General features: G+C 41.3%; 53 protein-coding genes and 2 tRNA genes (1 of these 55 running past the window's edge). 29 read left to right on the forward strand and 26 right to left on the reverse strand.

Annotation, left to right across the window (positions count from 1 at the left end):
• Positions 1–49 precede the first annotated feature (49 nt).
• The 3 genes from QQJ93_RS09040 to QQJ93_RS09050 all read left to right on the forward strand — a co-directional run bounded on the left by QQJ93_RS09040 (position 50) and on the right by QQJ93_RS09050 (position 1,570).
• Positions 50–124 (forward strand) — tRNA-Gln (locus QQJ93_RS09040).
• Positions 125–266: 142 nt separating this feature from the next.
• Positions 267–351 (forward strand) — tRNA-Leu (locus QQJ93_RS09045).
• A gap of 181 nt (positions 352–532) precedes the next feature.
• On the forward strand, positions 533–1,570 hold the full coding sequence (locus QQJ93_RS09050; protein WP_089122515.1) for a lactonase family protein: 1,038 nt from the start codon (positions 533–535) through the stop codon (positions 1,568–1,570).
• Between the two features lie 98 nt (positions 1,571–1,668).
• On the opposite strand, the gene QQJ93_RS09055 is transcribed toward QQJ93_RS09050, so the two are convergent.
• Positions 1,669–2,850, reverse strand: a complete 1,182-nt coding sequence (locus QQJ93_RS09055; protein ID WP_089122514.1) for a 2-octaprenyl-3-methyl-6-methoxy-1,4-benzoquinol hydroxylase — start codon at positions 2,848–2,850, stop codon at positions 1,669–1,671.
• 281 nt (positions 2,851–3,131) lie between these two features.
• On the opposite strand from QQJ93_RS09055, the gene miaB reads away from it, so the two are divergent.
• The 5 genes from miaB to lnt all read left to right on the forward strand — a co-directional run bounded on the left by miaB (position 3,132) and on the right by lnt (position 8,907).
• On the forward strand, positions 3,132–4,559 hold the full coding sequence (gene miaB, locus QQJ93_RS09060) for a tRNA (N6-isopentenyl adenosine(37)-C2)-methylthiotransferase MiaB (RefSeq protein ID WP_089122513.1): 1,428 nt from the start codon (positions 3,132–3,134) through the stop codon (positions 4,557–4,559).
• Between the two features lie 82 nt (positions 4,560–4,641).
• A complete protein-coding gene (locus tag QQJ93_RS09065; protein WP_089122512.1) occupies positions 4,642–5,760 on the forward strand; it encodes a PhoH family protein in 1,119 nt (372 codons plus the stop codon).
• Between the two features lie 8 nt (positions 5,761–5,768).
• Positions 5,769–6,233: an rRNA maturation RNase YbeY gene (gene ybeY, locus QQJ93_RS09070; protein WP_089122511.1), complete on the forward strand. Its 465-nt coding sequence runs from the start codon at positions 5,769–5,771 to the stop codon at positions 6,231–6,233.
• Positions 6,234–6,441: 208 nt separating this feature from the next.
• Positions 6,442–7,347 carry a CNNM family magnesium/cobalt transport protein CorC gene (corC, locus tag QQJ93_RS09075; RefSeq protein WP_089123553.1) on the forward strand — a complete coding sequence of 302 codons (906 nt, stop codon included), beginning with the start codon at positions 6,442–6,444 and terminating at the stop codon, positions 7,345–7,347.
• A 39-nt stretch (positions 7,348–7,386) separates the two neighbouring features.
• Positions 7,387–8,907: an apolipoprotein N-acyltransferase gene (gene lnt / locus QQJ93_RS09080; RefSeq protein WP_089122510.1), complete on the forward strand. Its 1,521-nt coding sequence runs from the start codon at positions 7,387–7,389 to the stop codon at positions 8,905–8,907.
• 417 nt (positions 8,908–9,324) lie between these two features.
• Here the strand turns inward: lnt and QQJ93_RS09085 are convergent, their stop codons facing one another.
• The 3 genes from QQJ93_RS09085 to QQJ93_RS09095 form a co-directional block, all read right to left on the reverse strand.
• Positions 9,325–10,452 (reverse strand): M20 family metallopeptidase, encoded by a 1,128-nt coding sequence (locus tag QQJ93_RS09085; RefSeq protein WP_089122509.1) that lies wholly within the window; start codon positions 10,450–10,452, stop codon positions 9,325–9,327.
• 59 nt (positions 10,453–10,511) lie between these two features.
• The gene (gene dcuC, locus QQJ93_RS09090; RefSeq protein WP_089122508.1) at positions 10,512–11,882 is read right to left on the reverse strand and encodes an anaerobic C4-dicarboxylate transporter DcuC; all 1,371 of its coding nucleotides are present in this window, start codon (positions 11,880–11,882) and stop codon (positions 10,512–10,514) included.
• A gap of 248 nt (positions 11,883–12,130) precedes the next feature.
• The gene (locus QQJ93_RS09095; RefSeq protein WP_089122507.1) at positions 12,131–12,613 is read right to left on the reverse strand and encodes a zinc ribbon-containing protein; all 483 of its coding nucleotides are present in this window, start codon (positions 12,611–12,613) and stop codon (positions 12,131–12,133) included.
• Between the two features lie 139 nt (positions 12,614–12,752).
• Between QQJ93_RS09095 and leuS the strand changes: the two genes are divergently transcribed.
• The 12 genes from leuS to lipA all read left to right on the forward strand — a co-directional run bounded on the left by leuS (position 12,753) and on the right by lipA (position 25,928).
• On the forward strand, positions 12,753–15,347 hold the full coding sequence (gene leuS / locus QQJ93_RS09100; protein WP_089122506.1) for a leucine--tRNA ligase: 2,595 nt from the start codon (positions 12,753–12,755) through the stop codon (positions 15,345–15,347).
• Between the two features lie 142 nt (positions 15,348–15,489).
• Positions 15,490–16,191 (forward strand): LPS-assembly lipoprotein LptE, encoded by a 702-nt coding sequence (locus QQJ93_RS09105; protein WP_284186079.1) that lies wholly within the window; start codon positions 15,490–15,492, stop codon positions 16,189–16,191.
• Between the two features lie 5 nt (positions 16,192–16,196).
• Positions 16,197–17,234: a DNA polymerase III subunit delta gene (gene holA / locus QQJ93_RS09110; protein WP_089122505.1), complete on the forward strand. Its 1,038-nt coding sequence runs from the start codon at positions 16,197–16,199 to the stop codon at positions 17,232–17,234.
• Between the two features lie 299 nt (positions 17,235–17,533).
• Positions 17,534–17,851, forward strand: a complete 318-nt coding sequence (rsfS, locus tag QQJ93_RS09115) for a ribosome silencing factor (RefSeq protein WP_089122504.1) — start codon at positions 17,534–17,536, stop codon at positions 17,849–17,851.
• Between the two features lie 28 nt (positions 17,852–17,879).
• Positions 17,880–18,350 (forward strand): 23S rRNA (pseudouridine(1915)-N(3))-methyltransferase RlmH, encoded by a 471-nt coding sequence (rlmH, locus tag QQJ93_RS09120; RefSeq protein WP_089122503.1) that lies wholly within the window; start codon positions 17,880–17,882, stop codon positions 18,348–18,350.
• A gap of 6 nt (positions 18,351–18,356) precedes the next feature.
• Complete coding sequence (gene mrdA, locus QQJ93_RS09125) at positions 18,357–20,258, forward strand: penicillin-binding protein 2 (protein WP_089122502.1); 1,902 nt, start codon at positions 18,357–18,359, stop codon at positions 20,256–20,258.
• A 1-nt stretch (position 20,259) separates the two neighbouring features.
• Positions 20,260–21,384, forward strand: a complete 1,125-nt coding sequence (rodA, locus tag QQJ93_RS09130; RefSeq protein ID WP_089122501.1) for a rod shape-determining protein RodA — start codon at positions 20,260–20,262, stop codon at positions 21,382–21,384.
• Positions 21,385–21,388: 4 nt separating this feature from the next.
• Positions 21,389–22,174 (forward strand): septal ring lytic transglycosylase RlpA family protein, encoded by a 786-nt coding sequence (locus QQJ93_RS09135; RefSeq protein WP_089122500.1) that lies wholly within the window; start codon positions 21,389–21,391, stop codon positions 22,172–22,174.
• A 146-nt stretch (positions 22,175–22,320) separates the two neighbouring features.
• Positions 22,321–23,508: a serine hydrolase gene (locus QQJ93_RS09140; protein ID WP_089122499.1), complete on the forward strand. Its 1,188-nt coding sequence runs from the start codon at positions 22,321–22,323 to the stop codon at positions 23,506–23,508.
• Positions 23,509–23,760: 252 nt separating this feature from the next.
• Positions 23,761–24,030 carry a DUF493 family protein YbeD gene (ybeD, locus tag QQJ93_RS09145; protein ID WP_027697515.1) on the forward strand — a complete coding sequence of 90 codons (270 nt, stop codon included), beginning with the start codon at positions 23,761–23,763 and terminating at the stop codon, positions 24,028–24,030.
• Positions 24,031–24,234: 204 nt separating this feature from the next.
• Positions 24,235–24,927 carry a lipoyl(octanoyl) transferase LipB gene (lipB, locus tag QQJ93_RS09150; RefSeq protein ID WP_089122498.1) on the forward strand — a complete coding sequence of 231 codons (693 nt, stop codon included), beginning with the start codon at positions 24,235–24,237 and terminating at the stop codon, positions 24,925–24,927.
• Positions 24,928–24,962: 35 nt separating this feature from the next.
• Positions 24,963–25,928 (forward strand): lipoyl synthase, encoded by a 966-nt coding sequence (gene lipA / locus QQJ93_RS09155; RefSeq protein WP_089122497.1) that lies wholly within the window; start codon positions 24,963–24,965, stop codon positions 25,926–25,928.
• A gap of 306 nt (positions 25,929–26,234) precedes the next feature.
• On the opposite strand, the gene QQJ93_RS09160 is transcribed toward lipA, so the two are convergent.
• From QQJ93_RS09160 to QQJ93_RS09190, 7 genes are all read right to left on the reverse strand, one after another.
• A complete protein-coding gene (locus QQJ93_RS09160) occupies positions 26,235–27,485 on the reverse strand; it encodes a glutamate-5-semialdehyde dehydrogenase (protein ID WP_089122496.1) in 1,251 nt (416 codons plus the stop codon).
• A gap of 29 nt (positions 27,486–27,514) precedes the next feature.
• Positions 27,515–28,669 carry a glutamate 5-kinase gene (gene proB / locus QQJ93_RS09165; protein WP_089122495.1) on the reverse strand — a complete coding sequence of 385 codons (1,155 nt, stop codon included), beginning with the start codon at positions 28,667–28,669 and terminating at the stop codon, positions 27,515–27,517.
• Between the two features lie 297 nt (positions 28,670–28,966).
• Complete coding sequence (gene crl / locus QQJ93_RS09170; RefSeq protein WP_089122494.1) at positions 28,967–29,353, reverse strand: sigma factor-binding protein Crl; 387 nt, start codon at positions 29,351–29,353, stop codon at positions 28,967–28,969.
• A gap of 86 nt (positions 29,354–29,439) precedes the next feature.
• Positions 29,440–30,681, reverse strand: coding sequence for an esterase FrsA (gene frsA / locus QQJ93_RS09175; protein ID WP_089122493.1), 1,242 nt, complete (start codon positions 30,679–30,681; stop codon positions 29,440–29,442).
• A 28-nt stretch (positions 30,682–30,709) separates the two neighbouring features.
• Entirely contained in the window at positions 30,710–30,988 is a 279-nt protein-coding gene (locus QQJ93_RS09180; RefSeq protein ID WP_089122492.1) for a GNAT family N-acetyltransferase, read from the reverse strand.
• 157 nt (positions 30,989–31,145) lie between these two features.
• A complete protein-coding gene (gene gpt, locus QQJ93_RS09185) occupies positions 31,146–31,610 on the reverse strand; it encodes a xanthine phosphoribosyltransferase (RefSeq protein ID WP_089122491.1) in 465 nt (154 codons plus the stop codon).
• A 38-nt stretch (positions 31,611–31,648) separates the two neighbouring features.
• Positions 31,649–32,944, reverse strand: a complete 1,296-nt coding sequence (locus QQJ93_RS09190; RefSeq protein ID WP_089122490.1) for an NCS2 family permease — start codon at positions 32,942–32,944, stop codon at positions 31,649–31,651.
• Positions 32,945–33,766: 822 nt separating this feature from the next.
• Between QQJ93_RS09190 and QQJ93_RS09195 the strand changes: the two genes are divergently transcribed.
• Positions 33,767–35,239, forward strand: coding sequence for an aminoacyl-histidine dipeptidase (locus QQJ93_RS09195; protein WP_089122489.1), 1,473 nt, complete (start codon positions 33,767–33,769; stop codon positions 35,237–35,239).
• Positions 35,240–35,381: 142 nt separating this feature from the next.
• On the opposite strand, the gene dinB is transcribed toward QQJ93_RS09195, so the two are convergent.
• From dinB to bolA, 10 genes are all read right to left on the reverse strand, one after another.
• Positions 35,382–36,440: a DNA polymerase IV gene (dinB, locus tag QQJ93_RS09200; protein ID WP_089122488.1), complete on the reverse strand. Its 1,059-nt coding sequence runs from the start codon at positions 36,438–36,440 to the stop codon at positions 35,382–35,384.
• Positions 36,441–36,573: 133 nt separating this feature from the next.
• Positions 36,574–36,807 carry a (Na+)-NQR maturation NqrM gene (nqrM, locus tag QQJ93_RS09205; RefSeq protein WP_089122487.1) on the reverse strand — a complete coding sequence of 78 codons (234 nt, stop codon included), beginning with the start codon at positions 36,805–36,807 and terminating at the stop codon, positions 36,574–36,576.
• Between the two features lie 12 nt (positions 36,808–36,819).
• Positions 36,820–37,851, reverse strand: a complete 1,032-nt coding sequence (locus QQJ93_RS09210; protein ID WP_162497283.1) for an FAD:protein FMN transferase — start codon at positions 37,849–37,851, stop codon at positions 36,820–36,822.
• Between the two features lie 168 nt (positions 37,852–38,019).
• The gene (nqrF, locus tag QQJ93_RS09215; protein ID WP_089122486.1) at positions 38,020–39,252 is read right to left on the reverse strand and encodes an NADH:ubiquinone reductase (Na(+)-transporting) subunit F; all 1,233 of its coding nucleotides are present in this window, start codon (positions 39,250–39,252) and stop codon (positions 38,020–38,022) included.
• A 31-nt stretch (positions 39,253–39,283) separates the two neighbouring features.
• Positions 39,284–39,880 carry an NADH:ubiquinone reductase (Na(+)-transporting) subunit E gene (nqrE, locus tag QQJ93_RS09220; protein ID WP_089122485.1) on the reverse strand — a complete coding sequence of 199 codons (597 nt, stop codon included), beginning with the start codon at positions 39,878–39,880 and terminating at the stop codon, positions 39,284–39,286.
• A gap of 5 nt (positions 39,881–39,885) precedes the next feature.
• Positions 39,886–40,515 carry an NADH:ubiquinone reductase (Na(+)-transporting) subunit D gene (locus tag QQJ93_RS09225; protein ID WP_089122484.1) on the reverse strand — a complete coding sequence of 210 codons (630 nt, stop codon included), beginning with the start codon at positions 40,513–40,515 and terminating at the stop codon, positions 39,886–39,888.
• Entirely contained in the window at positions 40,515–41,285 is a 771-nt protein-coding gene (locus tag QQJ93_RS09230; RefSeq protein ID WP_089122483.1) for a Na(+)-translocating NADH-quinone reductase subunit C, read from the reverse strand. Before QQJ93_RS09230 ends, QQJ93_RS09225 begins: the two co-directional genes overlap by 1 nt.
• The gene (locus tag QQJ93_RS09235) at positions 41,275–42,519 is read right to left on the reverse strand and encodes an NADH:ubiquinone reductase (Na(+)-transporting) subunit B (RefSeq protein WP_089122482.1); all 1,245 of its coding nucleotides are present in this window, start codon (positions 42,517–42,519) and stop codon (positions 41,275–41,277) included. Before QQJ93_RS09235 ends, QQJ93_RS09230 begins: the two co-directional genes overlap by 11 nt.
• Before the next feature lie 3 nt (positions 42,520–42,522).
• Positions 42,523–43,863 (reverse strand): Na(+)-translocating NADH-quinone reductase subunit A, encoded by a 1,341-nt coding sequence (locus tag QQJ93_RS09240; RefSeq protein WP_089123550.1) that lies wholly within the window; start codon positions 43,861–43,863, stop codon positions 42,523–42,525.
• Between the two features lie 629 nt (positions 43,864–44,492).
• Positions 44,493–44,801: a transcriptional regulator BolA gene (gene bolA / locus QQJ93_RS09245; protein WP_089122481.1), complete on the reverse strand. Its 309-nt coding sequence runs from the start codon at positions 44,799–44,801 to the stop codon at positions 44,493–44,495.
• A 430-nt stretch (positions 44,802–45,231) separates the two neighbouring features.
• On the opposite strand from bolA, the gene QQJ93_RS09250 reads away from it, so the two are divergent.
• The 7 genes from QQJ93_RS09250 (at position 45,232) to QQJ93_RS09280 (ending at position 52,422) form a co-directional block, all read left to right on the forward strand.
• Positions 45,232–46,395: a methyltransferase gene (locus QQJ93_RS09250; protein ID WP_089122480.1), complete on the forward strand. Its 1,164-nt coding sequence runs from the start codon at positions 45,232–45,234 to the stop codon at positions 46,393–46,395.
• 11 nt (positions 46,396–46,406) lie between these two features.
• Complete coding sequence (locus QQJ93_RS09255) at positions 46,407–46,982, forward strand: YajG family lipoprotein (RefSeq protein ID WP_089122479.1); 576 nt, start codon at positions 46,407–46,409, stop codon at positions 46,980–46,982.
• Positions 46,982–47,524, forward strand: coding sequence for a peptidylprolyl isomerase (locus QQJ93_RS09260; protein WP_089122478.1), 543 nt, complete (start codon positions 46,982–46,984; stop codon positions 47,522–47,524). Before QQJ93_RS09255 ends, QQJ93_RS09260 begins: the two co-directional genes overlap by 1 nt.
• 121 nt (positions 47,525–47,645) lie before the next feature.
• Positions 47,646–48,989: an AmpG family muropeptide MFS transporter gene (locus tag QQJ93_RS09265; protein WP_089122477.1), complete on the forward strand. Its 1,344-nt coding sequence runs from the start codon at positions 47,646–47,648 to the stop codon at positions 48,987–48,989.
• 276 nt (positions 48,990–49,265) lie between these two features.
• Complete coding sequence (locus QQJ93_RS09270) at positions 49,266–50,102, forward strand: nucleoside-specific channel-forming Tsx family protein (RefSeq protein ID WP_089122476.1); 837 nt, start codon at positions 49,266–49,268, stop codon at positions 50,100–50,102.
• Positions 50,103–50,235: 133 nt separating this feature from the next.
• Positions 50,236–51,123: a 2-dehydropantoate 2-reductase gene (locus QQJ93_RS09275; protein ID WP_089122475.1), complete on the forward strand. Its 888-nt coding sequence runs from the start codon at positions 50,236–50,238 to the stop codon at positions 51,121–51,123.
• 81 nt (positions 51,124–51,204) lie between these two features.
• Positions 51,205–52,422 (forward strand): aminotransferase class V-fold PLP-dependent enzyme, encoded by a 1,218-nt coding sequence (locus QQJ93_RS09280; protein ID WP_284186088.1) that lies wholly within the window; start codon positions 51,205–51,207, stop codon positions 52,420–52,422.
• Here the strand turns inward: QQJ93_RS09280 and csdE are convergent.
• From csdE to mltA, 3 genes are all read right to left on the reverse strand, one after another.
• Positions 52,419–52,841 carry a cysteine desulfurase sulfur acceptor subunit CsdE gene (csdE, locus tag QQJ93_RS09285; protein ID WP_089123548.1) on the reverse strand — a complete coding sequence of 141 codons (423 nt, stop codon included), beginning with the start codon at positions 52,839–52,841 and terminating at the stop codon, positions 52,419–52,421. The genes QQJ93_RS09280 and csdE overlap by 4 nt on opposite strands.
• A 339-nt stretch (positions 52,842–53,180) precedes the next feature.
• Positions 53,181–53,996 (reverse strand): tRNA cyclic N6-threonylcarbamoyladenosine(37) synthase TcdA, encoded by an 816-nt coding sequence (gene tcdA, locus QQJ93_RS09290; protein WP_089122474.1) that lies wholly within the window; start codon positions 53,994–53,996, stop codon positions 53,181–53,183.
• 187 nt (positions 53,997–54,183) lie between these two features.
• Positions 54,184–55,266, reverse strand: a complete 1,083-nt coding sequence (mltA, locus tag QQJ93_RS09295; protein WP_089123547.1) for a murein transglycosylase A — start codon at positions 55,264–55,266, stop codon at positions 54,184–54,186.
• 341 nt (positions 55,267–55,607) lie between these two features.
• Here mltA and argA point away from each other — a divergent pair, with 341 nt between their 5' ends.
• Complete coding sequence (argA, locus tag QQJ93_RS09300) at positions 55,608–56,945, forward strand: amino-acid N-acetyltransferase (RefSeq protein WP_089122472.1); 1,338 nt, start codon at positions 55,608–55,610, stop codon at positions 56,943–56,945.
• 203 nt (positions 56,946–57,148) lie between these two features.
• On the opposite strand, the gene QQJ93_RS09305 is transcribed toward argA, so the two are convergent.
• Both QQJ93_RS09305 and recD read right to left on the reverse strand, forming a co-directional pair.
• Entirely contained in the window at positions 57,149–57,613 is a 465-nt protein-coding gene (locus QQJ93_RS09305) for a NanQ anomerase/TabA/YiaL family protein (RefSeq protein ID WP_089122471.1), read from the reverse strand.
• Positions 57,614–57,637: 24 nt separating this feature from the next.
• A protein-coding gene (gene recD, locus QQJ93_RS09310) for an exodeoxyribonuclease V subunit alpha (RefSeq protein WP_284186080.1) crosses the window boundary here: on the reverse strand, positions 57,638–57,671 show its final stretch. The gene runs 2,345 nt beyond the window's last position; only the last 34 of its 2,379 coding nucleotides appear in the window; its start codon lies beyond the right edge, outside the window; the stop codon is at positions 57,638–57,640.

The raw sequence follows: 57,671 nt of genomic DNA on the forward strand, positions 1-57,671 counted from the left end.
GCCGCAAGGTGTGAGAGTTCAAGTCTCTCCGACCGCACCATTATTCAGTTGGGCTATCGCCAAGCGGTAAGGCACCGGCTTTTGATGCCGGCATTCCCTGGTTCGAATCCAGGTAGCCCAGCCATATAATAGTTCCTAGTCCCTAGTTTTCTAGTTACTAGGAATGTACTTCAAAAAATTGAAGTACATCTCGAAAAGCAAGCTTAACCAATCAGCTTGCTTTTTTTATCGAGAAAATTGAGAGCACTACTCTCAAACACGAACATGCGGACGTGGCGGAATTGGTAGACGCACCAGATTTAGGTTCTGGCGCCGCAAGGTGTGAGAGTTCAAGTCTCTCCGTCCGCACCATTATCTTCAAAGCCCACTTCATTGTGGGCTTTGTCGTTTTTAAATTGATAACTTTTCTAACTTTGTAATCCACATCACTTTTCACTTCTCAATTTTCGTTTCTTTATTCTTTATACCCAAGTAACCTCAAGATGCGAGTTTCAGCAAGATAACCGTAACTGTATATAAAGTAGGAAGAAATATGACAGAGTTATCTCTTATCATCAGTGGTTATAGTCATCAAGACGATCAGAATGGTCTTTATCGAGCAGAGTTAAACACTCGGACGAGTAAGCTTAATATTGAACCACTTAATATAGAACTAAAGCATCCATCCTACTTCGATTACTCAAACCATCAATTGAGTGTCGTATCCGAAGTATTAGAAACACAGGCTCCCGTCGTTTGCCAATATCAACTGACGAATGGAGCTCCTTTACTGTTATCTAAACAACCTATATGTGGTAGTAAGCCCTGCTACATTGAGCATTCATCAACACTACAATTCATTGCGACTGCGCAATATGGTACAGGTCATGTCGATATTTTTTCCTGTAATAGTCTAGGCACTATCGAGCAATATACTCAAACGATAGACAGCCAATCTTTTACGAATTCGGAAGAATTTGAATCTCACGCCCATCAAGCCACTTTCCTACCACTAAGCAATACACTAGTTACGGTTGATCTCGGTTGTGACAGCTTGCGTTTCTTTCCTTTAGAGCCATCAACAAACACATTCTCTGTAGCACATTCGTATAACATAGCTCTAGCTAATGAAAGTGGTCCTAGACATGCAGTTTTCACTAAAGATGAAACTTTCGGCTTGGTGTTATGCGAAATATCAGAGCAATTAATCACCTTGCATAAGGTACAAAATAAATGGCAAGTATTACGATCTCAATCAGCTTTGCCTAATACCGAAAACGGCCAAGCAGCAGGCGCAATTAAATTCTCGCCAGATGAACGATTTGTGTATGTGACAGGAAGACGCCAGAACTTAATTGCATGTTTTGAGTTTGATGGACAAAGTGGTGAATGCGCTCACCAATTTTCGATAAATTGTGGTGGTGAATTCGCCCGTGATTTTGCGATTTCAGATGATGGCAATTGGTTAGTAATAGCGAACCAACTAAGTAATAATCTTGTTGTGTTCAAGCGTGATAACCAAACGGGTGAACTGCAAGATACAAATATCAGACATAACATCCCCTCACCCACCTGTGTGAAATTTATCTGATCATACAGGATACGAGATACGAGATACGAGATACGAGATACGAGATAAATTTTAGTAGCAGCTTGCCATTTCGCAAGCTGCATACATTTCTAAGAGATTTATAACCCTAGAGCATACTTGAGCACTTGTTTCTTGATTTCACCAGAATGCTCGGCCGCTTTTAAAGCGACATTTCTAAGTAGTTTTAGGGGAGGAATATCATTACTGAACGTCTTATAGAAGAAATCCATTCCACTTTGCATCAATAGATTATCCGTACGCCTTTGCTTTTGATAATCGACAAAAGCCTGTTCAGAGTCGAGCCCTTTATCGGCAATGGTATCCAGCAGAACCGCGACATCTTTAAAACCTAAGTTAACGCCCTGCCCTGCTAATGGATTAATCGTATGAGCTGAATCACCAACCAATACACAACGATTCGCAAAATATTGTTGCGCATGGCGACGAGTAAGAGGGAAAGATCCGGCTTGAAGCACCGTAACATCACCAAGTTCTTTAGGGAAATGCGTCAGTACTTCTTGGCGTAAAGCTTCCGGTGATAAAGATTGCAATTGTTTAATGCGTTTAGAGCTGTCATACCACACCAATGATCCTTGCTGAACACCATCACTAGTCTTAGCTAACGGTAAGAACGAACGAGGGCCTGAAGGAGTAAACCATTGCCATGTCACATCACGTTGACTGCCATCAACTAAATCAGGTAACGCAACATTAATCAACATGCAGCGTTGGCGATAATCCCATGCCGTAATTCCGATATTCGCCTGTTGACGTACTTTGGAGTTGGCACCATCTGCACCCACAACCCATAAAGCTTCTAAACATTCACCAGAGTCCAAGTAAACTTTGGTTGATTCAGTCAGAAACTCTAATCTGTCTAAGCTATTTGGGCACATAATAGTTAAATTAGGGTAAGCATCAAATTGCTCCCACAAACCTAATTGTAATAGGCGGTTTTCAACCATATAGCCGAGTTTATCGAGATTAATATCATGAGCATGAAATCGAGTACGACATTCAGGATGTTCCCAAGTTTCGAGCCCCAAATATGGCGTAACACGTTTATCTTCTACTGACTGCCAAGCACCAAGCTGGCTTAGAAGATCAACCGAGGCTTTTGAAATAGCAGACACTCGTAGATCCATTGGCTGTGATGGTGCAAATGGCAATGGAGGTTTACCTTCAACCAAAGCAACCGTCTTTTTTTGCTTCGCGAGCCCAACTGCTAGAGCGGCTCCAACCATCCCACCACCAATGATCACCACATCAAACTTAGACATAACAAACCTCAAAAAAATATCTTGTGAGCATTCTACTCTACCTTGCAAATTTTTCAGCCATGTACCTCAAATTATTCAGTTTTCAGCAAGAACATTTCCTTACTGAAAATATGGCTATAATTCAATCAAGGCTTTGTACACTCTAAGATCTAGTCAGGTTGGATTTAAACCAGTACAATACGCGGCTTGCTAGATTTAAGCCTGATTTAAAACGGCACTCAACTAGCATAACGATGAGCAAAAGCTCAACCCAACACTGATTTAATACGAGCGAATGTGAAATGAGTAAGAAACTGCTAATTAAAACTTGGGGCTGTCAGATGAACGAATACGATTCATCGAAAATGGCCGACCTACTTAATGCCGCAAATGGATATGAGCTAACCGAAGATCCAGCGGAAGCAGATGTATTATTACTCAATACATGTTCGATTCGTGAAAAAGCACAAGAGAAAGTTTTCCACCAGCTTGGTCGTTGGAAAACACTAAAAGACAAAAAGGAAGGTGTGGTTATTGGTGTGGGTGGTTGTGTGGCTACCCAAGAAGGCGACCACATCCGCCAACGTGCGCCGTTTGTTGATGTTATCTTTGGCCCACAAACCCTTCACCGTCTACCTGAGATGATCAAACAATCACAAGCCAACACTGGCCCTGTGATGGATATTTCATTCCCAGAGATCGAAAAATTCGACAGCTTACCTGAACCTCGTGCTGACGGTGCGACTGCATTCGTTTCGATCATGGAAGGCTGCTCTAAATACTGTACTTACTGCGTAGTGCCTTATACTCGTGGTGAAGAAGTGAGCCGCCCAATGGACGATGTATTATTTGAAATCGCCCAGCTTGCCGAACAAGGTGTACGTGAAGTAAACCTACTAGGTCAAAACGTTAATGCGTACCGTGGCCCGATGCACGATGGCGATGATACCTGTACTTTTGCTGAATTGTTACGCTTAGTGGCGTCTATTGATGGTATCGACCGCATTCGTTTTACTACAAGCCACCCATTAGAGTTTGGTGATGACATCATTGCAGTATACGAAGATACTCCAGAATTGGTGAGTTTCTTACACCTACCAGTACAAAGTGGCTCAGATCGCATTCTTACCATGATGAAGCGTCCACACACTGGCCTTGAGTATAAATCGATTATTCGCAAGCTACGTAAAGCTCGTCCTGACATCCAAATCAGCTCTGATTTTATTGTTGGCTTCCCTGGTGAATCGAAGAAAGATTTTGAAGATACAATGAAGCTTATCAAAGATGTTGATTTTGACATGAGTTTTAGCTTTATTTTCTCTCCTCGCCCAGGTACACCAGCAGCAGACTACCCATGCGATGTGTCAGAATCAGAGAAGAAAGAAAGATTGTATGAACTCCAACAACAAATCAATGCACAAGCTATGCGATACTCTCGCTTAATGCTTGATACTGAACAACGCATTCTTGTTGAAGGGCCATCGAAAAGAAACTTGATGGAATTACGTGGCCGTACAGAAAACAACCGAGTCGTTAACTTTGAAGGTTCAGCAGACTTAATTGGTCAATTTGTTGACGTTCATATTACTGAAGTTCACCCTAATTCACTTCGTGGTACATTAATTCGTACTGAAGCTGAAATGGGCTTACGCTCAGCGGTATCTCCGGCTGAAATGATGAAAAAAACACGCAAAGAAGATGAATTAGGGGTTGTTACTTTCACGCCCTAACACCATCTTAAAAAGATAAGTTTAATAAAGCGGTTCGAATGGCTGATATAAAAAGCACGAACCGCTTATAGCGAGGGAAAACGTGAGCAATAAAATCGTAACGCTTGAAGTAAACCTAGAACCTTCCGATAACCACAGACTTTCGAGCCTTTGTGGCCCGTTTGATGACAATATCAAACATCTTGAACGTCGTTTAGGCGTTGAAATTAACCACCGCAGCAACTTTTTCACAATCACCGGCAAGCCTCATACTGCCGCTGCTGCGTTAGATATAATCAAAGATTTGTATGTCGACACGGCCCCTGTACGTGGAACGATTCCTGATCTAGAGCCCGAGCAAATTCATCTCGCGGTAAAAGAATCCGGCATTCTTGAGCAACACCAAGAACAACCGATGGAATACGGCAAAGAAGTCTTCATCAAAACGAAAAAAGGCGTGATCAAGCCTCGTACGCCAAATCAAGGTCAATACCTAGTCAACATGGTTACTCATGATATTAGTTTTGGTATAGGCCCTGCCGGTACAGGTAAAACCTATCTTGCGGTTGCTGCAGCCGTTGATGCATTAGAGCGTCAAGAGATTCGTCGTATTCTATTAACTCGCCCAGCCGTAGAGGCAGGTGAAAAACTCGGTTTCTTACCAGGGGATCTCAGCCAGAAAGTGGACCCATATTTACGTCCACTTTATGATGCCTTATTTGAAATGCTAGGCTTTGAACGCGTTGAAAAGTTAATTGAACGTAACGTTATTGAAGTAGCCCCCCTTGCTTATATGCGTGGTCGTACTTTAAATGATGCCTTTATCATTCTTGATGAGAGCCAAAATACTACCGTCGAACAAATGAAAATGTTCCTAACCCGTATCGGCTTTAACTCACGAGCAGTAATTACAGGCGACGTTACTCAAATCGATTTACCTCGTGGGGCTCGCTCAGGCTTGCGTCATGCCATCGAAGTGCTGTCAGAAGTAGAAGACATTAGCTTTAATTTCTTCCTAGCCGATGACGTAGTTCGTCACCCTGTCGTTGCTCGTATCGTTAACGCGTATGAGAAATGGGAAGCTCAAGATCAAAAAGAAAAAAAAGCGATAGAAAAGCGTCGCCGAGAAGAAAGAGAACAGCGTGAAGCTCAAGCAGCAGCGTTATTTTCAGCTGCTAATCCTCAGCAAGCAAGTCCTCAACAAGAGCAAGATGCGGAATAATACAAACTATGGCTATTGAACTCGATCTTCAAATTGCAGTCGAAGAAACGACAGGGCTTCCTACTGAGGCCCAATTACAACAATGGCTGGAATCGGCTATTACCTTATTTCAACCTCAAGCTGAAGTCACTATTCGCATTGTTGAAAATGAAGAAAGCCAACAATTAAATCGTGATTACCGAGGCAAAGATAAGCCAACTAACGTGCTATCATTCCCTTTTGAAGCGCCTCCAGGTATCGAAATCGACTTACTTGGTGATCTCATTATTTGTAAGCAAGTGGTTGAAGCGGAAGCAAAAGAGCAAGATAAGCCACTGTCAGCACATTGGGCGCATATGGTTGTACACGGTAGTCTTCATCTGCTAGGTTATGACCATATTGAAGATGAAGAAGCTGAAGAAATGGAAAGCATTGAAACCGAAATCATGCAAAAGCTCGGATTTGATGACCCGTACATTTCTGAAAAAGAATAGGTGCACCGTTACTTATTTTGATTAATATAATTGAATAACTATATCCAAGGTAATTGAAGTTGCAGTGAGGCGACAAGTGAATGAGGCCTCATGAGTTTAGCTTGCCTAAATGATTGGGGTGAATGAGCGCCGTCAACAAAGCTGCTACTTCAAGTACGAAGGATATCGCGAGCTATCCGCTTTTGATAGCGTTAACGAAAGAGTAGACATGAACGACAGTACCTCGCCTTCACATAATGAAGGCAATAATGATAAATCAGAAGGTCCCAGTAGAAAATCCTTCTTCGAACGCCTAGCTCACTTATTTCAAGGTGATCCTAAAGATCGTCAAGAGCTTGTCGAAGTATTTCGTGATTCAGAAGAGAATGATCTTATCGATCCTGACACACGAGATATGCTCGAAGGAGTGATGGAAATATCGGAAATGCGAGTGCGTGATATTATGATCCCACGCTCGCAAATGGTCACCATTAGCCGTGACTATGACCTAGATTCTTTAGCTACCTTAATCATTGACGCGACTCACTCTCGTTACCCTGTGATTAATGAAGACAAAGACCATATCGAAGGTATTTTACTTGCCAAGGATTTATTACGTTACTTGGTATCAGACAGTACTGAATTCATATTAAATGAAGTGGTACGCCCTGCGGTTGTTGTACCGGAGAGTAAACGAGTCGACCGTCTACTAAAGGAATTCCGTGAAGAGCGTTACCACATGGCAATTGTGGTAGATGAGTTTGGTGGCGTTTCTGGTCTTGTCACCATCGAGGATATTCTCGAAGAAATCGTAGGTGAAATCGAAGATGAATTCGACGATGAAGAAGCCGCCGATATTCGCCAACTCAGCAAGCATACCTTCTCAGTTCGTGCATTGACCGATATTGATGATTTCAACGATGCCTTTAACACTAATTTCAGTGATGAAGAAGTCGATACTATTGGTGGACTTGTCACTCTAACCTTTGGCCATCTACCAGAACGTGGTGAAGTGGTTGAACTTGATGGCTACAACTTTAAAGTGACGGCAGCAGACAACCGTAAGGTGATTCAGCTACAAGTCACGATTCCAACCAACTCAGAAACTAATATCGAGCCTGAAAGTAACGATTAGCAGCGAAGCCTCACTAACCTACGAAAGCAATCTGAACCTATGAAAACAATTTGGATTCAGCGCATTGGGCGGCCTTTATTGGCCGCTTTTATTGGCGCAACAACTACCCTTGCGTTTGCGCCATTTTCTTACTGGCCAATTGCTATTTTAAGCCCTTTCATTTTACTACTACTCCTTAATAAACAATCCGCTAAATTTGGCTTTTGGATTGCCTTTGCTTGGGGCTTAGGCCAATTTGGCACGGGTATCAATTGGGTACATGTCAGTATTGATACTTTTGGTGGCATGCCTAAAATTGCCAGCGTGACCCTAATGAGTGTACTGGTGGCTTATTTAGCACTCTACCCTGCTCTGTTTGGTGGCTTGCTCAACCGTTTTTTCCCGAAAATAAATGCTCAGCGTTTAGTCATTGCTGCTCCCATCATTTGGCTCATTACCGACTGGTTGCGCGGCTGGGTAATGACAGGCTTTCCATGGCTATGGTTAGGATACAGCCAAATTGATAGCCCGCTAAATGCCTATGCGCCGATCTCTGGTGTTGAAGCGATTACCCTCATGCTATGGATTCTTGCTGGTAGTTTTGCCTTAATCACCATAACAAAAAAGTGGGCTTACTTAGCGGTACCTACTGCTGTTTTCGTGGTCGCTTTTGCTTTAAATCAAATTTCATGGGTCAAGCCTGATCCTTCTACCAAAACTTCATTTGCACTTATCCAAGGCAATATTGATCAAAAAATGAAGTGGGTGCCTAGCCATCGCTGGCCTACCTTGATGAAATACACCGATATCAGCCGAGACAATTGGGGCACCGATATTATCATTTGGCCTGAAGCAGCAATTCCTGCTTTAGAATCTGATTTACCAGCATTTTTACATAATTTAGATACCGCAGCAAAAGCCAATAACAGCGCTTTAATTACTGGTGTGCTATCACAAGATGATATGGGACACTTTTATAACAACGTTCTGACGCTCGGCCAAAATGGTTTAGGCCCGTACGATTACGACACGGCTAAACGCTATAGCAAACACCATTTATTACCTTTTGGTGAGTTTGTACCATTTGGTGACTTACTGCGCCCTATCGCACCTTTCTTTAATTTACCAATGTCATCATTCCAGCGCGGTGATTTCATCCAACCAAACCTCATAGCCAATGGTCGTCACTTAGTCGCCGCTTTATGCTATGAGATCATTTTCAGCGAGCAAGTACGTCAAAATGTTACCCCTGATACAGACTTCATCTTAACGCTTTCTAATGATGCTTGGTTTGGCCATTCGATTGGTCCACTACAACATATGGAAATTGCGCGTATGCGAGCCCTAGAGCTTGGTAAGCCGCTTATCCGTGCCACCAACAACGGTGTAACTGCTGTCACCGATTACAAAGGCCGCATTACGCAACAAGTACCACAGTTCCAAACGGAAGTATTAAAAGCCGAAGTGACCTCAACATCAGGCAATACGCCTTATAGAACACTAGGATCTTGGTTGTTGTACTTATGGTGTACCCTGGGATTATTTGCTATTTGGTTTCAACAAAGAAAAGCGAATAAATAGAAATACGCTCTGATCAAAAAAGTAGATTAATAAACAACAATAAAGTCGCACAAGTCACTAAACTTATGCGGCTTTTTTATCAACCTTTTTTATCAACAAAGACATATCACTTATCAGTGTGGTTGGTATTATATTCAAATGACTTGAATATATACCCAAGTGACTTCAATATGCAGAATTCAGAGCTATCATCCAAGCCTTTAGGCAAGGAAGATTGTCGAAGGAATGTAGGTACCTTTCAAACCAATCTGACGCTGTATAAAGGTTTGGATGAAGCTCCCCAAGGGCAAGTTAAAACAAGCTTTATGCTGCGTTAAATTGAACAGAGATAGAATAACTATGATCATCTTCAATTTGCCTTGCCTAAAACTTGTTTTATTCTTGCTGAAACATGCACCTTGACGTTACTTGGGTATATTAAGCAAAGCTTTTTAAAACACTGGCTAATAAATCAATACGAGGTTTGATCGAATCAATCAGTAGGTATTCTTTGTCAGAATGGAAACCAGCACCCATTGGACCAAAACCATCTAACGTTGGCGTACCGACATTAGCCGTAAAGTTACCATCAGAGCCGCCACCAGCATCTTCCCAACCATATTGAATACCTAGTGCGTCCGCTTTTTCACTGACAAGCTTAATCATTTCTTCAGTGGCATCAGTTGGCTGCATTGATGGTTTAAACGCCAAGCGATTCACCTCAACACTTGCGCCTTTTTCAAACGGTGTGTTCGCCATTTTACGCAGCTTAGCATCAATCGATTCTGCTTCTTCATTATTCCAGAAACGAAGGTCAACCGTCGCTTTGGCGTAATCTGGCACAACGTTCACCGCAAGGCCACCTTCGATAATACCAACATTCATAGTAGTGCCCGTTTCAAGGTTAACCAGATCTTTAATCGCTAGCGACCAGTGGCTCAACTCATAAATCGCTGATACACCATCTTGCAGTGCAGAACCGGCGTGAGAAGCCACTCCTTTAAACACTAATTCATATTTAGCATTCCCTTTACGTGAGCGAATTAAATTACCGCTAACTCGAGCGGCTTCACACACCAATACTCGTTTACTCTTTCTCGCCATAGCTTCAATCCATGGACGAGAATACATAGAACCAATTTCTTCATCGCAGTTTAACGCCACGAGTATTGCAAGATTATTTTTTTCTTCATCGGTCAGTTGTTGCAGCGCATACCAAGCACTTAAGATGCCTGATTTCATATCTGAGGTGCCTGGGCCATAAATCTTTTCTTCATCAAAAGTTAATGGTCGTTGTGCGACAGTACCTTCAGGGAAAACCGTGTCCATGTGACCACTCAACATCACATCGTATTGTTCCGCCTCTGGCTTATTGGTAATTTCCAAACATGGGCCGGCCTTATCATCAATATGGTGACGAACCACCGTAAAGCCAATTTGTTCAAACATCGGAGTTAGAATGTCGGCAATTTTAGCCACACCTTGTGGAGTACGAGTACCGCAATCAACATTAACTAATGTTTCTAACTGTTGGATATAAGTTTTAAGATCAAATGAGTGAGACATAAACGCTCCTAAAAAATAAAAGCCCACAAACCTGTGAGCTTTTGAAAATCAATTTATTATTAAGCTGCCATCATTGGTACTAAGAACACAGTCCCTATAATCACCGTTGCCAGACCACAAATAACCGGCACAAAAGTACGTTTAACGACATCAAATGGGCTTACTTGTCCCATACCTGAGGTAGCAACAATAACCCCCGAAACTGGAGAAATCGTACGACCTAAATTGGAAGCTTGTAGCATTGGAATAATTAAGAATGCAGGGTTGATACCCATTTTAGCAGCAAGAGATGGTGCTAATTCAACAAATGCATAAAATGATGCATTACCTGAACCCGTTGCAATAGAAGCAGCAACTGTAATAGCCGTAAGAAGTAACATCAATGCCACTGCACCTGCACCTGCGTTATCCGCAAGACCAAGTAACGCATCAATCGCACCAACCGACATTAAGCCTTGAGCAAACAAACCAGCACCAACCAATAGCATTACCACGCCTTTAAACGCATCGGCCATACCTTGGTAACATACTTCTAAATCTTCTACCGCTTTTTTGCCATCAAAACGATTAGAAACGTAATGCACCACAGCACCAATAAAGATAGAAAGTACCACAATAGTATAAATATCTAGCGTCATACCTGGGATGGTTTCTCCATTAAATAAGAACACGCCCACAATTGGTAGAAATGGTAAAATAGAATAATAAGCTGGCGCACTTGTATCAATATGAGAAATATCGACTTTTTCCATTGGCGTATTGTCTTTCTTGTCTAGGTACTTGTTCCAGAAGAAAGCAGCAATAGCCATTACGATAATTGCTGAAATAGATACTGGTAATACCGTTTCAACCGCAAAAACATGCAGAGGAATACCAGATTTCTGTGCGGCAATAACCACATCACCAGAAGTTGGAGATAAGATAATTGCGGCAGGAGAGGCACATACTGCGACGGCTGCTGGACGAGAAATCCCCATTGCAGTCATCATTGGGAATAATGTCGCCATTAACAGCACACCAAGCCCAGTAGCTGAACTTACCGCAAGTGACATTAAGCATGCAACAATATAAGCTGCCACCAAAAGAACATAAGGTGACTTGATAAAAGATAAAGGTTTAGAAAACTGCTTCACAACAATATTGTTAGCACCAATATGTGTCATGTAAGAAGCAAAACCACATAACAACATAATTTGTAGCCCTAAACCGCCATTATAACCTTGCAAAGTATTTTTTAAGAAAAACAGCGCATCAGTAAAAAAGCTACCCGTTGACTCCATCCCTTCTGGTAATACTGAATGACCTAATGGTTTTGCTAACAATAGCAATAATGTACCGGCGGTTAATAGTACACCAGTAGGTTTATAACCTTTTACAATAAAATAGCCCACCGCAATGGTCACAACCAGACCAACTAATAGTTCTAACATAAATGTTTGCCTTTATCTTTTAGAAGTTTTTATATACCCAAGTGGCTTCAAGATCTTGTAAAACTCACACCTTGAAGTTAGTTGGGTACAAAACTTCAAATTTTTAGTAATTTTGGTTGCAGGAAATTACCAAAAGGCATCACAACAAATATTAATCTCTATCAATTTTTAGGCTTGTAGCGCTGAATTTGGGTGCCTCAACACATATTTATTGATTTATCGCATATAAAGACACTTTTACCATGACACTACGGTTTTAAAGGAACGCGAGTAAAGGCTCCATTACCACATTGGATACAAGGGGTGATTTCGCGTGGGTGACTATATTCTTGCCTGTGGCCACATTTTTCACATACTAAAGCGCCCAGCCCAATCACATCACCAACTTCATAGAGTCCTTTATGCTCAATATCTTGAAATACTTCCATCCACTCGATTTGTGTTTTATCAGTAATATCAAGTAAACCTTGCCAAATAGATTCGGCAATGACGTCTCTAAATGGGTCATTCGCTATCGCTTCTTTGTCTTTTTCATAATTTTCCGCAAACTCTTTAAGATCCGATTTCACGTATCGACTAATAAGTTCGTACTCATCTTTAGTCATATCCTTAGTCGCTTGCCACATCTTTTTTGGTGTATCGAGCGCTTTATTTAACTCTTCCGGTGTATGCTTTAAGTTATCAATAATCTCTTCTAACAACTTTTTATAATCTTGATTACGCTTTGACATATTGCTCTCCTTAACCATCTAGTTAACTACAGGGTCACATTGCCTATTGTTGTGCGCAACCCCTTTAAGGTATTCTATGCTGATCAAGTATTATCGGTTTTAACCGATCTCACAAATCTACGATTACCGGATATCATCGATGCAAGAGCATAAAGTGAAATTATCAGAACATTATAATCCTCAAGATATTGAGCCAAAGGTTCAACAACACTGGGATGACAGCAAAATATTTGAAGTAACAGAAGATCCAAACAAAGAAAAATTCTACTGTTTGTCTATGTTCCCTTACCCAAGTGGCCGCCTGCACATGGGGCACGTTCGTAATTACACTATCGGTGATGTAGTTTCTCGCTATCAACGTCTACAAGGTAAAAACGTCATGCAACCTATTGGTTGGGATGCGTTTGGCCTACCGGCTGAAAATGCTGCAGTAAAAAATAAAACTGCACCAGCACCATGGACTTACGAAAACATCGAATACATGAAAAACCAGCTTAAACTATTAGGCTTTGGTTATGACTGGAATCGTGAGTTTGCGACTTGTACTCCTGAATACTACCGTTGGGAGCAAGAGTTCTTTACTAAGCTGTATGAAAAAGGCCTAGTTTACAAAAAAACCTCTTCTGTGAACTGGTGTCCTAATGACATGACCGTTCTCGCCAACGAACAAGTAGAAGATGGTTGCTGCTGGCGTTGTGATACTCCAGTTGAACAAAAAGAAATTCCACAGTGGTTTATTAAAATTACTGAATACGCACAAGAGCTACTTGACGATCTTGATAACTTAGACGGCTGGCCTGAGATGGTTAAAACCATGCAGCGCAACTGGATTGGCCGCTCTGAAGGTGTTGAATTAACCTTTAAAGTTAACGGTCAAGCGGATCTAGAAGTGTATACCACGCGTCCTGACACGCTAATGGGTGTGACTTATGTTGGTATCGCTGCTGGCCACCCACTTGCAACTATTGCAGCACAAAATAACCCTGAACTTGCCGCTTTCTGTGAAGAGTGCAAAAACACCAAAGTTGCTGAAGCTGAATTAGCAACAATGGAAAAGAAAGGCATGGATACTGGCCTAACTGCTATTCACCCATTAAACGGCAAAGAAGTGCCTGTTTATGTAGCGAACTTCGTATTAATGGATTATGGCACAGGTGCGGTAATGGCGGTTCCTGCTCACGATCAACGTGACTTTGAATTTGCTACTAAATACGGTCTAAACATCGGAGCTGTTATTCTTAATGAAGAAGGTAACCAACCAGATGTTAGCGATGCTGCTTACACTGAAAAAGGTAAGCTATTCAACTCTGGTGAATTTGATGGTCTTGATTTCCAAGATGCCTTTGATGCAATCGCAGCCAAGCTAGAATCTGAAGGTAAAGGCAAGAAAACCGTAAACTTCCGTCTACGTGACTGGGGGGTATCTCGCCAACGTTACTGGGGTGCGCCAATTCCAATGGTGACCACTGATGATGGTGAAGTACATCCTGTTCCTGCTGACCAACTTCCGGTTATCCTACCTGAAGATGTGGTAATGGATGGCGTAACTAGCCCAATTAAAGCCGACAAAGCTTGGGCAGAAACCACTTTCAATGGCGAACATGCATTACGTGAAACAGATACTTTCGATACCTTCATGGAATCCTCTTGGTACTATGCACGTTACTGCTCTCCACAAGCCGATGACATTCTCGACCCAGAAAAAGCCAACTACTGGCTACCTGTTGATCAATATGTCGGTGGTATCGAACATGCTTGTATGCACCTATTATACTCACGTTTCTTCCACAAATTATTACGCGATGCAGGTTATGTCACTTCTGATGAGCCGTTCAAGCAACTGCTTTGTCAAGGCATGGTACTCGCCGATGCTTTCTACCACACCAACGAGAAAGGCACAAAAGAGTGGATCGCCCCAACAGATGTAACGGTTGAGCGTGATGGTAAAGGTCGTATTGAAAAAGCGGTTGATAACCAAGGTCGTAACGTTGAACACTCAGGCATGATCAAAATGTCTAAGTCGAAAAACAATGGTATCGATCCGCAAGAAATGGTGGATAAATACGGCGCAGATACCGTTCGTTTATTCATGATGTTTGCTTCACCTGCTGATATGACGCTGGAGTGGCAAGAATCAGGTGTAGAAGGTGCAAACCGCTTCTTACGTCGTGTATGGAAACTAGTTGGTGAGCATACTTCTAAAGGTGACGTTGAAGCCTTAGATGTTGCTGCGTTAACTGGCGATCAAAAAGCACTGCGTCGTGATGTTCATAAAACTATTGCTAAAGTAAGTGATGATGTTGGCCGTCGTCAGACATTTAATACCGCGATTGCTGCCATCATGGAATTAATGAATAAACTTGGTAAAGCTTCACAAGAAAGCGTACAAGATCGAGCTATCCTTGATGAAGCATTAAAAGCTGTGGTTCGTATGCTCTACCCTATCACTCCTCATATTTGTCATGAATTATGGAACGCTTTAGGTGAATCTGATGTCGATAGCTGTGAGTGGCCGACATTTGATGAAAAAGCGTTAGTAGAAGATGAAAAACTCATCATCGTTCAGGTTAATGGCAAGCTACGCGCGAAACTAACGGTTCCTGCGGATATTAGCAAAGATGATATTGAAGCGATGGGCTTAAGTGATGAGAACGTGACTAAGTTCACCGACGGTTTGACTGTACGTAAAGTCATTTATGTTCCAGGAAAACTATTGAATATAGTCGCAAACTAAATTCAGTTTAACGACAATACTAAACGAGGCGTAAATGGGCATAAGTCCATTTACGCTTATGTTTATCTTATGGGTTTTTATCTCAAGAACTTATAAGATAAACATTAAATAAAACCAACTAATTAGATAGAGGTGATCCTTAGTGGCACATTTGTTTTCTCGCTCTCGCGTTCGTCTTCTTGCCATTTTAGGTCTTGCCATGATGACCAGTGCATGTGGTTTCCACTTCAGAGGTAACTACCTATTACCCGAAGAAGTTTCAACTATTTCCGTCACCAGCTTTGACTCTTACAACCAAATCACCCGTGATGTGAAAAATCAATTACGTCTTAATGGTGTTGATGTTGTTTCACCAGGTGCCAACATCACTAACCTACACCTAGTTCGTGAAACCGCCAATGATGACAGTGATAATGGCCGAACTTTATCCTTGTACCAAAACTCACGAGCGGCGGAATATGAATTATCTTATCGTGTTTCTTACCAAGTATCGGTTCCGGGTTATGACAAGAAAACTTTTAACGTCAATATTACTCGTAGCTATTTAGATAACCCATTAGCGGCATTGGCTAAGTCGGTTGAACGAGATCTGATAGTTAAAGAAATGCGCGAACAAGCCGCTGAGCAAATTATACGCCAAATGGCACGCTTAAAAGCCCAATTAGTGGTGACGCCGGCTGGAAGTGATGAATTACAAGACTTCCCAACCGATATTGATGGTACTGAAAATCAACTAGAAACCACCACTATTGACGAAGGCGTAGAGCAAACCATATCGACGAATGAAGTATCAAACGATAGTGATGGCTCAGTCACCAACGACTCTCAAACTGAAACGCCATAATAACAATGCGTATATTTGCCGATAAGCTGGCTGAAAATCTTGAACGAAAATCCTTCCCTATTTATTTATTTATGGGGAATGAGCCTTTATTGCTACAAGAAAGCAAAGATCTACTATATAAACATGCTAAAGAGAAAGGCTTCTTAGATAAACAGCGGTTTACTCTGGATAAGCAAGTTGACTGGAATCAGATATTTGACTGCTGTCAGGCATTAAGCCTATTTTCCAACCAACAAATCATTGAGTTAGAAATACCAGAAACAGGTGTTACTGCCGCAAGTGCCAAAGAGTTGGTTAACTTAGCAGGCATGCTTAATCCTGACATTTTATTGGTCGTGATTGGTAATAAACTATCGCGTGCTCAAGAAAATACCAAGTGGTTTAAAGCATTACACCAAAATGGTCTATTAGTCAGCTGTAATAGCCCTGAGCTACGTCTGTTACCACAGTTTGTTCAGCACCGTTGTCGTAAATTAAAACTCACACCCGATGCAGAAGCCGTACAAATGCTGGCTCAATGGCACGAAGGTAATTTACTGGCACTAGCGCAAAGCTTAGAAAAATTGGCGCTATTGTACCCAGACGGCAACCTGACTTTGCCAAGAGTAGAGTCATCACTGAGTCGACACAACCACTTTACTCCTTTTCAATGGACCGATGCTCTTCTTGCTGGGCAAGCTAAACGAGCCCAGCGAATCTTGCGCCAATTGCAAGCAGAAGGCCAAGAAGCGATCATATTGCTGCGTACTATACAAAAAGAGCTCTTCCTGCTCATCGAAATGAGACAAGCTTTTGATCATGGCGCAGTACTCGGCAAAATATTTGACCAACATCGAATCTGGCAAAACAAGCGCCCGCTCTATACATCGGCACTGCAACGATTAAACTTAGCGTTTTTACAAAAACAGGTTCATCTGTTGTGCCAATTAGAATTGTCTGTCAAAACAACGTTTGATCAAGAACCTTGGCCAAAGCTTAGCCAGTTATCAATCGAACTATGCCAACCGACAGCGGCGCTATCTCGTTTAGAACAACCTATTTAACCTGAACTCTGGATAAGAAAGTCAATTAAACATGTATATCAATAAATTAGTAATTCATTATTACAGTGCATCTATTTTTGATGAATAACTAGGCAAAATCATAAGTCAATAGCTAGTCTATTGCGTTGATTTTAACGACGTTAGGCGCAAAAAGAGATGTGCTGTGAGGCTTAAATTATCCAAAGTTCAGGTTATTTAACCACCCACTAAACTTTCAATTTAGTGGTTTCTTTCCAAACCCGGTATTTCCCCTTACCATTAAGAAGTACCATTAAATACCATATTAAAGAGGCAATACTTTGCAACTGAATGAGTTAAAAGATTTTCTTGCTGATAAAGCAGATGACATGAAAGCTGAAAACATCATCACTCTTGATGTTAAAGGTAAATCAAGTGTAACTGACTACATGATCGTATGTACTGGCACTTCAAAGCGCCACGTTGCTTCAATTGCAGATAATGTTGCGAAAGAAGCGAAAATCGCCGGCATTGAAGCTTTAGGTATTGATGGTGAAGAAGAAGGCGAATGGGTCGTGGTAGATATGGGATCTGTCATGGTTCATATCATGCAAGAATCATCTCGCGATTTATACCAATTGGAAAAATTGTGGGGTTAATCCCCCACCACACTGTTGGAGCCAGTAAGTGAAAATTCAACTTATTGCAGTCGGAACCAAGATGCCTAAATGGGTCGAAGACGGCTTTTACGAATATCAGCGTCGCTTTCCAAGTGATATGCCGTTTGATTTAGTCGAAATTCCAGCCGGAAAACGTGGTAAAAATGCCGATATTGCAAGAATTTTGCAAAAAGAAGGCGAAGCGATGCTAGCCGCTGTACCTAAAGGAAATCGCATTATAACATTAGACATTCCAGGAAAACGTTGGGATACCGGTCAATTGGCTTCTCAACTCGATGCTTGGAAATTAGATGGCCGTGATGTATCGATTTTAATTGGTGGACCAGAAGGGCTTGCTCCAGCGTGTAAAGCGGCTGCCGATCAAAGTTGGTCTCTTTCACCACTGACTTTGCCACACCCAATGGTTCGCGTCATTATGGCAGAAAGCCTGTACCGAGCTTGGAGCGTCACAGCTAATCACCCGTACCACCGAGAATAATAAAGAATGAGACGTAGACGTAGCCAAATACGCGATTACACTGCTGAAGCTAAATTGTTCGCACGACGCTCAATTGTTGCGTTTATAGGCATCATTATGTTGGTTGGTATTTTGCTAGCCAACCTTTATTACATTCAAGTCGAACAGTATCAAGACTATAAAACTCGTTCAAACGATAACCGTATTAAAATAGTCCCGATCGCGCCCAATCGTGGTCTTATTTACGATCGTAATGGTAAATTACTGGCATCTAACCGTCCGGTATATAACCTTGAGATTACGCCAGAGAAAGTTCCGGATATCGATAAGACTATCGAAGAGCTGCGTAAAATTTTACCCATTACTGATGAGCAAGTTGCCGCCTTCCAAAAAGAGCGACTGCATATTAGACACTACAAGCCCGTTCCATTACTAACCCAGTTAACTAACGAGCAAGTGGCAAAATTTTCTGTCGACCAATATAAGTTTCCAGGGGTAGAGATCACCGCCGTATTAAAACGTTACTACCCATACGGTTCAGTGTTAACTCATGTTTTAGGGTATGTTTCTCGTATCAATGATCGCGATATATTACGTTTAACCGAAGAAGATAAAGTCTCAAATTATCAAGCGACTCGTGATATTGGTAAATTAGGTATCGAACGTTATTACGAAGATGTTTTACACGGCACATCTGGTTATCAGGAGGTAGAGGTCAATAGCCGGGGTCGTATCATTCGCACCCTAAAATACGTGCCACCGATCCCAGGTAAAGATATTGTTCTGAACTTAGATATTAACCTACAACAATACGCTTATAAGTTAATGGATGACCGACGAGGCTCGATCATTATTCTCGATCCAGCTGATAATGGAGTTTTAGCAATGGTATCCAGCCCAAGCTATGATCCAAATGCTTTTGTTCATGGCATCAGTGGCAAGGCCTATAATAAGTTATTGAATGATCCAAACCGCCCACTCGTCAACCGAGCAACTTTAGGTATCTATCCACCCGCTTCGACGGTTAAACCCTTTATTGCGGTATCAGCATTAACCGAAGGTGTGATCACCACTAAAACCACCCGTAATGATCCGGGAATTTGGTATATTCCGCACGCACGAAGCCATAAAGGTTATCGAGACTGGAGCCGCTGGGGACATGGTGTGGTTGATGTGAAAAAATCAATTGAAGAATCGGTTGATACCTTTTACTACCAAATCGCATTTGATTTAGGCATCGATCGCCTCTCTAAATGGATGAATAAATTTGGTTTTGGTGAATATACCGGAATTGATTTACACGAAGAAAGCAGCGCAAATATGCCTACTCGTGACTGGAAAATGGCTCGTCACCGCACTCCTTGGTATCAAGGTGATACTATACCTGTCGGAATTGGACAGGGTTATTGGACAGCAACACCAATGCAAATAGCCAAAGCATTATCGGTTTTAGTTTCACACGGCAAAGTGCGAGCACCTCACCTCCTACGGGCTACTATCGACAAAGCTGAACCTAATCAAAAACCAGTATTAAGCCCAATAAAAACATTCCCAACCATTAAAGGGGTTAAAGATTCAGATTGGGAAATCGCCAAAGAAGGTATGCACTTGGTTGCTACAGGATCACGAGGTACAGCACGCCGCTCATTCTATGGCGCAAAGTATGAAGCTGCCGTCAAATCAGGGACCGCACAAGTCTATGGGTTAAAGGAAGGTGAGAAATATAATGCTGATGAGGTTGCTGAACACTTACGCGATCACGCCTTATTAATGGGCTTCGCACCATTGGAAGATCCTAAACTTATCGTCGCCATGGTTCTTGAAAATGCCGGTGGTGGTTCTGGCGTAGGTGGTCCAATCGCCCGTGAAATCTTTGACCATGTACTCGTTGAATCACCAAATGATACGGATAAAGAGGATAAAAAGTAGTATGAAAATGGATCCTGCCACAGGGCAAAACCGTTCATTCTTCGAACGACTGCATATCGACCTGCCTCTACTACTTGGTATCTTATTATTAATGGGGATTGGCCTAGTTGTCATGTATAGCGCCAGTGGGCAAAGCTATGAAATGATGGATAAACAAGCCATGAGGATGCTGCTATCTCTAACTGTCATGTTTGCTGTCGCCCAAGTAAAACCTAGAACAATGGAGTCATTAGCTCCAAGCTTATACTGCATCGGAATCATTTTACTTCTCGGTGTATTATTTTTTGGGGAAACCTCTAAAGGTGCTCAACGATGGCTAAGCCTAGGCTTTGGCCCACGCTTTCAGCCATCTGAAATTTTGAAGTTAGTTGTGCCTTTAATGATTGCAAGATATATAGGCAAACAACCTCTACCACCAACATTTCGAACCTTAGTGGTTTCATTAATATTGGTCTGCTTGCCGACTATTTTAATTGCGAAACAACCAGACTTAGGGACATCAATACTAATCGCAGCTTCAGGTATTTTCGTTATTTTCTTAGCAGGTATTCGTTGGAGAATTATCATTGCCGCCGCTGCCGCTATCGGTGGATTCATTCCAATCCTCTGGTTCTTTTTAATGCACGAATACCAAAAAACTCGGGTGAGAACATTATTTGATCCAGAATCTGATCCACTCGGAGCGGGTTACCATATTATTCAAAGTAAAATCGCGATTGGCTCTGGCGGCTTGACAGGCAAAGGCTGGCTGCATGGAACCCAATCTCAACTTGAATTTGTTCCAGAGCGACATACTGACTTTATCTTTGCAGTTATCGCGGAAGAATGGGGTATTATCGGCGTAACATTCTTGCTCTCAGTGTACTTATTTATCATTGCACGTGGTTTATATTTAGCGACACAAGCTCAAACCGCTTTCGGTCGAATGATGGCAGGTAGTGTTGTACTTAGCTTTTTTGTTTATGTTTTTGTAAATATTGGCATGGTAAGCGGTATTTTACCTGTCGTTGGTGTACCTTTACCGCTGATCAGCTACGGCGGTACCTCCATGATAACTCTGTTGGTTGGCTTCGGTATTTTAATGTCAATTCACACTCACAGAAAAATGCTTTCAAAGGCGAATTAAATTGATGAAAAAATATTACCGTTATGGCCTATGGATGGCTTTTGCTCTTTTAGCGGGTTGCTCATCGTCTCCAGATGAACGATACAAACTATCTGATGATGTTGCTCCTGAAGCCCCGATTTCTGTCGCCAATGTAGAAGATGCTCATCCTCGTTATGAACCTTTTAGTCGAGGTGGCAACCGTGACTACACCCTACGTGGTAAAGATTATAAAATCGTTAAAGACACCAAAAACTTTACTCAATCAGGCTATGCCTCATGGTACGGTAAGAAATTTCATGGCCATTTGACGTCAAACGGCGAAGTGTACGATATGTATTCCATGTCAGCGGCGCACAAAACCTTGCCTATTCCTAGCTATGTAAAAGTCACTAATACCGCAAATGGTAAAACCGCTATCGTTCGAGTTAACGACCGTGGGCCTTTCCATGACGGGCGTATTATTGATTTAAGTTACGCCGCAGCTTACAAACTCGGTGTCTATCAAGCTGGCACCGCTCCAGTCAAAATTGACTACATAACAGTTCCCAAAAGCAAAGTAGATCACGCTTATTCAAAGCAAGAATACCTGATCCAAGTCGCCGCGGTTTCTGATTCTGAAAAAGCACGAACTTTAGCGAAAAATCTTGGTCAAAAGTACGCATCACAATACAGTGTCGAAAGTTCAAGCAGTATTAATCGTATTATGCTTGGGCCTTGGAAAGATCAAAGCAAAGCAAATGAAGTACTTCGCAAACTTCAACAAAGCGGCTACCAATCCGCCTTTATGAAGCACCGAACACGTAAATAGAATAAACCAAGCTTTAGCTCTTTATCGTATAACGGTTAAACGACATTTCTAATTTCGTAGACTTTGATCCATATCTGATTTCTAGAAAAGTTTCTGTTAGAATACGAAAAATTTACTTCCACTAAAATATTGATAGCATTTATCTCATGAAAAATACGGCTAAATATCTAACATCTTTGCTAATTCCTTCATTAGCACTTTCCGCATCTTTGATTTCATTGAATGCTTCTGCATCCGATCCTATCGTAGTGCCTAATGCACCAGAAATTGCAGCACAAAGCTTTGTGTTAATGGATTACCACTCAGGCAAAATCTTAGCTGAGAAAAATATGGATGAGCGTCGCCACCCTGCGAGCTTAACTAAAATGCTAACCAGCTATGTAATTGGGCAAGAACTTAAATCGGGTAGCATTTCACGTTCTGATGAAGTTGTGATCAGCGAAAAAGCTTGGGCAAAAAACTTCCCTGATTCTTCAAAAATGTTCATTGAAGTAGGCAAAACCGTAACTGTTGATGAATTGAACCAAGGTATTATCGTCACTTCAGGTAACGATGCTTGTGTTGCGATGGCAGAGCACATTGCAGGGTCTGAAGATTCATTTGTTGATTTAATGAATCAATGGGCACAAAAAATTGGCATGGTGAACTCTCACTTTGTGAACGTTCACGGCTTGGACAATGATGAGCACTACTCGACCGCCCACGACTTTGCTATTTTAGGTGCTGCATTAATTCGTGATGTACCGGAAGAGTACAAACTCTACGCTCAAAAATCATTTACTTACAATGGTATTACGCAATACAACCGTAATGGTCTATTGTGGGATAAAAGCATGAACGTAGATGGTATTAAAACTGGCCATACAAGCGGTGCAGGTTATAACTTAGTGACCTCTGCAACTGAAGGTGATATGCGTCTAGTGTCTGTCGTTATGGGTACTAAGAGTGAAAATGCTCGTAAAGCCGAGAGCAAAAAGCTTCTAAACTTTGGCTTCCGCTTCTTTGAAACGGTTGCGCCACACAAAGCGAGCGAAGAGTTTGTTAAAGAAAAAATTTGGATGGGCGATAAGAGCGAAATCTCTTTAGGTGTACAAGAAGATACTTTTGTTACTGTACCTCGTGGCCAAGCGAAAAACCTAGCGGCTAGCTTTGTGTTAGATAAAGAGCTTAAAGCCCCTATCAACAAAGGTGAAGTAGTTGGTAAACTGTTCTACCAATTAAATGGTAAAGACGTAGCTGAGTACCCACTTGTTGCTCAAGAAGATGTTAAAGAAGGTGGTATTTTCAGCCGCTTAATCGATTACATTGTTCTACTATTTAAGAGCTGGTTCTAAGTTACTTACAACGAGTAAATAGAGTTAACTGACATCAAAAGCCGCTTTCATTGCGGCTTTTTTGTTTTTTTAATTCTCATAATTTCTATACGATAAATTATTAATTTTACTTACATTACTAGTATTCAATATTCTCCCTAAAAACAAAACTGCATAAACTAGATAATATCGATAGGTAGTGATAGTTGAGATCCTCCGTCAATCCCATTACTATTCACGCTTTATCGCATCTTCCCTTTTCAGGAGCACGGTATGCAAGAGCAACCAAAACTAAAAGATTTACTTGAATTCCCATGCCAATTTACCTACAAAGTTATGGGCTATGCGAAACCAGAATTACCGGATCTTGTTTTAAGTGTTATCCAAAAACACGCACCTGGTGATTACTCTCCAAGTGTCAAACCAAGTGGTAAAGGTACTTACAACTCAGTATCAGTAACCATTACTGCTACTTCAATTGAGCAAGTTGAAACTTTATATAAAGAACTTGGTGAAATTGAAATCGTACGTATGGTTTTATAACTCTTCTTTTTATAAAGAGAATGTTTTATAAATCGCTTTTTTATAAACCGATAGTTTTAAGTTGGATCAGTTCAAATAACGACAACAAACCGCTATACCCTTACTGCAAGTGAGTAGTTACCAGCACTAAAGAGGTTTATAATCGTTAGCTGATCCAGTTTTAGCCTCCTTCACTACATATCACTCTGCGTTAGGATTTTTCACATGGATAGTCAATCAGCTCAGGCCGAGATATTAGAGTCCACTACTGCGTCGCCAAATCATGTTGTGATTAGACAGCTCGGTCGTCAAGATTACCTTCCTGTTTGGCAAGCGATGCATCAATTTACTGACCAAAGAGATGCTCAAACAATTGATGAAGTTTGGCTAGTTGAACACAATCCAGTCTTCACCCAAGGACAAGCTGGAAAAGTTGAACATTTATTAAATACTGGTGATATTCCAGTGGTTCAGAGTGACCGTGGCGGTCAAGTAACCTATCATGGGCCAGGGCAAATTATCGCTTACTTTATGATAAACTTGCGCCGCAAAAATATCGGTGTACGTGAACTGGTGACAAATATCGAAAATATCGTCATTGCCACCCTCAATGACTTTGGCATCACGTCAGCGGCACGACCAGATGCTCCAGGTGTGTATGTTGAACAGCGTAAAATCTGCTCATTAGGTTTACGTATTCGTAAAGGATGTTCTTTTCATGGCCTAGCCTTAAACGTCAATATGGATTTATCACCATTTTTGCGCATTAATCCTTGTGGGTATGCTGGCATGGAAATGATACAAGTGAAAGACGTCAACGGTCCTGGCTCTGTTGCCACCGTCGAGTCTGTGTTAATCGAAAAAATCACTCAGCAACTTGAATACACTCAAGTTGACGTTACGACAGAAAGCCGCTGAAATCAGCACCCGCTTTAAAAAGTAAGTAGGAAGTTATGAGTAAACCAATCCAAATGGAAAAAGGCGTTAAGTATCGTGACGCTGATAAAATGGCACTAATTCCAACCAAGACGGTTGCAGTAGAAAAGACGGAGATCTTACGCAAGCCGGAATGGATGAAAATAAAACTGCCTGCTGATAGTCAGCGCATTCAAGATATTAAAGCCGCGATGCGTAAAAATGATCTTCACTCAGTTTGTGAAGAAGCATCTTGCCCTAACCTTGCAGAATGCTTTAATCATGGTACAGCAACCTTTATGATCTTAGGGGCTATTTGTACTCGCCGCTGCCCTTTCTGTGATGTAGCACATGGACGCCCTAACGCACCTGAAGCGAATGAGCCACAAAAGCTCGCACAAACTATTTCTGATATGAAGCTAAAATACGTGGTAATCACCTCCGTTGACCGTGATGATCTACGTGATGGTGGCGCACAACACTTTGCTGAGTGTAATAAAGCGATTCGTGAAAAAAATCCAAATATTAAAATTGAAACGTTAGTACCTGATTTTCGTGGTCGTATGGATGTGGCATTAGAATTAATGAAAGACAATCCACCCGATGTATTCAACCACAACCTAGAAACTGCGCCTCGCCTATATCGCCGAGCTCGCCCTGGTGCGAATTACAAATGGTCTTTACAACTCCTACAGAAATTTAAAGAACAGCATCCGCATATTCCAACCAAGTCTGGCTTAATGATGGGCTTGGGTGAAACTAAAGAAGAGATAGTCGAAGTACTAAAAGATTTACGTGCTCACGGCGTAACTATGCTGACACTAGGGCAATACTTAGCACCTAGCCGTCACCACTTACCGGTTGAACGCTATGTACCACCATCTGAGTTTGATGAACTAAAAGAAATTGCTCTAGAACTAGGCTTTACCCACGCGGCATGTGGACCGTTTGTTCGTTCTTCGTACCATGCGGATATGCAAGCGCAAGGGATTGAGATTAAATAAATCAACGGGGCTCGGTCTTCGGGCGCTTCGCTGCTCGTGGCTCGAAAGAGAGTCGCTGGGTTTCGAGTTTCGAGTTTCGAGTTTCGAGTTTCGAGTTTCGAGTTTCGAGTTTCGAGTTTCGAGTTTCGAGTTTCGAGTTTCGAGAGAAGCATAAAAAAGATCGTGGTGGAATCCACGATCTTTTTTATTTTGAACTATAGAGAATTTCAAGAGCAAAAGTTGAATTTTAAACTACCAGTCTTCTTGCGCTTTTTCTCGCAACTCGAAGCTCAGCGCTCTCGGAACTAGCAACCTCCGCGCAGCGGACTAGCTTCGAATTAAATAATCCGCCTTACCTACCCACTTATAGCTTGTGAGCTCTTCTAAGCCCATAGGGCCACGTGCATGCAGCTTTTGAGTTGACACAGCCACTTCTGCACCCAAACCAAACTGAGCACCATCAGTGAAGCGTGTAGAAGCATTAACATATACTGCCGCCGAACCTGCCGAGTTAATGAATAATTCAGCATTTCGGATTGATTCCGTCATGATGGCATCAGAGTGACTAGCATTATGCACTTGCATATGGTCAATCGCCTCCGCAATATCAGTGACCACTTTAATGCCTAAGGTATAACTTAACCATTCAGTATCAAAATCACCTTCTTGAGCATCTCGCACTTGCGGATTCTCGCCTAATATTGCTTTTGCTGTTGGCTCAACCACTAAAGCTACTTTTTCACCGAGCTGTTCTGCTAATTTAGGTAAAAATTCAGCGGCAATTTTTTCATGCACTAGTAAGGTATCAAGAGAGTTACAAGCCGATGGACGTTGTACTTTCGCATTTTCAATAACATCGATAGATTTCGCTAAATCTGCGGTTTCATCGACAAAAATATGACTGATCCCAAATCCACCAATGATCACCGGAATCGTGCTATTTTCTTTGCACATTTTGTGCAAACCCGCACCCCCACGAGGAATGATCATATCGACATATTCATCGAGTTTTAGTAATTGTGAAACTAATTCACGATCAGGTTTTTCAATGTATTGCACTGATGCAGCAGGTAAGCCGGCTTTTTCAAGCGCACTTTGAATCACTTTGACCAATTCCATATTAGAAAAGAAGGTCTCTTTTCCACCACGTAAAATGCTGGCATTACCTGTTTTTAAACACAAGGCAGCAATATCAATGGTCACATTTGGGCGAGCTTCATAAATCACCCCAACGACACCTAAAGGTACACGACGACGTGAAAGTGACATACCATTTTCTAAAATTTTACTATCAATCTCACTACCAACCGGATCATTAAGATTAATCACATTACGAACATCAGCCGCAATGCCCTCTAAACGAGATTCATTGAGAAGCAAACGATCTAAAAGAGCATCAGTTAAGCCTGCTTGGCGACCTAATTCAATATCTTGAGCATTGGCCGCTAAAATCGTATTCGCGTTTGCTTCAAGCTCATCAGCAATAATCGAGAGTGCTTTATTTTTTTGAGCGGTTGAAGCGGTCGCTAACTGAAATGCAGCTTGCTTTGCCGCTTGACCCATTAATGTTAAATCCACAATCTTTTCCTTAAATTTTTTTGGCTAAACTATTCTTGAATAATAACAAGATCATCACGATGAACAATGGTTGCACCATACGCATAGCCTAATGTCGCTTCAATCTCAGTACTGTGTTTGCCAATCAATAGCCCTAACTCAGTATCGGAATAGCTAACAATACCTTTGGCTAACAGTTGCCCTTGCTGATTACGCAAGCGAACCACATCTCCGCGAGAAAAAGTACCTTGAGTTTGTGTGATTCCTTTGGCTAATAAGCTACTGCCTCGCTCAATAACCGCTTTGGCGGCACCATCATCTAAAATTAAATCGCCTACAGAAGCTGGGCCAGCTAAGATCCAACGTTTACGATTTTCTAATGACTCTTCTAAAGCCAGAAAACGTGTACCTTGAGGGGTATTACTTAAGGTATCAACAATCACATTCGGACTACTTCCTGCTGCGATCACCACTTCAATACCTGTACGTCTTGCAATATCAGCTGCCTGTAACTTTGTCGCCATGCCACCGGTACCTAACGTTGTGCCACTACCACCGGCGATTTTACGCAATGTCTCGTCAATGGTTTTAACTTCACGGATCAATTCTGCATCAGGATTTTTTCTAGGATCAGCGGTGAATAAACCAGACTGATCGGTCAATAACAATAATTTATCGGCTCCACATAAAATACCAACCAATGCTGAAAGGTTATCGTTATCACCAACTTTGATTTCTGTTGTTGCTACCGCATCATTTTCATTAACAACTGGCACAATACCGTGTTCAATCAAAGCATTAATAGTATCTCGTGCGTTCAAGAAACGTTCACGGTCTTTCAAATCAGCACGTGTGAGGAGCATTTGGCCAATTTTAATTCCGTACAATTCAAATAAGGACTCCCAAACTTGAATTAAGCGACTTTGGCCAACGGCGGCTAATAACTGTTTGCTTGCCATCGAGTTGGGTAGTGCGGGGTAGCCAAGATGCTCTCGCCCTGCAGCAATTGCACCAGAAGAAACAATTACGATTTGATGGCCTTGATTTTTTAGCTCTGCACACTGACGAACAAGATCAACCATACGAGCTTTATTAATTTCTAAGGTTCCGCCGGTCAGCACGCTGGTTCCCAGCTTTACCACTATGGTTTGAGATTTCAGTTGGCTGTTGTTTGCGCTTTGATTTGAAGAGGCTTGAGTTGACATGTGTTTCCTGTCAAAAGTGAAAATAATAAAAGATTATACCCAAGTGACTTCAAGATGCAGAATTCAGAGCTATCATCCAAATCTTTAGACAAGGAAGATTTATGCGGAATGTAAACACCTTTCAAGTAAATCTAACGCAGGCTAAGGGCTTGGGTGACGCTCCCGAAGGGCAAGTTAAAATTACTTGGGTATATATTCTAATGTTGTATCAATACGAGCGCCATTTCACAAGTAAAAGATAAGGCGTGTTGCGGATAATCCACCAACACGCCTTACAATATTCTCTAATCGGATTAATTACAGAGTATCAACCGAATTTTTATGAAGACTAACCGTGTAGTTGTAATTTCCAGACAACACAGAAACAAGCTTTTTATGGAATTCTTCCAATGTTCTTTCCACTTCAAGTTGTGACTTTTTAGGTATTACTATATCAACCCAATCACCTTTTTCATCGTATTTACCTAAGGTGTAGTTGGCGACAAAGTTATCTTCTTCTTTGCTTAATTCTAACCACCAGCCCCAAAATTCTCTTACCTCTGGTGATTTTTTATCATCCACACAAACAGATAAGCAATCAAATAAATAAGTACCCGACTCGCATTCACCTTCACGTAAATAAGGGCCAATCGCTTTCAAAGCGGTCATTAAACGATAGTGCGTTGGTGCAGAAGCGTCAGTCATTGAATTCTCCATACATTATTATAATTTAAGCAGATCAATAATCCATTGACCTCAACTATCTATAGTTCACTATTCGATCACAAATGTCACTTTTTGAGTGCGACTTTCAACCAGTCGACAGCAGAAGTGAGTGCTTGATCATAACCTTGTGAAATTGACTTTGTTCTCAGTTCAATCGCTTTACCACCCTGGCTAAAACTTGCCAGACTTTGATTATCCATCTTTGAACCGACAGGATCGCCTTCCAGCCCCAACGCTAAAATTGGTACCGTTGTTTTTCTTCCGGCAAGCAAACCTTGAGATTTCAATGACCAAGCTCGAACTTGTTTAGAAAAGCTGTCAATATCCACGGCGTTTTTTCCCATTCGAGAAGCCAGAGCATCCAAGTACATTTTCGGCATTATGCTAAATTTATTCGCATCAGACAGTAGATCATGAATTGGCGCACCTAAAGCAACGCATGCTGCTATTTTATCTTGCTCAATAAACGAAAGCCTTGCCATCACATTACCGGCAAATCGAAAGCCAAGTAATCCAACTTTATAGTGATCAACCCAAGGAATATTAGGTAACTCATTAAGTACCGCTTGATGTAGGCAACTTGAATCTTCAGTCATTGACCAATGGATATTTGCACCCACCCCAGGCATATCTACTGTAAGCATGCCAATCTCATGTTTGGCGAGAAAATCTCGAAACAAACGCCACATATCCGTTTGTAGGCTATCAATTCCAGCACTCACGATCACAACAGGAAGCGATTTTTCAGTATGAGGTAGATGGAGGTTGGCCATAATCTTTTTGTTTTTATATGGGATCTTCAGTTGCTTTATGACATAAGGGCTATGTTCCATCGCATCAGAGTATGTTTTATTGGCCAGTACTTGAGCCTGAATAGAGAGGTTGTCTCCTTTAAGGTGTGGATAACTGGCAACACCAAAGCATAAGCTAGCGATAAAGTATTCATTTGATGCGGCTTCACCTTTTAATAAGGCTGCTTTTCTTTGATGAATCGCTCCTTGTTGACTCCATTCATACGACCAATTTCCTGGGCGGTAGCCTGCTATCGTATCAAGCCAATCTGGATGATTATGTTTATTTCCTGAGCTGGCGATGCGAGCAAGGACTGATTCAATTTCAATCGGATCTAAACCCTGCCAAATCCACTGCATACGACGCAAAGCTCTATACCATGCACTTTTGCTACGTTTTTGATTTGCATCCAATAGTGCCTGACTTTCTGACAAGTAACTGATGAAACTCGACGTTTCTTTGGCATGTTGATGTTTTTTGAACAGTGATTCAGATAAATTCTTACTTGGTTCCAAGGGATATCTCCACTCGTTTTTTCAATCGTTATTTCGCCAGTAAATGCTGCCATTGGGTATGACGCTCTAGATATACAACGGCATAACTACAAACCGGTCGAACTTTTAGATTATGCGACTCAATATCAGCCAACACGGTTTCCATTAAGGCTTTACCACAACCTTGTCCACGTAATTCATCAGGCACAAAAGTATGGGTTATAGTTAAAACGTCACTATGTTGGAGGTAGTCTAAATGTGCCCAATAATTTGGTGCCACTTCGACTTCATAACGCTGCTTAGATTTATCATGTTTGAGTGTGGTCATATGTAAATCCTTCAAATAAAAATCAATAGCTCTGATGAGAAGAACTAGGATAACGCTTACCACCTAGGTTATGCCAATCAATTCCTCGCAAAACAAATAAAAAACCCCACACCGTAGTGCAGGGTTTGTTTCATCAGTCAATAAAGCAGTGAATTAATTACTTTTGCTTGCGATTAACTGGCTCTTCAAATTGAAGCGTCATATCCCAAGGTTGCTCAATCCATGTATCTTGAGCAATATCGACAATATAATCATCAACAAGATCTTGACCGGCAGGCTTAGCGCATACTGTAATAAGCTTAGCTTTAGGGTACATTTCGCGAATATGACGAGCTGTATCACCACTATCCACTAAATCATCGACGATAAGGAAACCTTCACCGTCACCTTCGATGGTTTTTAAAACTTTCATTTCACGCTGGTGATCGTGGTCGTAGCTAGAGATACAAATTGTATCAACATAGCGAATACCAAGTTCACGAGCCAAAATAGCTGCAGGTACTAAACCACCACGGCTAACACCAACAATACCCTTCCACTGCTCAGCTGGCATTTGCTTGGCCGCTAATTGACGACAATACATTTGCATATTGTCCCAAGTGATAATGAATTTATTACTCATAAAATAAAACCTGCTTTGTTTTTGTTTCTAAGATGCAATTAAGCACCCGTAAGAATGAATTTCAACAAGAATATTAAGGCTAGAATCCAAACGCCAATGTTCACTTCACGCGCTTTACCGCTGAGTAGTTTAATCGCTGCATAGGTCACAAAACCCATTGCGATACCTTCAGCAATCGAGAAAGTTAATGGCATTAATAAGCAAACTACTGCAACAGGTGCCGCTTCACTTAAATCATCCCACTCAATATTAACGAGGCCTGATAACATCAAGATAGCCACATAAAATAATGCGCCTGTTGTTGCATAGGCTGGAACCATACCGGCTAATGGTGAGAAGAATAATGCAAGAAGGAATAAAATACCAACGACAACTGCAGTTAAGCCTGTACGACCACCTACAGCAACACCTGCAGTACTTTCAACAAACGATGTAGTATTTGATGTACCTAGCAATGCACCAATCGAAGTAGCTGTTGAGTCAGATAATAGCGCTTTATTCAAACGAGGGATTTTACCATCTTTACCAATAAAGCCAGCTTTGTTTGCTACCCCTACCAATGTGCCAGCCGTATCAAACAAATCGACAAACAAGAAAGCAAACACGACTGAAATCATGCCTACATCTAAAATTGCAGAGAAATCAAGTTGTAAGAAAGTAGGTGCGATGCTTGGTGGCATAGAAACAATCCCGCCATAAGCAACATTGCCTAAAATCACGCCAATCGCAGTGATCGCCAAAATAGCAATCATTACCGCCGCTTTAAATCCACGATGAACAAGTACAATGGTTAATACAAAGCCTAGTGCACCTAAAACTGCAGGTATTGAAGTTAAATCCCCAACGGTAACTAATGTTGCAGGGCTACCTACCACTATACCAGCGTTCTTTAATGCAATTAATGCTAAGAAAAGACCAATACCAGCGGAAATACCTAAACGCAATGACATAGGGATAGAGTTAATAATAAGCTCACGAATTTTAAATAAGCTTAATATGATGAATAAAATACCCGAGCAGAATACTGCTGCCAAAGCGACCTGCCAAGTGTGTCCCATACCTAGTACTACCGTGTAGGTAAAGAAAGCATTTAGCCCCATACCTGGCGCTTGAGCAATTGGGTAATTGGCGTAAAAGCCCATAATAAAACAGCCAATTGCAGCAGCAAGACACGTAGCCACAAACACTGAGCCATGATCCATTCCAGCTTGAGATAAAATTGCAGGGTTAACAAAAATAATATAAGCCATCGTCAAGAACGTCGTAACGCCGGCTAAGACTTCGGTTTTCACGTTGGTACCGTGCTCCGATAACTTAAATAACTTTTCTAACATGTGATGTCCCTAAAGTGTGCGTAGCAGCAAAATTTAAACGATTGCGCAATCGTTTTAATAAAAAGGCGTGTAGTTTTCCAAATAATGCTAATGAAAGCAATCTGTATCTGATACAAATATCAATTTTAATACTTTTTGCTCGAGGTATCTCAATGAGATTTATCTCCCAAATGATTTCAAGATGTCAGTTGCTTCAGTATATGAATAAAAAAAGCCACCTAAACAGTAGGTGGCAATAGAATTCTGTAACCTTAGCGACCCATCTATTCTAAACAAAAGGGGGTAACACAAACATCGGATCTCGTCAATAACTAGTAGCCATAAATAATGGATACCGTCTGCTATCAGTAAATCAATATTTGTACACATCCAAGACAGTAATTGATTCATGTTTACTATCATCAAGAAGTAACGAGATAATACAGGGCCGGTAATTAAATTACTAATTATTCTTTTTCATCATACTAAAAAAGAAAGTTATGCAATGATAACCACAATAAATGGTAATAAAATTACACAAAAATAAGAGTAACGGATCTTTAAAGTTTGATACACCTCAATTGAAGGCATTTATCTTATCTCTATGCTGTACATCCGGCCTTTCAAGTAGCATTATTCTACTCATACTATTTATACCCATAGTAATTATCGTTGCAGTGAGGTGACAAGTGAATGAGCCCTATGAGCATAGCTCGTCTATTCAATTGGGGTAAATAAACGCTAGCAACAGAACTGCACCTTGAAGTTACTTGGCTATAAATCACCTATTTCAACTATCCTAATTAACATAATCAGGGTAGATAAATCAGTTAGGAGTCTTTTGTGTCGAATCAACATTCTGAAATCAGTCAACTATCCCCTCAACCTGTCTGGCAATTTTTCGATAAAATCTGCTCCATTCCTCATCCTTCAAAGCATGAAGAAGCACTTGCTCAGTACATCGTTGAATGGGCAACCTCACAAAACTTACCCGTTAAACGTGATGATGCTGGTAATGTTTTTATTACTAAGCCTGCAACAGCTGGAATGGAAAACAAAAAGAAAGTCGTTCTTCAAGCGCATATTGATATGGTGCCACAAAAGAATGAAGACACAACGCACGACTTCACCAAAGATCCAATTCAGCCTTACATTGATGGTGAGTGGGTAACCGCGAAAGGTACAACACTAGGTGCTGATAATGGTATGGGCATGGCTTCATGTTTAGCGGTTCTGGCTTCAACAGACATTAAACACGGCCCATTAGAAGTACTGCTGACTATTGATGAAGAGGCTGGAATGACAGGTGCTTTTGCACTACAAGAAGGTTGGCTTGATGCTGATATTCTACTTAACACTGATTCAGAGCAAGAAGGCGAAATCTACATGGGTTGTGCCGGTGGTGTAAATGCTTCAATCATTTTTGATTTAGAGCGTGACGCAATGCCAAGTGACCATATCACTCTCAAACTTGCTGTTAAAGGTTTAAAGGGTGGCCACTCAGGTTGTGATATTCACACAGGTCGCGGTAATGCCAATAAATTCCTCGCTCGCTTCCTAGCCAACCACGCGAAAAGTTTGGATTTACGTGTGATTGAATTCCAAGGTGGTAGTCTTCGTAATGCGATTCCACGTGAAGCCGCAGCGATTCTCGCCGTACCAAGAGCAAAACAAGATGAACTAACAAAAGCATTCAACCAATACACAACTTTAGTTCAGCAAGAACTCGGTCAGATTGAAACCACACTAACTAGTCAAGTTACTGAAGCTAGCAGCCAATTTTCCCCATTAGCTCAACCTGTTCAATCTCGCTTTATTGCCGCATTGAATAGCTGTCCAAATGGAGTGATTCGCATGGATGACAATATTAAAGGTGTGGTTGAAACGTCATTAAATGTCGGTGTAATTACTACTGAAGAAGACAAAATCACCATTCTTTGCCTCGTCCGTTCATTGATTGATTCTGGCCGCGAAATGGTTGAAGGCACGCTGGCATCGTTAGCTGAACTTGCAGGCGCAAATATTCAATTTGATGGTGCCTACCCTGGTTGGAAGCCGGATCCAGACTCACAAATCATGCATATTTTCCGTGATGTTTATGAAGGCATTTATGGCTATAAACCAAATATTATGGTGATCCACGCTGGTCTAGAATGTGGCCTATTCAAAAAGCCGTATCCAAATATGGATATGATTTCGTTTGGTCCAACCATTAAATTCCCACACTCTCCAGATGAAAAGGTAGAGATTGCTAGTGTGGCTCTTTACTGGGAACAAATGATCGCGATCTTGGAAAATATTCCAGAAAAAGATTAAAGGTAACTAGTTTTAAGTTCCTAGTCCCTAGAGTTTTTGGACAATGCAAGTTATGCACTATCTTTAATCTTTAGGGACTTTCTTCTCGTTTATTCTTTTTCCAATAAGTTGCTTTTCCTAGAGACTCTAGCCTAGTAACTTTCTATATCAAACACAGCTGCCTTTCCATTTCCTCAGGTTTCAGCATGACACTCAATCCAAGTAAACGTATTTCACGCCCCTTTTGACGAGTCAGCACTTCTTGTAGCAATTCTTTATAATCTTCTAACTTAAATAATTGAACAGTATGTTCAATAGTGGTTTGTTGAAAATCAGCAAACTTCACTTTGATACCTTGTTTGGTGATTGCTTTTGATGGTGAAACTTTAAGTAATCGCTTATCTAATTCTGGATAAAGGATTTGTTCAATAACCTGCCAACACTCATCAAAACTTGAAATATTCTCACTAAAAGTCCTTTCAACTCCCAAAGATTTACGATTGCGTTCAACCATCACTTCACGATTATCAATGCCATTACTTTTCTTCCATAAAGAAGCCCCAAGCAAACCAAACTGTCCTAATAAATCACGATAATTCGATTGCCTAATATCCAAACAAGTATACAAACCGGCTTGATGTAGCTTCTCAATTGTTACCTTGCCAACACCCGGAATTTTTTCCAGCGTTAAGCCATCAATCGTTTGCTGAACTTTCTCAGGTGGAATAACGGTAATACCATTGGGTTTATTGAGATCAGAAGCTATCTTGGCTAAGAATTTGAGTGGCGCAACGCCAGCAGAGGCTGTGAGATTTAATTCACGCTCAATATCGGCCCGAATGGCTTGCGCAATTAAGGTTGCTGAACCATGCAACATTTTACTATTGGTGACATCTAAATAAGCTTCATCTAGAGATAACGGTTCAATCAGTGAAGTATAACGAGAAAAAATTTCTCGGATCTGCTTTGAGACTTGGCGATAAACATCCATTCGTCCATGTACCAAAGTTAAATGTGGACATAGTTGATAAGCTTTTGCCGTGGGTAACGCTGATCGCACTCCATATTGACGAGCTATATAATTACAAGTGCTGATCACACCGCGTTGCTTACTGCTTCCTCCTACCGCTAGTGGGATATCGCGATACTGAGGAAAATCTCTCATTTCCACTGCTGCAAAAAAACAGTCCATATCAATATGAATAATTTTACGATCAGCCATCACTATAACCCATACAAAATACTGTATATAAAAACAGTTAAATGATAGCGCTATTTCTTAAAAGTACCAAGCAATAAAAATGCCCCTACTCTTTCAAGAAGGGGCATACCAAGAGAAAGTAACTCTCAAATCATTACATGATTCGCTCGTTTTCCCATTTGGCTAATTTTTCCGCTCTTAACGCCGCTTTAGCTTCACGCTTTTTACGTGCATCACAGGGTTCAGGACAATTGCAGACCTTATCGACACCAACTGCACCTAGGCCACCACAGCTACCTTTTACCACTTTCTTTTGAAAGATGTAACCAACTGACATCGCTGCAATGACAGCCAAAAATATTAAAAATGTAATTCCATAAGTTGCCATAAAGCACCTCGTTTAATGTGTGTCTTTCAAATACGGCTTAAACGCATCTGAACTGAATTCTTTAAAACCATCGTCTGTTTTTACAATATATAAAACAGGGATATTATTTTGATTAGCAATACGCAATCCGTCTTTTTCACCCAATACCATCAGGCCAGTCGACAGCCCATCCGCTGTCATACAAGATGGATTTAGAACAGTCACTGAAACCACTTTATTATTAATTGGGTTACCTGTCTTTGGATTAATAATATGCGAGTATCGAACACCGTTTTCTTCAAAATAATTACGGTAATCACCTGAAGTCGCAATCGCCATATCACCTGGTTCAATAATATTTTCAACTGAACGCTGATTAGCTACTGGCTTTTCTACCGCGATACGCCATGGTACACCATCACGGTTCTTACCTTTAACGCGAATTTCACCACCAACTTCCACCATGTAATTATGAATGCCTACAGACTCTAAATAATCTGCAACTTCATCTGTACCACGACCTTTCGCAATACTTGATAAATCAACATATAACTCTGGAATATCTTTAATTAACGCATCACCCGTTTCGCTTAAATGCTCAATACCCGTCACTTTACGACGTTCAGACAGCATTTCTGGTGTTGGTACTATATCAGGGCGGTCTTCAGGTCCAAAGCCCCAAAGGTTTACAATAGGTCCAACCGTTACATCCATCGCCCCTTCCGTCAGCTTATTAATACGCAATGCTTCACGTACTACCGCGGCAGTATCACTGGAGACAGGAAAAGGTTCATTACTTGTATGTTGGTTAAAACGACTTAATTCAGAGTCCTCTCTGTAGGTCGACATTTCATCGTTGACCTTTTCCAACACTTTGTCGATTTCTTTTTGTAAAACGTCAGGCTTTGGCTGCTCATCTTGAACAATGTACTTAACATTATAGCCTGTTCCCATAGTCGGTCCTGACAAATGCACTTGTTCTACAGGCTTAGAGCAACCTGCTAACAATAACACTGAAACAATAATAAAAAGCCAAGTTTGCACTGACTTAGCAAGTTGAATCATTCGTAATTTCACTTGCTTACTCCTTTAGAAGGTATAAATAAAAACATTAGAAATCAGCGATAAATACTTTATCGATCTACCTATTTCTAATGATTCTAAAAAACTATTCGCTCTAAAAAACAATGGCTGACTTAAGTAAGCCAGCCATTATTATCAGAGGCTTAGTGATTAGCCACCGAAATCATCCAATAGAATGTTTTCGTCTTCTACACCAAGATCTTTCAACAATCCGATAACGGCTGCGTTCATCATTGGTGGACCACACATGTAGTATTCACAATCTTCAGGCGCTTCATGATCTCTCAAGTAGCTTTCATATAGAACATTGTGGATAAAGCCTGTCTTACCTTCCCAATTATCTTCTGGAAGTGGATCAGACAATGCACAGTGCCATTCAAAGTTATCATTCTCAGCAGCTAGGCCATCAAAATCTTCTACGTAGAACATTTCACGCTTAGAACGAGCACCATACCAGAAGCTCATCTTACGCTTAGACTTCAGACGCTTAAGCTGATCGAAGATGTGTGAACGCATTGGAGCCATACCAGCACCACCACCAACAAACACCATTTCCGCATCAGTATCTTTCGCGAAGAACTCACCAAATGGTCCTGAAATCGTACACTTGTCACCTGGTTTCAGAGACCAAATGTAAGAAGACATGATACCCGGTGGGACATCAGGATTATTAGGCGGCGGCGTAGCGATACGCACGTTTAGCATAATAATACCTTCTTCTTCTGGGTAGTTCGCCATCGAGTATGCACGGATGGTTTCTTCTTCCACTTTTGACTCGTAGCGGAACAAGTTGAACTTTTCCCAGTCTTCACGATATTCCTGAGGAATATCAAAATCAGAGTATTTGATATGGTGCGCTGGTGCTTCAATTTGAATGTAGCCACCTGCACGGAATGGTACAGACTCACCATCTGGGATCGCAATCTTAAATTCTTTGATAAAGGTTGCTTCATTATTGTTAGAAATAACTTCACATTCCCATTTTTTCACACCAAAGATTTCTTCAGGCAATTCAATCTCCATGTCGGTTTTCACGTTAACTTGGCAAGCTAAACGTTCACCTTCACGGGCTTCACCTTTAGAGATGTGATCCAACTCTGTTGGTAGAATATCACCACCACCAGATTTAATTTTAACGCGACACTGGCCACAAGAACCACCGCCACCACAAGCAGAAGACACGAAGATGCCTGAGCTTGATAGTGCACCTAGTAGCTTGCTACCGGCAGTCGTAATAATGGCTTTTTCAGGATCGCCATTTACAGAAATCGTAATGTCACCATCTGGAACCAGTTTAGACTTAGCAAATAAAATCACTAAAACTAACGCTAGAACGATCAGAGTAAACATCGCGACGCCAAGGAGAATAACATTAGTATCCATCGATTATTCCTTATGTTTGGGGGCGTTTACCCTAAAGTTGAATACCAGAGAAAGACATGAAGCCTAACGCCATAAGACCCGCAGTGATGAAAGTAATACCTAGGCCACGTAGACCTGGAGGTACATCTGAGTATTTCATCTTCTCACGGATACCTGCTAACGCAACGATAGCTAACATCCAACCTAAACCCGAACCGAAACCATATACGATTGACTCAGTGAAGTTATAGTCACGTTGAACCATGAACGACACACCACCAAAAATGGCACAGTTAACGGTAATTAACGGCAGGAAAATACCTAGTGCGTTGTACAAAGGTGGGAAAAAGCGGTCAAGCACCATTTCCAAGATTTGTACTAGTGCGGCAATAACACCGATGAAAGTGATGAAGTTTAGGAAGCTTAAATCCACTCCCTGAACCAAGGCATCTTCTTTCAGAATATAGGTATAAACTAGGTTGTTTACTGGTACCGCCACAGTTAGTACTACAACAACCGCAATACCAAGACCGATAGAGGTTTTTACTTTTTTCGATACCGCTAGGAACGTACACATGCCTAAGAAGAAAGACAGTGCCATGTTCTCAATGAAGATCGAACGAACGAGTAAGCTAATATAATGTTCCACTGCGATTACTCCTTAGCTTCTACTTGTTCTGGTTTCATTGTACGGATAGCCCAAATTAAGAAACCAATGATGAAGAATGCAGAAGGCGCAAGTAACATCATACCGTTTGGCTGATACCAACCACCGTCTGAAATTAATGGCAATACTTGCATACCGAAGATACTACCTGAACCTAAAAGCTCACGGAAGAAGCCTACTACGATCAATACAAAACCGTAGCCGAGACCATTCGCAATACCATCAATAAATGATGGGAATGGTGCTTCTTTCATTGCAAATGCTTCAGCACGGCCCATTACGATACAGTTAGTAATGATCAAACCAACGAATACCGATAGCTGCTTCGAAATATCGAAGAAGTATGCGCGTAATACTTGGTCTACCACGATTACTAACGATGCAATGATCGCCATTTGCACAATAATACGAACACTGTTAGGAATGTGATTACGCATTAGAGATACGAACAAGTTAGAAAATGCGGTTACAAACATTACAGCTAATGTCATAACAAATGCGGTTTCCAACTTAGTTGTTACTGCCAATGCAGAACAAACACCTAGCACTTGTAGTGCAATCGGGTTGTTATCTAACACTGGAGAAACAATAGATTTTCTTAAGTCTTTTGCACTCATTAGTTCAGTTCTCCTGCTCGTACTTTAGCGAGGAAAGGACCGTAGGCCTTATCACCTAACCAGAAGTCGAAAATGTGCTGAACACCATTACTTGTTAGCGTTGCGCCAGACAAACCATCAATACCGTGTTCAGATCCTTCAGGTGCTCCACCTTTTACGATCTTAATTGCAGGCTGATTGTTTTCATCAAACAATTTTTTGCCTTCAAATTGAGCACGCCATTTAGGGTTTTCAACTTCACCACCAAGTCCCGGAGTTTCACCTTGTTCATAGAATGTGATGTCACTTACTGTGTTACCGTCCGTTTGCACAGCAACGAATGCATACATCATAGACCAAAGGCCACTACCATTAATTGGTAAAATAACTTCTTTAACTTGCTCACCGTCTTTCACTAAGTAAACCAAGCCTTTATTCGGAAGACGCATAATTTTAGCGATATCTTCATCAGCTGGTAGCTTAGTAGATTGACTTGGATCTTTTGCTGCAGCACGCATGTCATATTGAGTTGCGTCACCTTCTGCAAATTCTCCAGTAGAGAAGTCAATTAAACGAGGTTCAATGCTTTCATGGTAGATAGATTGGATCTCGTCTGCATTTTTCGCATCAAAACCAGCAACCGCTACGATGTTACTTTGAACATCAAGTTTAGCATTTGCTACCTGTTTTGGTTTTAATAGTACCGCTGCCGTTGATACTACAACTGAACACACAAGGCTCAGAGCAATAACGGTAACTAGGGTACCTTTAATGGAGTCTTTATTTGCCATAGCGAGCTTGTCTCCTCTTGACGTTCTTCTCAACGACAAAGTAATCAAATAGAGGTGCAAATAGGTTAGCAAATAGGATCGCTAGCATCATACCCTCAGGGTAGGCAGGGTTAACTACACGGATAAGCACACACATCACACCGATCAATGCACCGTACGCCCACTTACCTTTATTAGTAAATGATGCTGATACAGGGTCTGTCGCCATGAAGATCATACCAAATGCAAAACCACCTAACACTAGGTGCCAGTACCAAGGCATAGCAAACATTGGGTTAGTGTCTGAACCGATAAGGTTAAACATTGTTGATACAGCAGCCATACCAATCATTACACCGGCAATGATGCGCCATGATGCAATTCGCATATAAACAATCATCAAACCGCCAAAAATTAGAGCTAAGGTTGAAACCTCACCCATAGAACCTGGGATATTACCGATGAATGCGTCCATCCAAGAAATTGAATGACCTGTTACTGTATTTACTAGTGAACCGTGACCACCTTGTGCCCACTGGCTAAGCGCCGTCGCACCAGAGAAGCCATCTGCCGCAGTCCAGACTGCATCGCCAGAAATTTGCGCTGGGTATGCAAAGAATAGGAACGCACGGCCAGCCAATGCTGGGTTTAGGAAGTTACGGCCAGTACCACCAAAGATTTCTTTAGCGACAACAACACCAAAAGTAATACCTAAAGCAGCTTGCCATAGTGGTAATGTTGGCGGCACGATTAGCGCAAACAAGATAGAAGTAACAAAGAAACCTTCGTTAACTTCATGCTTACGAATCATACAGAACAATACTTCCCAGAAGCCACCTACAGCAAAAACAACTGCGTAGATAGGTAGGAAGTAAGTTGCACCAAGCAGCATCATACTGCCCCAACCGGCTTGGTCGGTCAGTGTGCCGCCGAGCATTTCAGTTAGCCAGTAGTGCCAATCACCAGAAATAATTGTGGCAAGTTGCTCACCAGAATACATGTGGTTAAGCGCGACAATTGCTTGATGGCCAGTATTGTACATACCCCAGAACATTGCTGGGAATACTGCTAGCCAAACCATGATCATAATACGTTTTAAATCAACGCTATCACGAACATGAGAACTGCGTTTTGTTACAGTACCTGGGGTGTAAAATAGCGTTGCTGCGGCTTCATACAAAGCAAACCAACGCTCATGTTTCCCGCCAGGTTCAAAATGCGGTTCAATATCTTCTATAAATTTCTTAAGGCCCATGAATTAACCTTCCTTCTCGATCTTGTCTAGGCAATCGCGAAGTAAATCGCCATATTCATATTTGCCAGGACATACAAAGGTACATAACGCCAAATCTTCTTCATCCAGCTCTAAAACGCCTAAACGTTGTGCGCTATCAGAATCCCCAGCACAGATATCACGAAGCAACAATGTTGGTTCGATATCTAATGGCATTACACGCTCATAGTTACCGATTGGCACCATAGAACGATCACTACCATTTGTCGTAGTGGTCATATTGAACACACGGCTTGGGAATAAGTGGCTTAAGAAAGAACGAGTCACAGAGAATTTGTGCGCGCCAGGCATAGCCCAACCAAAAAGCTCTTTTTCACGACCTTCATGAAGAACAGATACTTGAGTATGGTAACGACCAAGGTAAGCGTGAGAGCCAGATGCTGTAGTACCTGATAACACTGAACCAGAAATCACACGAGCTTCACCCGGTAAAATTTCACCTTCAGTTAAATCATCCAAGTTTGCACCAATACTAGTACGAACTAAGCGAGGTTCTTTGATCGCAGGACCCGCTAATGAAATCACACGATCAGTGAAAATCTCACCAGTAAGGAATAACTTACCGAACGCGATAACGTCTTGGTAGTTTATGCTCCAAGCAACATTTGCTAGGCTCACTGGGTACAAGTGATGCATGTGAGTTCCCGCTAAACCAGCTGGATGAACACCTGCAAACACATGTTCTTCTACATTAGATTGAGAAGATTGCGGCAATGTTGTTGACGCTTTACACACGTATACCTTGCCATCTGTTAATACAGATAGAAGATCAAGACCTGCTGTAAAGGCTTCTGCTTGCTCATTAATAATCACGGCAGGATCTGCTGCTAGTGGATTAGTATCCATTGCAGTAACAAAGATTGCCTGAGTGGTCGAATCGATTGCTGGAACCTTGCTGAACGGACGAGTTCGCAATGCAGTCCACACACCAGATTCAACAAGTTGAGTCTTAACCACTTCACGGTCAAGCTTCGCTAGTTGATCGGCAGTGTAGCTTTCGAAAGTCACTTGGTCATTACCTGAAACTTCAATCACAACAGATTGAAGAACACGTTTTGCACCACGATTCACTTCGATAACTTTACCGCTTGCAGGTGAAGTGTATTGAACGCCTGGGTTCTTTTTATCTACAAAAAGAACTTGACCCTTTTTCACTTCATCATCAACGCGAACATGCATTGTTGGACGCATACCCACGTACTCTTCGCCAAGCAAGGCGACTGTTTTGATGGACTTGCCATCATTAATCACCTGAGCAGGAACTCCAGCAATAGGAAGATCCAAGCCCTTTTTTATTGTAATCATACGCACTTGCACTACTTTATTTTAGGGAAATAAGATTCTTTTAATTGCGTAACTTAAAGACACGACTTTTTTGTGTCCGGCCCTGGATTTAGAGAAAAAACAGGATCGCAACATTTATACCCAAGTGACTTCAAGATGCAGAATTCAGAGCTATCATCCAAACCTTTAGGCAGGAAGATTGGCAAAGGAATGTAAACACCTTTCAAACCAATCTGACGCGGCATAAAGGTTTGAATGAAGCTCCCGAAGGGCAAGTTAAAACAAGCTCTATGCTGCGTTAAATTGAACAGAGATAGAATGACTATGGTCATATTCAATTTGCCTTGCCTAAAGCTTGTTTTCTTCTTGCTGAAACTCGCACCTTGAAGTTACTTGGGTACATATAAAAAGGCCTAATTTTATCAATAAGCTCTTCTAGGTGGCGTATTCTAGCATCTTTTATGAATGCCTTGCCATTCTCATTAGGGGTATTCAGCTATTTTTTTGCTGCTAAGTTAACGGGATTAAATACAAAATTGTATATATTTGAAGCACACCACAATTATCGTTATTCGTTTATTCTGAATAATGTTCTTATCGAATGAAGCTAGTCCTTGATAAAAGTAAGGATTACCCTCAATCTTCGGCATTTACTTACCGCCACCCGCGCATTTTGGTGATTCTGGTACTGCCCCACTCACCTGTTGCCATTCTAATTGAGTATAAGCATGAATCGATAAGGCATGGATATGATTCTCTAATTCATCACTTAGTGCTGCATTAATTGCACGGTGACGAGCTATCAATTTTTTATCTTCAAATTGCTCACTGACCACGACCACTTTAAAATGACTTTCAGAACCCGGTGGTACGTTATGCATATAGCTTTCATTTTGAACATCTAAATGAATAGGATTAAAAGCTGCTTGTAGTTTTCTTTCGATTAGATCTTGAATCATGTTACTCACCTTCTAATTATTTCTTTCAAGATGCCATGAAAACGGTTCAAAGCTCAATGGAATTAATGTAACCATGACATTCATATACCCAAGTGACTTCAAGATGCGAGTTTCAGCAAGAATAAAACAAGCTTTAGGCAAGGCAAATTGAATATGACCATAGTCATTCTATCTCTGTTCAATTTAACGCAGCATAAAGCTTGTTTTAACTTGCCCTTCGGGAGCTTCATTCAAACCTTTATGCCGCGTCAGATTGGTTTGAAAGGTGTTTTCCTTCCCCAATCTTCCTTGCCTAAAGGTTTAAATGATAGCTCTGAATTCCGTATCTTGAAATTACTTGGGTATAACTATGTTTCTACTATCTTGTTCAAACACCTTCTGCGACAATACAACACCTGAAGTGCCTTAAGACACAGAATAAAGATAAAGTATGAAGACTGAATTAATATTACATGATCGCACCTTAACCTTGTCCCGCTTTCCTAAACGTGCCAATGAAACATTACAAGCTTGGGATGCTGGCGATGAATATTTGATTAATCATGTAGAAGAAATGGCTCTCCCTGCGGGTCAAAACATCCTCATTCTCAACGACCACTTTGGTGCGCTCTCATGTTGGTTCTCAGCACAACATAACGTCACAATGATGAGCGATTCATTTATTTCCCACAAAGGTACTCTAAGAAATTTACAGCGGAATAAATGCCCTAAAATCCAATTTTTAAATTGCTTGCAAGAGATCCCTCAACAAGTTGACTTAGTATTAATGCAGCTACCAAAAAGTAATCGCTTACTAACTTGGCAGCTATCTCAATTACGTAATTCTCTTTCAGAAAACTGCTCAATCATTGGAGTAAATAAAGCCAAAGAAATCCATACATCTACTCTTAATTTGTTTGAGAAATACTTAGGTGAAACTAAAACCTCATTGGCTTGGAAAAAACACCGCTTAGTTTTTTCGCAAGCCAATTGCCACCCTATCACTCCTGTACCAGCAGAATGTGAATGGCAAGTAGACAATGAAGATATCGTCTTATCTAACTATGCCAATGTCTATTCAGGTGAAAGCTTAGATCTCGGCGCAAGATTCATGCTGGAACATATTCCGGTTGATGAAGAATTACGACACATCATTGATCTTGGTTGTGGTAACGGAGTGTTATCTATCAAAGCTGGTCAACTTAACCCTCAAGCGAGAATTACGAGTATTGATGAAAGCTTTATGGCAGTGGCCTCAGCACAGAAAAATTTAGAAAAGAATCTAGGCCCAGATAGAAACATTCAAGTTATCGCTAATAACTGTTTAGATGGTATGAAAGACAACAGTAGCTACCTTATATTATGTAACCCTCCTTTCCATCAAAACAACACCATTACCGATCATATTGCTTGGCAAATGTTTTGCGATGCCAAAGATGCATTGAACCATAATGGTAAATTGCTGGTCGTAGGGAATCGACACTTAGAATATCCAACCAAGTTATCGCGCTTGTTTGGTCATCAACAAGTGACAATCGTGGCGGAAAATAATAAGTTCGTCATTATAGAAGCGATTAAAAACAACGATTTAAATAAAAAACCGAATATTAAATAAGGATATACAAGATGAAAAAGCTGATTATGTTATGCGCCGCTTTGGTGTTAACGGCTTGTGCCAGTGTTTCTCAGACTGATTTGATTAACCTCACGCCATCTTCAACACTTAGCTCAAGTAAAGTGACTGATGGTTTAGCCTTTACTCTCACTAGCCAAGATATTCGCAGTGCGCAATTTATTGCCGTAATCAAGCATGATGGTGAAGAACAAGCTCAACCTATGCACGCAAAACAAAATGTGCGTAAAGCCTATGAAGCAGCGGTTTATCAACAGTTCTTCTCGCAAGGCTTTACCATGACCAAAAACAGCAACAACATTGTTAATGTACAAGTAGTTGATGCGCTAGCGACCGTAAGCCAAGCACCAGTAAAATACGATATTGAAGGTAAAGTGACACTAAAAATCACCGCTGAGACACCTAACGGTAAGTTTGTTCGTACTTATACCGGTTCAGGCACCAAATCAGGTTCATTTACCGCAGATAAAACAGATATTGAAGAAGTGATTAACCGCGTATCAAGCCGTGTATTAACCACCATTGCCAAAGATTCAGAACTAACAAAGTATATGAAAGGTAACTTTTAATGAAAAAAATCTTATTTGGATTACTGATGTTATTTAGTGCAACAAGCTTTGCTGCACCAAGCGTTGAGTTTGAAACCACTATTGGTAATTTCACTATCGAACTTAACCAAAAACAAGCGCCTATTACTGTAGAAAACTTTCTAAAATACGTTAATGATGGTAGTTATGTGGGCACTCAATTTCACCGTGTAATTCCTGGCTTTATGGCACAAGGTGGTGGCTTTGATAAAGATATGAATGAGCGTTCAAGCTATGCACCAATTCGTAATGAAGCAAGCAACGGACTTGAAAACTTAACCGCAACGGTGGCGATGGCACGTACTAACAATCCGAATTCAGCCACTCGTCAGTTTTTCATCAACCTGAACGATAACGACTTTTTAAACTTCTCTCGTAACTCTGCCGGTTATGCAGTATTTGGTAAAGTCACAGAAGGTTTTGATGTTGTTAGAGCAATGGGTCAAAAACCAACTCGCTCACTAGGTATGATGAAAGATGTACCTATCACACCGATTTTCATCACTAAAGTCACGGTAAAATAACCAATCTCAAAATAATGACAAAACAATGACCTATTCAGCCATCTTTATATGATGGCTGATTTTTCTATGCAGCATATTGATTTACTTTTTAGCATAGCCAAGTACAACCAAGGAGAAACTCATGGCCTCTATGACCTGGAAGGCAACTATACAAACCTACTTAGATAAGCGTTTATTGTGGGTGTTCATGTTAGGTTGCTCTAGCGGTTTTCCTTGGGTATTAATTGGCTCAAACATGTCAGGCTGGCTCAGTGATGCAGGCCTCAACCGTGCAACGATTGGCTATTTTGGCGCTGTTTTTGCAGTTTATGCGATTAACTTTTTATGGGCACCGTTAATTGACCGAGTAAAAATCCCGCTACTTCACAAATGGCTAGGCCAGCGACGTAGTTGGATTTTTTTATGCCAAGCCATGATGCTAATCTGCACCTTCTTCTTAGCAGGTTTAAACCCTGGTAATAACTTAATTTTAATTTCAGCGTTTGCATTGGCAATCTCAACGGCTTCCGCTACTCAAGATATTGCCATTGATGCTTTTCGTATCGATAGCTTCCCTAAGAGTAACAATAGTAAACTACCACAAGCATCAGCAATGGCAGTAATAGGTTGGTGGACAGGCTACTCTCTTCCCGGTTACCTCGCTTTTTCCAATGCTGATACTTATGGCTGGAACGATGTCTATTATGGCATGACCTTAGTAATCGTACTCTTGATGCTGTTCACTTTACTGACTGGTGAACCTGAAACTCAGCGTGATCAACTGCAACATCAAGCAGAAAAACGCCATGCAAAAGTTGTTAATTCAAAAGTCGCGGCTTGGCTTACGGTAACCGTTGTTGAGCCTTTTCTTGATTTCTTCCGTCGCAATGGTGTTGGTGTCGCCATCACCTTATTGCTATTTGTTTTCCTATTCAAAATTGGCGAAGCTTTTCTTGGCCGCATGTCGATTGTCTTTTATAAAGAAATCGGCTTTACCAATGAACAAATCGGTGAGTATTCAAAACTGATCGGCTGGGGCGCAACCATGTTGTTTACCTTTGTTGGTAGTATGTTCAATGTTCGCTTTGGTATCGTAAAAGGGTTAATGATGGGCGGTATTGCTATGGCAAGCAGCAACTTAATGTTTGCTTGGATTGCCTCAGTTGGCCCTAATGAACACCTACTGCTTGCGACAGTATTAGTCGATAACTTCACTACTGCATTCTCAACAGTGGCATTTGTCTCTTTCTTAACCGTATTAACTGGACAAGCATTCTCAGCGACCCAATATGCATTACTGGCTTCATTGGGTAACTTTGGCCGAACGACTCTAGCCTCATTCAGTGGTGAATTGGCGGATAGTTTGAATAGCTGGCCGCTGTTTTTTGTTATTACCGCGATAATGGTGATCCCAAGCTTGATTATGCTTTATGCCTTACGCCACTATTTTCATGACCTATTAGAAAAAGCGCGTAATCAACAATAACGCCTGAACCATTTCATTAACTAAGCATGAATAAACGCCAAGGCAACCGCTTGCCTTGGCGTTTTTTTGTTCTAAACTCAAAAATCTGCACAGCTTTTGACAACTAGTTCCATCAAACATTCAAACAATGTGACATTTATCACAATTTATTTTTTGGTTTGCAGGTTTTATCACTTACAAATGAGAGGGAAACGGATATTATCTGCGCCACTTAAAGCCCACACCATTAATCGGTGTACCTATAAATTTAACTTAGATTAAAAGAGAGCCTCACTCATGCGTAAAACACTTTTAGCTCTTAGTCTTGTTGCTGCGTCAGCGCCAGTTTTAGCTGCAGACTACTCAGATGACATTCATAAGAATGACTATAAGTTTCTTCAATTTAACTTGATGTATGCGTTAAATGAAAAACCTCAAACATCGCTAGATACAACTACAGGTCATGATTATCTAGAAATGGAATTTGGTGGTCGCTCAGGTATCTTTGATCTATACGGCTACGTTGATGTATTTAACTTATTAAGTGGCAATGACGACCATAACGATAAGAAAAATGGCGAAGCAGATAAAATATTCATGAAGTTTGCGCCTCGTATGTCTATCGATGCAATGACAGGTTACGACTTATCTTTCGGCCCAGTTCAAGAGCTATATGTAGCGACCTTAATGGAATGGGATGGTGGCCAAAATACGGCCTCTGGCGTTAATACCCAAAAAGTTGGTCTAGGTTCTGACATCAATGTGCCTTGGTTTGGTAAAATGGGCTTAAACCTATACGCAACTTACGATTCAAACAAAAATGATTGGAATGGTGGCCAAATCTCAACTAACTGGTTTAAACCATTCTACCACTTTGAAAACGGCTCATTCATTTCATACCAAGGTTACCTTGATTACCAATTTGGTATGGATGACTCAGAGCAAGGTACTACAAGTAACGGTGGTGCAATGTTCAATGGTATCTACTGGCACAGCGAGCATTACGCGGTGGGTTATGGCTTAAAAGCTTACTATAACGTATATGGCCTAGAAGATGGCGAAGCTAATGGTTTTGCTGGTAACTGGGAATCAAGCGGTGTAACACACTACTTCGACGTAACTTACAAGTTCTAATCACTGGCAACTTAGTTGCTTGATTTAGACTATTGCTAAGCTACTGATGGCGCAGGTTGAATATTCAGTCTGCGCCATTTTACTATTTGCGATAAACTAAGCTTCAGATATAGCAAATAGAAATGGAAAACGAATGAAGATTGGTATCGTTGGCATTGGCGCACTAGGTTCATTATGGGCAACTAAATTGCAGCAAGATGGACATGATGTACTCGCAATCACTCGCGATCACTCACAGCGTTCCATTTCAATTTCACTTGATCAGCAAGCGAAGTTCGAGATTCCAGCCAATGACCTAACTCAACTCAGCACTTGCCAAGCTATCATCATCACAGTGAAATCTACTCAAGTAAAACAGGCTATAGAGCCTTTATTTACCTACTTACCGACCAAAATACCGCTTATTTTTCTTCACAATGGTATGGGCGCGCTTGACCAACTGAGTGAGCAGTGGAATCAGCACCCTTTATTTTTAGCCACCACGACTCAAGCCGCTTTTAAACCAAACTCGCAACAAGTAAAACATACCGGTATTGGTCAAACCTTTATTGGGGCATATCGAGAGACAGAAAAGTTAACAGCTCAACTAGACTCGATCATTCAAGAGCTAGATTCTGCCCTACCTAAGGTAATGTGGCACAACCATATTCAATCGGCTTTATGGAAAAAATTAGCCATCAATTGTGTTATTAATCCGATGACCGCAATTTACCAATGCAAAAATGGTGAATTGCTTCAATCTCAATACCAGACAGAAGTTAAGAGCTTAATTAATGAGTGCCATCAAGTGATGCAAGCGGTAGGACAAAACCAATCATTAAACGATCTATCTGACAGGATTAAACAAGTGATGATTGCCACTAGCGATAATTTCTCATCGATGCACCAAGATATTCACCACAAGCGCCCCACTGAAATTGAGTTCATTACTGGATTTCTACTCAAACAAGCACAACGTTATGCTATTGATATGCCAAACCATCAACGGCTATTTAAGAAAATTAAGCAGTTAGAGAAGTAGCGGTTTCGAGTTTAAGCCAGCCTCTATTTATTCTATACTCATCCTCCCTTATTTTGAGCAAGGTAAGACATCTTGAGTAAAGTGCACTTTGACATTCAGGCGATTCGCCAACAATTCCCTTTTCTTAGCAATGATACGTCAATGGTTTACCTTGATAGCGCCGCGACCACACAAAAACCTAAATGTGTTATTGATGCCATTAGTCACTATTACACCAAGCAAAATGCCAACGTTCATCGTGGTACCCACAGCTTAACCGCTCAAGCTACAACAAAGTTTGAGCAAGCTCGTGAATGTGTTCAACACTTTATTAATGCTCATTCAAGTAAAGAAATTATTTGGACCCGAGGGGCAACCGAAGCGATCAACTTAATTGCTCAAACCTATGCTCGCAGCACTCTTCAAGCGGGCGATGAGATTCTAGTTGGAGAAATGGAGCACCATGCCAATATAGTGCCGTGGCAGATCGTCGCAGAGCAAACTGGCGCTAAAGTGGTAAAAGTACCAATGACCTCAAATTGCCAATGGGATATGCAAGCCTACCAAACACTTTTAAGTGCAAAGACCAAAATTGTTGCCGCAGCGCACATCACCAATGTCACCGCGACTCGTCAACCTATTGAAAAAATCATTGAGCTTGCCCATAAAATTGGAGCAATTGCTGTCATTGATGGCGCGCAAGGCATAGTGCATGAAAGTATTGATGTTCAAGCACTAGGCTGTGATTTCTATATTTTCTCTGGGCATAAACTCTATGCGCCTACTGGAGTCGGAGTATTATATGGAAAGCAGTCTATTTTAGAATCGATGCCTGTATGGCACGGTGGCGGTAAAATGGTAGAAAAGGTGAGTTTTGAGCAAACATCTTACTCCGCACTACCGGGAAAATTCGAAGCCGGAACCCCAAATGTGGCTGGTGCCATTGCCTTAGCGACAGCAATTGAATGGTTAAATCAATTTGATAAGCAACAAATAGAAGCGCATTATAAACAACTACTCAACCAACTCGTCATTGGATTAAATAAAATTGATGGTTTACGCATTGTTGGCTTACAACCCAATGCCAGTGTCGTGAGTTTTACCTTACAGCTTGATGGTGAAGATATTCATCACAACGATATTGCAACACTACTCGATCAACAAGGTATTGCTGTTCGTTCAGGCCATCATTGTGCACACCCACTCATGGACGCACTAGGGATCAACGGAACAGTAAGAGTCTCTTTAGGGATCTATAACAATGATAAAGATATTGATATGTTGTTGGTAGGCTTAAATAAAGCTATCGCTCTTCTTTAACTTTGCTCAACTAATTGCTGAATTTGTTCAACAATAGCTTTAAGCCCATGACCACGTGATGGGCTTAAATGATCAATCAACCCTAGTTTTGCAAAATATGCCTGTGTATCGAAAGCTTTAATCTCAGCGGTCGTTTTCAAATGAAAAGCCGCCAATACCAAAGCAATTAAACCACGTACAATTCGTGCATCTGAATCGATTTGAAAGTTCCAAAGCTCACCATCAAACTCTGATACTAGCCATACTTTGCTTTCACAACCTGAAACTAAAAGCTGCTCTTGCTTTAACTCGTCATGCATTTTAGGCAGTGATTTTCCCCACATGATCACCTGACGATAACGCTCTTCCCAGCTTGTAAAGCTAGACATGGTCTCAATGATATCTTGCGCTGTGATGGTGTTACCAAAAGGATGGGGCATAAATTCGATCTCGCATTTTAAAACCGTCATTCCAAAAGTGAGGTACGAGCTGTTTGGAATCTCCTACAACACTTTGAATCTCAAATCGTGGTTGGAGATCCTGAACTACGCTCCTTCGTCGCTTTTCAGGATGACGGCTAATATTGGATTTTTTAAATGATTACTTTCACGCTTTGCTCTTTCTAGCTACGAGCAGTGAATCGCCCGAGCCTCCGAGAAACGTAGCCCTAAGAACTAGGAACTAGGAACTAGGAACTAGGAACTAGGAACTAGGAACTAGGAACTAGGAACTAGGAACTAGGAACTAGGAACTAGGAACTAGGAACTAGGAACTAGGAACTAGGAACTAGGAACTTTATACTTCTGAATCAACTTCTCAACAATTCGTGACACCGCGACAAAACCAAAGGTTGCCGTCACGACTGTTGCTGCGCCAAAACCACTGGCACAATCCATACGTTTTGGGCCTTCAGCCGTTGATTTAGTCGCGCAGACACTACCATCCGCTTGAGGATATTTCAGATGCTCGGTTGAGAACACGCAATCAATGCCAAATTTACGTTGCGGATTTTTGCTGAAATTATGATGGCGTCGCAACGTATCTTTTAATTTTTTAGCTAATGGATCTTGGATCGTTTTAGTCAAATCAGCAATTTGAATCTGCGTTGGATCGGTCTGTCCACCAGCACCACCAGTCGTAATCACTTTAATTTTATTACTGCGACAATAGGCCAATAATGCTGCTTTTGGTTTAATGCTATCAATCGCATCGAGCACATAATCAAACTCTTTACTGATGTATTGGCTAACATTATCTGGCGTAATAAAATCATCCACCAAATTGACTTTACATTCAGGGTTAATCAAAGCAACACGCTCAGCCATCACTTCGATTTTACTCTGCCCAACAGTACCATTTAATGCGTGAATTTGACGATTGATATTGGTGACACAAACATCATCCATATCGATCAAGGTTAATTCACCGACACCAGTACGAGCTAATGCTTCAACGGCCCATGAGCCTACTCCACCAATTCCCACCACGCACACATGAGCGGCGCGTAAAATATCTACTTCGCTATTACCATACAAACGGCGCGTACCGCCAAAGCGTTGGTTGTAGCTATCAGAAGCAGGAGGAAGTGTTTTCATAGAAAGTTACCGCAAAATTCAAAAGATGCGCATTATAGAGGATAAGGTTTCGAGTTCCTAGCTCCTAGGCTCGCTTCGCTGCTAGAAAAAGCCGAACGCATCTCGTAACAACAAGCACTCAGCCCTAGCCACGAGATACGCTTTTGCTTTTCCTAGAAACTAGGGACCAGGAACTAGCAACCCGGTTCTAATTCTCCGGAATCTGCAACGGTGGCGCAGTTAAATCTAACTTCCATACTCGGCCAAAGTGACGATAATGTCCTGCGGCAATGCCAGAACGTGCACCCATGCCATGATATAAGTCTAAGTGGCCACCTTTCACCGCACCGCCGGTATCAAGCACAATCAGAAGCTTAAGTACATGAACACCCGTCCATTTGCCATTGGCATCCAGTAGAGGGACTTCGGCTAGAATTGGGGTGCCCATTGGGAAAATACTGCGGTCACCAGCAACTGATGCCATTGGTAACAAAGGAATGCCCGCCGCCCCTACTACATCAGCGGTCGCTTGACGTTCAAAGAATACATAAGATGGATTTTGTTCTAATACTTCTTGCACGGTAGCTCTATCATTTTCCGCCACCCATTCTTTGATTGCTTTCATCGACATTTTTTCTTTCGGAATAATGCCTCGCTCTATCAAGATTCGTCCAATACTAACGTAAGGGTGATTATTTTTACCTGCATAAGCAAAGTAGTCTAATTCATCATTATCCGCATAATGCACAAAACCACTGCCTTGAACTTCCATCAAAAATGGATCAATCATATTCGATGCATAACCAAGCTCTAAGCCTTTACCTTCTAGAGCACCGTCATAGATTTGCGCACGAGTGGGACACACGGAGCCACATTGAGGTTTCGCATAAACGGGGTATTTGAATAAGTGATCTGGGGTATGACGCATTTCAATTACAGGTGAGAAATATCCCGTAAACAAAATATTGCCTTTTTTATCCGCGCCCGCTAACTGTTTAACATCAACCCCATATTTAGCAAGCTGGCTAGGGTCACCACTTTCTTGCGCCCACACTTTTAATTGTGCATATAAATTTTGATACTTAGCTTTCAACGATGGTGAGGTTTCTTCTACCTTTTCAGCTTGTGCAGCAAAGGTATTAAAATCTCGTGGCGCATCTGTTTTAATCTTATCAACATGTTCTAAGGTGGTATCTAATTTACCATCCAAATATTGCTGTCCACGTTCAGTGGGTTGAGCACACCCAAATAAGATTAACGCTGAACTCAACATTAAAGTTCGAGTTAAAATAGGCTTTGCCTGAAAAGAAAAAAATGGGCGAGAAACACCAAGTGAATTAAACACGAAAAATCACCAATTAGATAAAAAGAAACGTCCGAAGAATGACAAAGTTAATCATGCCACACAAGTCAAAAACCACCTATTGAAACATCTTTCAACATAAAGGTTTCAATAGAAAAATCATCAAACAAACAGCATACAGATGAGATCATAATCTTTGTCAACTTTTCAACAAATTCTCGGTCATTATTAATGATGATAAATTCACCAACTATATTGGATAAATAATTATTGCCATTAAATGAATTATTAGTCATTATTTAAGCATAAAAAACCAAGGAGTAGGTGTTGTGAAGTTACGTAGTACAGCTTTAGTTAAAGGATTCCGCCAATCTGCCCCCTACCTAAATGCTCACCGCGGAAAAACCATGGTCTTCATGCTCGGTGGCGAAGTATTTACCGATTCCAATTTCGATAACATCATTAATGACATCGCACTACTGCACAGCCTCGGTGTGCGTATTGTATTGGTTTATGGCGCACGCCCGCAAATCAACGACAATTTACAAAATAATCATTGTGAATCGCAATATCATAAAGGCATTCGAGTAACGAATGAGTCTGCACTTAATCTTGCTATGCAAGCAGCTGGTCGGCTACAGCTTGCTTTAACGGCTCGTCTTTCCATGAGCTTAAACAATACCCCGATGCAAGGGACTCAACTCAATGTGGTCAGTGGTAATTTCGTGATCGCCCAACCACTAGGCGTCGATGATGGGGTCGATTATTGCCATAGCGGTAAAGTACGCCGTATCGATACTGATGCTATTAATCGTATGTTGGATATGGGTTCTATTGTCGTGGTAGGCCCAATTGCCAGTTCAGTGACTGGAGAAAGCTTTAACTTGATGTATGAAGATGTCGCCACTCAAACGGCCATTCGATTGAAAGCTTATAAGTTGATTGGTTTTTGTTCTGAGCAAGGCATACTTGCACAAGATGGTCGAGTGATTCCTGAACTCTTCCCTAGTTGTGCAGAAAAACTATTGCAAGAAATAGAACAAAAACAAGATACCGAAAGCGGCTACACCAGCGGCACTTTCCGATTTTTACGTGGTGCATTAACTGCTTGTCGAGCTGGCGTACCACGCTGTCATCTAGTCAGCTACAAGGAAGATGGTGCACTACTGCAAGAACTGTTTTCTTTTGATGGCATAGGCACTCAAGTGGTAATGGCGAGTGCTGAGCAAACTCGCAATGCACAAATTCATGATATTGGCGGTATTCTTGATTTAATTCAGCCTTTAGAAGAGCAAGGGATTTTAGTACGCCGCTCACGTGAGCAACTCGAGCAAGAAATCCACCAATTCACCATTATTGAGAAAGATCGCTTAATCATCGGCTGCGCAGCGCTTTATCCCTACACCGAAGATAAAATGGCAGAAATGGCTTGTGTGGCCATTCATCCAGATTATCGAGATGGCGATCGTGGGGTGATGCTACTTAATCACATGCGACAAGAAGCAAAAACAATGGGCATTAATAAACTATTTGTCTTAACGACACACAGCTTGCATTGGTTTCGTGAACAAGGATTTGAAGAGGTGGGGGTTGATTCGCTGCCAATGGAAAAACGTGGTTTATATAATTACCAACGTAAGTCGAAGATATTGGTGTTGAAAATATAAATAGGTTTCTAGGGGCTAGTTCCTAGATTCGCTGCGCTGCTAGAAAAGCCAAAGAGAGAAGGTTTCGAGATGCGGGAGCGCTTCGCTTCGTGTTGCGAAAAGAACTTACAAGCAATACGTATCACTTAAAGTATTAAGCTCTTCGGCTCCCGAACGTAGTGTCCTCGAAACTCGCCTCTAGGAACTAGGAACTAGGAACCGATTTATATCAACTCCCTATGCACCTTCACAACCGCTTTTCTTACCGTCATTGGTTCACGTGTCGCACATTGTGGGCGGTGAGATTCACCAGGGTAGAAAATAATGAAATCCCCACCTTTTAATGAGATAAAGCTTTCGTTGCTCACTTCATTAAATAGTAATACATCATTTTCGTAATCAGGTTTGTCGAGTAAAGCTTGCGGCGTTTCTATCGAATAACCAAAGGTTTCTTCACCTTCTAGCACGATTTGAATATCAAGATAATCACGGTGAATTTCGGTTTTACGACTTTCAACATATTCTGTTTCAGGTGTCATTAGAAAACAAAAAACGTTATCTCCATCAATATCATAACGACCATTTTCTTGGTTATCTTGTGCTATTTTCAAAGCTTGGTGGATATAATTTAAAAATGTGTCAGGGAGAATAGAACTCCACTCCAAACGGTCAACGTTGCCAAAAAACATGCTTCACCTTCACTATTTTGTTTATTATTTGGGTATATATTTTATTAGTTTATCACTT

The sequence above is a fragment of the Vibrio algivorus genome, from assembly GCF_030161215.1.
Taxonomy (GTDB): Bacteria; Pseudomonadota; Gammaproteobacteria; order Enterobacterales; family Vibrionaceae; genus Vibrio; species Vibrio algivorus.

Coding starts and splice junctions, on each gene's coding strand:
- QQJ93_RS09050 (WP_089122515.1), top strand. CDS start 533: ATGACAGAGTTATCTCTTATCATCAGTGGTTATAGTCATCAAGACGAT.
- QQJ93_RS09055 (WP_089122514.1), bottom strand. CDS start 2,850: ATGTCTAAGTTTGATGTGGTGATCATTGGTGGTGGGATGGTTGGAGCC.
- miaB (WP_089122513.1), top strand. CDS start 3,132: ATGAGTAAGAAACTGCTAATTAAAACTTGGGGCTGTCAGATGAACGAA.
- ybeY (WP_089122511.1), top strand. CDS start 5,769: ATGGCTATTGAACTCGATCTTCAAATTGCAGTCGAAGAAACGACAGGG.
- corC (WP_089123553.1), top strand. CDS start 6,442: ATGAACGACAGTACCTCGCCTTCACATAATGAAGGCAATAATGATAAA.
- lnt (WP_089122510.1), top strand. CDS start 7,387: ATGAAAACAATTTGGATTCAGCGCATTGGGCGGCCTTTATTGGCCGCT.
- QQJ93_RS09085 (WP_089122509.1), bottom strand. CDS start 10,452: ATGTCTCACTCATTTGATCTTAAAACTTATATCCAACAGTTAGAAACA.
- dcuC (WP_089122508.1), bottom strand. CDS start 11,882: ATGTTAGAACTATTAGTTGGTCTGGTTGTGACCATTGCGGTGGGCTAT.
- QQJ93_RS09095 (WP_089122507.1), bottom strand. CDS start 12,613: ATGTCAAAGCGTAATCAAGATTATAAAAAGTTGTTAGAAGAGATTATT.
- leuS (WP_089122506.1), top strand. CDS start 12,753: ATGCAAGAGCATAAAGTGAAATTATCAGAACATTATAATCCTCAAGAT.
- holA (WP_089122505.1), top strand. CDS start 16,197: ATGCGTATATTTGCCGATAAGCTGGCTGAAAATCTTGAACGAAAATCC.
- mrdA (WP_089122502.1), top strand. CDS start 18,357: ATGAGACGTAGACGTAGCCAAATACGCGATTACACTGCTGAAGCTAAA.
- rodA (WP_089122501.1), top strand. CDS start 20,260: ATGAAAATGGATCCTGCCACAGGGCAAAACCGTTCATTCTTCGAACGA.
- QQJ93_RS09135 (WP_089122500.1), top strand. CDS start 21,389: ATGAAAAAATATTACCGTTATGGCCTATGGATGGCTTTTGCTCTTTTA.
- QQJ93_RS09140 (WP_089122499.1), top strand. CDS start 22,321: ATGAAAAATACGGCTAAATATCTAACATCTTTGCTAATTCCTTCATTA.
- ybeD (WP_027697515.1), top strand. CDS start 23,761: ATGCAAGAGCAACCAAAACTAAAAGATTTACTTGAATTCCCATGCCAA.
- lipB (WP_089122498.1), top strand. CDS start 24,235: ATGGATAGTCAATCAGCTCAGGCCGAGATATTAGAGTCCACTACTGCG.
- lipA (WP_089122497.1), top strand. CDS start 24,963: ATGAGTAAACCAATCCAAATGGAAAAAGGCGTTAAGTATCGTGACGCT.
- proB (WP_089122495.1), bottom strand. CDS start 28,669: ATGTCAACTCAAGCCTCTTCAAATCAAAGCGCAAACAACAGCCAACTG.
- crl (WP_089122494.1), bottom strand. CDS start 29,353: ATGACTGACGCTTCTGCACCAACGCACTATCGTTTAATGACCGCTTTG.
- QQJ93_RS09180 (WP_089122492.1), bottom strand. CDS start 30,988: ATGACCACACTCAAACATGATAAATCTAAGCAGCGTTATGAAGTCGAA.
- gpt (WP_089122491.1), bottom strand. CDS start 31,610: ATGAGTAATAAATTCATTATCACTTGGGACAATATGCAAATGTATTGT.
- QQJ93_RS09190 (WP_089122490.1), bottom strand. CDS start 32,944: ATGTTAGAAAAGTTATTTAAGTTATCGGAGCACGGTACCAACGTGAAA.
- dinB (WP_089122488.1), bottom strand. CDS start 36,440: ATGGCTGATCGTAAAATTATTCATATTGATATGGACTGTTTTTTTGCA.
- nqrM (WP_089122487.1), bottom strand. CDS start 36,807: ATGGCAACTTATGGAATTACATTTTTAATATTTTTGGCTGTCATTGCA.
- QQJ93_RS09210 (WP_162497283.1), bottom strand. CDS start 37,851: ATGATTCAACTTGCTAAGTCAGTGCAAACTTGGCTTTTTATTATTGTT.
- nqrF (WP_089122486.1), bottom strand. CDS start 39,252: ATGGATACTAATGTTATTCTCCTTGGCGTCGCGATGTTTACTCTGATC.
- QQJ93_RS09225 (WP_089122484.1), bottom strand. CDS start 40,515: ATGAGTGCAAAAGACTTAAGAAAATCTATTGTTTCTCCAGTGTTAGAT.
- QQJ93_RS09230 (WP_089122483.1), bottom strand. CDS start 41,285: ATGGCAAATAAAGACTCCATTAAAGGTACCCTAGTTACCGTTATTGCT.
- QQJ93_RS09235 (WP_089122482.1), bottom strand. CDS start 42,519: ATGGGCCTTAAGAAATTTATAGAAGATATTGAACCGCATTTTGAACCT.
- QQJ93_RS09240 (WP_089123550.1), bottom strand. CDS start 43,863: ATGATTACAATAAAAAAGGGCTTGGATCTTCCTATTGCTGGAGTTCCT.
- bolA (WP_089122481.1), bottom strand. CDS start 44,801: ATGATTCAAGATCTAATCGAAAGAAAACTACAAGCAGCTTTTAATCCT.
- QQJ93_RS09250 (WP_089122480.1), top strand. CDS start 45,232: ATGAAGACTGAATTAATATTACATGATCGCACCTTAACCTTGTCCCGC.
- QQJ93_RS09255 (WP_089122479.1), top strand. CDS start 46,407: ATGAAAAAGCTGATTATGTTATGCGCCGCTTTGGTGTTAACGGCTTGT.
- QQJ93_RS09260 (WP_089122478.1), top strand. CDS start 46,982: ATGAAAAAAATCTTATTTGGATTACTGATGTTATTTAGTGCAACAAGC.
- QQJ93_RS09265 (WP_089122477.1), top strand. CDS start 47,646: ATGGCCTCTATGACCTGGAAGGCAACTATACAAACCTACTTAGATAAG.
- QQJ93_RS09270 (WP_089122476.1), top strand. CDS start 49,266: ATGCGTAAAACACTTTTAGCTCTTAGTCTTGTTGCTGCGTCAGCGCCA.
- QQJ93_RS09275 (WP_089122475.1), top strand. CDS start 50,236: ATGAAGATTGGTATCGTTGGCATTGGCGCACTAGGTTCATTATGGGCA.
- csdE (WP_089123548.1), bottom strand. CDS start 52,841: ATGCCCCATCCTTTTGGTAACACCATCACAGCGCAAGATATCATTGAG.
- tcdA (WP_089122474.1), bottom strand. CDS start 53,996: ATGAAAACACTTCCTCCTGCTTCTGATAGCTACAACCAACGCTTTGGC.
- QQJ93_RS09305 (WP_089122471.1), bottom strand. CDS start 57,613: ATGTTTTTTGGCAACGTTGACCGTTTGGAGTGGAGTTCTATTCTCCCT.